General features: G+C 69.1%; 51 protein-coding genes and 2 riboswitches (2 of these 53 cut by a window edge). Of the genes, 38 read left to right on the top strand and 13 right to left on the bottom strand.

Annotated elements, in window-relative coordinates:
• Positions 1-868: the 5' portion of a nitroreductase family protein gene (locus ACLIVD_RS30110; protein WP_283353282.1), read on the bottom strand. 41 nt of this gene lie to the left of the window's left edge; only the first 868 of its 909 coding nucleotides appear in the window; it begins with the start codon at positions 866-868; the stop codon falls past the left edge of the window.
• Positions 869-1,040: 172 nt separating this feature from the next.
• Here ACLIVD_RS30110 and ACLIVD_RS30105 point away from each other — a divergent pair, with 172 nt between their 5' ends.
• A complete protein-coding gene (locus tag ACLIVD_RS30105; protein ID WP_283336329.1) occupies positions 1,041-1,676 on the top strand; it encodes a response regulator transcription factor in 636 nt (211 codons plus the stop codon).
• 8 nt (positions 1,677-1,684) lie between these two features.
• Here the strand turns inward: ACLIVD_RS30105 and ACLIVD_RS30100 are convergent, their stop codons facing one another.
• Positions 1,685-3,331, bottom strand: a complete 1,647-nt coding sequence (locus ACLIVD_RS30100; RefSeq protein WP_283353283.1) for a sensor histidine kinase — start codon at positions 3,329-3,331, stop codon at positions 1,685-1,687.
• Between the two features lie 117 nt (positions 3,332-3,448).
• Between ACLIVD_RS30100 and ACLIVD_RS30095 the strand changes: the two genes are divergently transcribed.
• Positions 3,449-4,072: a hypothetical protein gene (locus ACLIVD_RS30095; RefSeq protein WP_009474921.1), complete on the top strand. Its 624-nt coding sequence runs from the start codon at positions 3,449-3,451 to the stop codon at positions 4,070-4,072.
• A gap of 12 nt (positions 4,073-4,084) precedes the next feature.
• Here the strand turns inward: ACLIVD_RS30095 and ACLIVD_RS30090 are convergent, their stop codons facing one another.
• From ACLIVD_RS30090 to ACLIVD_RS30065, 6 genes are all read right to left on the bottom strand, one after another.
• Positions 4,085-4,810 carry an SRPBCC family protein gene (locus tag ACLIVD_RS30090; protein ID WP_491931106.1) on the bottom strand — a complete coding sequence of 242 codons (726 nt, stop codon included), beginning with the start codon at positions 4,808-4,810 and terminating at the stop codon, positions 4,085-4,087.
• A complete protein-coding gene (locus tag ACLIVD_RS30085; RefSeq protein WP_491931105.1) occupies positions 4,807-5,076 on the bottom strand; it encodes an SLAC1 family transporter in 270 nt (89 codons plus the stop codon). The genes ACLIVD_RS30090 and ACLIVD_RS30085 overlap by 4 nt, the downstream gene beginning before the upstream one ends.
• 5 nt (positions 5,077-5,081) lie before the next feature.
• Positions 5,082-5,408, bottom strand: a complete 327-nt coding sequence (locus tag ACLIVD_RS30080) for a cupin domain-containing protein (protein WP_087559051.1) — start codon at positions 5,406-5,408, stop codon at positions 5,082-5,084.
• 72 nt (positions 5,409-5,480) lie between these two features.
• Positions 5,481-5,879, bottom strand: coding sequence for a hypothetical protein (locus ACLIVD_RS30075; protein WP_491931104.1), 399 nt, complete (start codon positions 5,877-5,879; stop codon positions 5,481-5,483).
• A gap of 72 nt (positions 5,880-5,951) precedes the next feature.
• On the bottom strand, positions 5,952-6,458 hold the full coding sequence (locus tag ACLIVD_RS30070; RefSeq protein ID WP_491931103.1) for a dihydrofolate reductase: 507 nt from the start codon (positions 6,456-6,458) through the stop codon (positions 5,952-5,954).
• Positions 6,458-7,258 carry a thymidylate synthase gene (locus ACLIVD_RS30065; RefSeq protein WP_283336334.1) on the bottom strand — a complete coding sequence of 267 codons (801 nt, stop codon included), beginning with the start codon at positions 7,256-7,258 and terminating at the stop codon, positions 6,458-6,460. Before ACLIVD_RS30065 ends, ACLIVD_RS30070 begins: the two co-directional genes overlap by 1 nt.
• 85 nt (positions 7,259-7,343) lie before the next feature.
• On the opposite strand from ACLIVD_RS30065, the gene cobF reads away from it, so the two are divergent.
• From cobF to ACLIVD_RS30040, 5 genes are all read left to right on the top strand, one after another.
• On the top strand, positions 7,344-8,084 hold the full coding sequence (cobF, locus tag ACLIVD_RS30060; RefSeq protein ID WP_283336335.1) for a precorrin-6A synthase (deacetylating): 741 nt from the start codon (positions 7,344-7,346) through the stop codon (positions 8,082-8,084).
• Between the two features lie 55 nt (positions 8,085-8,139).
• The gene (locus tag ACLIVD_RS30055; protein WP_005251638.1) at positions 8,140-9,006 is read left to right on the top strand and encodes an Fpg/Nei family DNA glycosylase; all 867 of its coding nucleotides are present in this window, start codon (positions 8,140-8,142) and stop codon (positions 9,004-9,006) included.
• 38 nt (positions 9,007-9,044) lie between these two features.
• Positions 9,045-10,256, top strand: a complete 1,212-nt coding sequence (gene purT, locus ACLIVD_RS30050; RefSeq protein WP_491931101.1) for a formate-dependent phosphoribosylglycinamide formyltransferase — start codon at positions 9,045-9,047, stop codon at positions 10,254-10,256.
• Positions 10,253-10,735, top strand: coding sequence for a DUF456 domain-containing protein (locus ACLIVD_RS30045; RefSeq protein ID WP_283336339.1), 483 nt, complete (start codon positions 10,253-10,255; stop codon positions 10,733-10,735). The genes purT and ACLIVD_RS30045 overlap by 4 nt, the downstream gene beginning before the upstream one ends.
• A gap of 98 nt (positions 10,736-10,833) precedes the next feature.
• The gene (locus ACLIVD_RS30040) at positions 10,834-11,592 is read left to right on the top strand and encodes a hypothetical protein (RefSeq protein WP_283336341.1); all 759 of its coding nucleotides are present in this window, start codon (positions 10,834-10,836) and stop codon (positions 11,590-11,592) included.
• Between the two features lie 15 nt (positions 11,593-11,607).
• Here ACLIVD_RS30040 and ACLIVD_RS30035 read toward each other — a convergent pair whose 3' ends face one another.
• The gene (locus ACLIVD_RS30035; RefSeq protein ID WP_105415221.1) at positions 11,608-12,363 is read right to left on the bottom strand and encodes an amidohydrolase family protein; all 756 of its coding nucleotides are present in this window, start codon (positions 12,361-12,363) and stop codon (positions 11,608-11,610) included.
• A gap of 106 nt (positions 12,364-12,469) precedes the next feature.
• On the opposite strand from ACLIVD_RS30035, the gene ACLIVD_RS30030 reads away from it, so the two are divergent.
• On the top strand, positions 12,470-13,039 hold the full coding sequence (locus ACLIVD_RS30030; protein ID WP_280780344.1) for a TetR/AcrR family transcriptional regulator: 570 nt from the start codon (positions 12,470-12,472) through the stop codon (positions 13,037-13,039).
• A 53-nt stretch (positions 13,040-13,092) separates the two neighbouring features.
• Here ACLIVD_RS30030 and ACLIVD_RS30025 read toward each other — a convergent pair whose 3' ends face one another.
• Entirely contained in the window at positions 13,093-14,484 is a 1,392-nt protein-coding gene (locus ACLIVD_RS30025) for an FAD-dependent oxidoreductase (protein ID WP_009474907.1), read from the bottom strand.
• A 214-nt stretch (positions 14,485-14,698) separates the two neighbouring features.
• On the opposite strand from ACLIVD_RS30025, the gene ACLIVD_RS30020 reads away from it, so the two are divergent.
• From ACLIVD_RS30020 to ACLIVD_RS30010, 3 genes are read left to right on the top strand one after another with little or no spacing between them, the layout of a single operon-like run.
• Positions 14,699-15,151, top strand: a complete 453-nt coding sequence (locus ACLIVD_RS30020; RefSeq protein ID WP_283336344.1) for an Rv0361 family membrane protein — start codon at positions 14,699-14,701, stop codon at positions 15,149-15,151.
• A 48-nt stretch (positions 15,152-15,199) separates the two neighbouring features.
• On the top strand, positions 15,200-15,619 hold the full coding sequence (locus ACLIVD_RS30015) for a rhodanese-like domain-containing protein (protein ID WP_280780342.1): 420 nt from the start codon (positions 15,200-15,202) through the stop codon (positions 15,617-15,619).
• Positions 15,616-16,839 carry an O-succinylhomoserine sulfhydrylase gene (locus ACLIVD_RS30010; protein ID WP_280780341.1) on the top strand — a complete coding sequence of 408 codons (1,224 nt, stop codon included), beginning with the start codon at positions 15,616-15,618 and terminating at the stop codon, positions 16,837-16,839. Before ACLIVD_RS30015 ends, ACLIVD_RS30010 begins: the two co-directional genes overlap by 4 nt.
• 66 nt (positions 16,840-16,905) lie before the next feature.
• Here ACLIVD_RS30010 and ACLIVD_RS30005 read toward each other — a convergent pair whose 3' ends face one another.
• Entirely contained in the window at positions 16,906-17,226 is a 321-nt protein-coding gene (locus ACLIVD_RS30005) for a type VII secretion target (protein WP_283336346.1), read from the bottom strand.
• Positions 17,227-17,319: 93 nt separating this feature from the next.
• On the opposite strand from ACLIVD_RS30005, the gene ACLIVD_RS30000 reads away from it, so the two are divergent.
• Positions 17,320-18,987, top strand: a complete 1,668-nt coding sequence (locus tag ACLIVD_RS30000; protein WP_283353290.1) for an alpha/beta hydrolase — start codon at positions 17,320-17,322, stop codon at positions 18,985-18,987.
• Positions 18,984-19,523, top strand: coding sequence for an LppA family lipoprotein (locus ACLIVD_RS29995; protein WP_491931100.1), 540 nt, complete (start codon positions 18,984-18,986; stop codon positions 19,521-19,523). Before ACLIVD_RS30000 ends, ACLIVD_RS29995 begins: the two co-directional genes overlap by 4 nt.
• 21 nt (positions 19,524-19,544) lie before the next feature.
• Here ACLIVD_RS29995 and ACLIVD_RS29990 read toward each other — a convergent pair whose 3' ends face one another.
• Both ACLIVD_RS29990 and ACLIVD_RS29985 read right to left on the bottom strand, forming a co-directional pair.
• Positions 19,545-20,336: an HAD-IIA family hydrolase gene (locus ACLIVD_RS29990; RefSeq protein ID WP_280780012.1), complete on the bottom strand. Its 792-nt coding sequence runs from the start codon at positions 20,334-20,336 to the stop codon at positions 19,545-19,547.
• 76 nt (positions 20,337-20,412) lie between these two features.
• The gene (locus ACLIVD_RS29985; RefSeq protein ID WP_280779768.1) at positions 20,413-21,180 is read right to left on the bottom strand and encodes a sulfite exporter TauE/SafE family protein; all 768 of its coding nucleotides are present in this window, start codon (positions 21,178-21,180) and stop codon (positions 20,413-20,415) included.
• 212 nt (positions 21,181-21,392) lie between these two features.
• A riboswitch (SAM riboswitch) is annotated at positions 21,393-21,489 on the top strand.
• Between the two features lie 7 nt (positions 21,490-21,496).
• Here ACLIVD_RS29985 and ACLIVD_RS29980 point away from each other — a divergent pair.
• The 25 genes from ACLIVD_RS29980 to ACLIVD_RS29860 form a co-directional block, all read left to right on the top strand.
• Positions 21,497-21,571: a putative leader peptide gene (locus ACLIVD_RS29980; RefSeq protein ID WP_369426197.1), complete on the top strand. Its 75-nt coding sequence runs from the start codon at positions 21,497-21,499 to the stop codon at positions 21,569-21,571.
• Between the two features lie 144 nt (positions 21,572-21,715).
• Entirely contained in the window at positions 21,716-22,696 is a 981-nt protein-coding gene (locus ACLIVD_RS29975) for an amino acid ABC transporter permease (RefSeq protein ID WP_411194577.1), read from the top strand.
• Positions 22,693-23,475 (top strand): amino acid ABC transporter ATP-binding protein, encoded by a 783-nt coding sequence (locus ACLIVD_RS29970; protein ID WP_011595024.1) that lies wholly within the window; start codon positions 22,693-22,695, stop codon positions 23,473-23,475. Before ACLIVD_RS29975 ends, ACLIVD_RS29970 begins: the two co-directional genes overlap by 4 nt.
• A 37-nt stretch (positions 23,476-23,512) precedes the next feature.
• Positions 23,513-24,484: an ABC transporter substrate-binding protein gene (locus ACLIVD_RS29965; protein ID WP_491931099.1), complete on the top strand. Its 972-nt coding sequence runs from the start codon at positions 23,513-23,515 to the stop codon at positions 24,482-24,484.
• An 11-nt stretch (positions 24,485-24,495) separates the two neighbouring features.
• A complete protein-coding gene (locus ACLIVD_RS29960) occupies positions 24,496-25,038 on the top strand; it encodes a GNAT family N-acetyltransferase (protein ID WP_491931098.1) in 543 nt (180 codons plus the stop codon).
• On the top strand, positions 25,035-26,096 hold the full coding sequence (locus ACLIVD_RS29955) for an LLM class flavin-dependent oxidoreductase (protein WP_491931097.1): 1,062 nt from the start codon (positions 25,035-25,037) through the stop codon (positions 26,094-26,096). The genes ACLIVD_RS29960 and ACLIVD_RS29955 overlap by 4 nt, the downstream gene beginning before the upstream one ends.
• On the top strand, positions 26,093-27,151 hold the full coding sequence (locus tag ACLIVD_RS29950; RefSeq protein ID WP_283353294.1) for an LLM class flavin-dependent oxidoreductase: 1,059 nt from the start codon (positions 26,093-26,095) through the stop codon (positions 27,149-27,151). The genes ACLIVD_RS29955 and ACLIVD_RS29950 overlap by 4 nt, the downstream gene beginning before the upstream one ends.
• A 15-nt stretch (positions 27,152-27,166) precedes the next feature.
• On the top strand, positions 27,167-28,561 hold the full coding sequence (locus ACLIVD_RS29945; RefSeq protein WP_491931096.1) for an NtaA/DmoA family FMN-dependent monooxygenase: 1,395 nt from the start codon (positions 27,167-27,169) through the stop codon (positions 28,559-28,561).
• Between the two features lie 47 nt (positions 28,562-28,608).
• Positions 28,609-28,702, top strand: a riboswitch (SAM riboswitch).
• 4 nt (positions 28,703-28,706) lie between these two features.
• Positions 28,707-28,790, top strand: coding sequence for a putative leader peptide (locus tag ACLIVD_RS29940; protein WP_310794466.1), 84 nt, complete (start codon positions 28,707-28,709; stop codon positions 28,788-28,790).
• Positions 28,791-28,943: 153 nt separating this feature from the next.
• A complete protein-coding gene (locus ACLIVD_RS29935) occupies positions 28,944-30,578 on the top strand; it encodes an ABC transporter substrate-binding protein (RefSeq protein ID WP_491932935.1) in 1,635 nt (544 codons plus the stop codon).
• A 3-nt stretch (positions 30,579-30,581) separates the two neighbouring features.
• Positions 30,582-31,571, top strand: a complete 990-nt coding sequence (locus ACLIVD_RS29930; RefSeq protein ID WP_491931095.1) for an ABC transporter permease — start codon at positions 30,582-30,584, stop codon at positions 31,569-31,571.
• Positions 31,564-32,484 (top strand): ABC transporter permease, encoded by a 921-nt coding sequence (locus ACLIVD_RS29925; protein WP_491931094.1) that lies wholly within the window; start codon positions 31,564-31,566, stop codon positions 32,482-32,484. Before ACLIVD_RS29930 ends, ACLIVD_RS29925 begins: the two co-directional genes overlap by 8 nt.
• A complete protein-coding gene (locus ACLIVD_RS29920; RefSeq protein WP_491931092.1) occupies positions 32,481-34,160 on the top strand; it encodes a dipeptide ABC transporter ATP-binding protein in 1,680 nt (559 codons plus the stop codon). Before ACLIVD_RS29925 ends, ACLIVD_RS29920 begins: the two co-directional genes overlap by 4 nt.
• Entirely contained in the window at positions 34,153-35,289 is a 1,137-nt protein-coding gene (locus ACLIVD_RS29915) for an LLM class flavin-dependent oxidoreductase (protein WP_491931091.1), read from the top strand. The genes ACLIVD_RS29920 and ACLIVD_RS29915 overlap by 8 nt, the downstream gene beginning before the upstream one ends.
• Before the next feature lie 4 nt (positions 35,290-35,293).
• Positions 35,294-36,658 carry an NtaA/DmoA family FMN-dependent monooxygenase gene (locus tag ACLIVD_RS29910; protein ID WP_477951533.1) on the top strand — a complete coding sequence of 455 codons (1,365 nt, stop codon included), beginning with the start codon at positions 35,294-35,296 and terminating at the stop codon, positions 36,656-36,658.
• The gene (locus ACLIVD_RS29905) at positions 36,655-37,452 is read left to right on the top strand and encodes a DUF1684 domain-containing protein (RefSeq protein ID WP_283336548.1); all 798 of its coding nucleotides are present in this window, start codon (positions 36,655-36,657) and stop codon (positions 37,450-37,452) included. The genes ACLIVD_RS29910 and ACLIVD_RS29905 overlap by 4 nt, the downstream gene beginning before the upstream one ends.
• Positions 37,453-37,454: 2 nt before the next feature.
• Complete coding sequence (locus ACLIVD_RS29900) at positions 37,455-38,369, top strand: LLM class flavin-dependent oxidoreductase (protein WP_491931089.1); 915 nt, start codon at positions 37,455-37,457, stop codon at positions 38,367-38,369.
• The gene (locus tag ACLIVD_RS29895) at positions 38,366-39,508 is read left to right on the top strand and encodes an LLM class flavin-dependent oxidoreductase (protein WP_283336550.1); all 1,143 of its coding nucleotides are present in this window, start codon (positions 38,366-38,368) and stop codon (positions 39,506-39,508) included. Before ACLIVD_RS29900 ends, ACLIVD_RS29895 begins: the two co-directional genes overlap by 4 nt.
• A gap of 44 nt (positions 39,509-39,552) precedes the next feature.
• Positions 39,553-39,852 carry an acyl carrier protein gene (locus ACLIVD_RS29890; protein WP_105415177.1) on the top strand — a complete coding sequence of 100 codons (300 nt, stop codon included), beginning with the start codon at positions 39,553-39,555 and terminating at the stop codon, positions 39,850-39,852.
• Positions 39,849-40,946 (top strand): acyl-CoA dehydrogenase family protein, encoded by a 1,098-nt coding sequence (locus ACLIVD_RS29885; protein WP_477951536.1) that lies wholly within the window; start codon positions 39,849-39,851, stop codon positions 40,944-40,946. Before ACLIVD_RS29890 ends, ACLIVD_RS29885 begins: the two co-directional genes overlap by 4 nt.
• Positions 40,943-41,953 (top strand): 3-oxoacyl-ACP synthase, encoded by a 1,011-nt coding sequence (locus ACLIVD_RS29880; RefSeq protein WP_491931088.1) that lies wholly within the window; start codon positions 40,943-40,945, stop codon positions 41,951-41,953. The genes ACLIVD_RS29885 and ACLIVD_RS29880 overlap by 4 nt, the downstream gene beginning before the upstream one ends.
• Positions 41,950-43,002 carry an HAD-IIIC family phosphatase gene (locus tag ACLIVD_RS29875; RefSeq protein WP_491931087.1) on the top strand — a complete coding sequence of 351 codons (1,053 nt, stop codon included), beginning with the start codon at positions 41,950-41,952 and terminating at the stop codon, positions 43,000-43,002. Before ACLIVD_RS29880 ends, ACLIVD_RS29875 begins: the two co-directional genes overlap by 4 nt.
• Positions 42,999-44,570 carry an amino acid adenylation domain-containing protein gene (locus ACLIVD_RS29870; RefSeq protein WP_491931086.1) on the top strand — a complete coding sequence of 524 codons (1,572 nt, stop codon included), beginning with the start codon at positions 42,999-43,001 and terminating at the stop codon, positions 44,568-44,570. Before ACLIVD_RS29875 ends, ACLIVD_RS29870 begins: the two co-directional genes overlap by 4 nt.
• Positions 44,557-53,703 (top strand): amino acid adenylation domain-containing protein, encoded by a 9,147-nt coding sequence (locus ACLIVD_RS29865; RefSeq protein ID WP_491931085.1) that lies wholly within the window; start codon positions 44,557-44,559, stop codon positions 53,701-53,703. Before ACLIVD_RS29870 ends, ACLIVD_RS29865 begins: the two co-directional genes overlap by 14 nt.
• Positions 53,704-53,723: 20 nt before the next feature.
• On the top strand, positions 53,724-57,671 hold the 5' portion of the coding sequence (locus ACLIVD_RS29860; RefSeq protein ID WP_491931084.1) for a condensation domain-containing protein. Its footprint extends 483 nt past the window's final position; 3,948 of the gene's 4,431 nt are visible here — the first part of the coding sequence; its start codon is at positions 53,724-53,726; the stop codon falls past the right edge of the window.

Raw genomic sequence — 57,671 nt, 5'->3', positions numbered from 1 at the left:
TGCCCCAGTAGCCGATTCGCAGAATCAGTTGGGGATGGCCCGGCATGTCGAGTCGGCGTGCCAGCCGGTGCGCCGAGTCGTCGACGCGAAGCGGGTGGGAGAGGATGGAGGCACCCAGCCGGGCGTCGACGGCGGTCAGCCACGCTCGTTCGACCGCGATTCCGGTGCGGACCAGGTCGATCGACTCCTGCGTGTCCGATACGAACACGAGGACGGTCTCGCTCTCGATGGCCGCGGCGAGCCGTGCCGAGTCGGGGACGCCGCGGGTGACGACGGGGCGGATCGCGTCGACCGACTCGTGACCGCCCTGCGGCAGCCAGTGCGACGTCCACGGGAAGAGGTCGCGCTGGTGGCCGGGATCCTGCCGAACCCGGTCGGCGGAATAGAGAAGGACGTCGGCGAGCGCGGGCGCCTCGTCCGCGGCGAGCAGCCGAGCGCGGACGCCCTCTATCTCCGCCGCGGCGACGATGTCGGCGATGGTTTCTGCGGGAACCGGTATGTCGGCGAACGCTTCTCGATGACTCCGGCGGCGGGCCATCGCGGAGAACAGCCTCAGCTCGGTGCTGGACGGGGTAGCTGTGCCCACGGCCCGAACGGTGGCGACGAGGTCGCGTCTGCGCGGATCGGGCAGCAGGTCGGTCTCGATCTTCTTGCCGAGCGCCCGCAGCGCGAGCTCCACGTTCGCGACACCCGCACCGCACGAGATCACGCGGTCGGCGCGTGGTGTGTCCGTGAAACCGCGACGCTCCGTGACCTCCGCGCACCCGCCGTCGAGCCGAAGATCCCACGGCTGGGTGTCGTGGACCGACGGGGCCGAGACGATGGCGCGGGAGACCACCTCGATGTCACTGAGCGACCAGCTGTTCATCGCGACCTCCACTTGTCGTGTCCGGGTGTTCCCCCGCAGGCTCAGCCTCCCGCGCACCGCGGCGCCGGCGCTGGGGTCGAAGGTCCCGAATGCGCGAGGGAGAGGTCCCGGAGGGGTGGGCACCGGTCGCCGGCGCGGTACGGTTCGAGGAGAAGACGGTGGAGGTGCAGACATGACCACGCGGGTGTTCCTGGTCGACGACCACGAGATCGTGCGACGAGGCCTGGTCGATCTACTCGGCAGCGTGCCCGACCTCGAGGTCGTCGGGGAGGCTGCGTCCGTCGGCGAGGCGATGGCACGGATCCCGGGCAGCGGCGCCGACGTCGCCGTGCTCGACGTCCGGTTGCCCGACGGCAACGGCGTCGAACTGTGCCGGGACCTCCGCACGTCCCTGCCCGAACTGCGGTGCCTGATGCTCACGTCGTACTCCGACGACGAGGCGCTGTTCGACGCCATCATGGCAGGCGCGTCCGGATTCGTCCTCAAACAGATCCTCGGCACCGACCTGGTCGCCGCCGTGCGGACGGTGGGGGAGGGCGGTTCGCTGCTCGACAGCAGGGCGACGTCGGCGCTGATGAACCGGATCAGGTCCGCGCGCCGGGAAGACCCCCTGGCGGAACTGTCCGAGCAGGAACGCGCCGTGTTCGAATTGATCGGCGAGGGGCTCACCAACCGGGAGATCGCCGAGCGGCTCTTCCTCGCCGAGAAGACGATCAAGAACTATGTGTCACGGCTGTTGTCGAAACTCGGGATGCAACGACGCACGCAGGCCGCCGTGCTGGCCACCGAACTACGCAACCAGCGCTGACTTCTTCCTCACGTCAACGGAACCCGCCACGTGACGACGGTTCCGCCGCCCTCGGCGTCGACGGTGCAGGTGCCGCCGCAGTGCTCGGCACGCCGATCGAGGTTGTCCAGTCCGCTGCGCCGGGCGCCGTCGGCGATCCCGATGCCGTCGTCCGCGACCGTGACGGTGAGGTCGTCCCCGGCGGCCACCGAGATGTCGATGGTGGTGGCCCGCGCGTGCCGCAGCGCATTGCTCAGGGCTTCCCGCAGCACCGCCTCCGCGTGCTGGTGGATGCGGCTGGGCACGAGAGTGTCGATGGCGCCCGAGAACTGGACGTTCGGCGCGATCGGTGACTGGGAGGTGAGGTCGCCGATCACGTCGAGGAGACGACGGCGCAGACTGGTCGCGGACGCAATCCCGGTGGCCTGCAGATCGAAGATGGTGGTGCGGATCTCGCGCACCGTGCGATCGAGTTGCTCGACCGCGGTGGCCACGATGGAGCGCACGCCCTCTGGGACGTCCCCGACCGCGTGCGTGCTCTGCAGGCTCATGCCGGTGGCGAACAATCGCTGAATGACGTTGTCGTGCAGGTCACGCGCTATCCGGTCGCGGTCGGCGAGCACCGACAGCAGGCGTTGCTTGCTCTGCTGATCGGAGAATTCCACCGCGACGGCAGCCAGGTCGGCCACCGATTCGAGTCGGGCGACCTCGTCCGGATCCCACGCGGTGTTGCCGCGCGCCGTGACCACCAGGATCCCGCCGACCCCCGACGCCGTCGACAACGGCAGCACCGCGGCCCGGCCCGCCTCGGCGGAGAACGGTGCGAGACCGTCGAGACCCGTCAGCAGTGCGGGAGTGCGGGAGCGCAGCACTTCGGCGAACGGCTCGGCCTGGGTGGCGATTCGGAAGCTGTTGCGCAGCGGCCGCACCGTGCTGTCCGCGCCGACCACCGCGCCCTCGCCGAGCGTGACGACGATGAAGACCTCGTCGCCGCTGGACAGTTCGCGTACCTCGGCGGCGAGTGTGTGGAGTGTTTCGTCGAGTGATCCGCCGACCATCAGCCGGGACGTGATCGCCGCGACGGCCGTCAACCACCGCTCCCGCGTCCGCGATTCCTCGAACAGCCGCGAATTCTCCACCGCCACACCTGCCGAGGTCGCGAGCGCGCGCAGGATCACCTCGTCCTCGTCGGTGAACTCGGGTCCGCTGAGTTTCTCGGTGAGGTAGATGCTCCCGAAAACCTTGCCCCGCATCATGATCGGCATGCCCAGAAAGCTCTTCATCGGTGGATGATCGGGCGGGAAGCCGATCGACCCGGGGTGATCGGCCAGGTTGGCGAGGCGCACCGGGCGGGGGTCGTGGATCAGCAGTCCCAGCAGACCGAGGCCTTCGGGCAGATGGCCCATGTGCGCACGCTCTTCCGGCGTGATGCCCTCGTAGACGAACTCCGACAGCCCCCCGTCGGGGGCGTGGACACCGAGCGCGCCGTACCGGGCGTCGAGCAGGGACGTGGCCGAAGTGACGATGCGTTGCAGGGTGGAATCCAGCTCGAGTCCCGAACCGACCACGAGGACCGCCTCGAACAGTCGCTGCAGACTTCGGCGCGTGGGGACCACGTCGGCGAGCCCCTCCCGAAACTCACTGATCCTCGCCTCGTGCCCGCCGTCCGCTCCCATGTCTGCAGCATAGGTCCGGGGGCGGCGTAACGCCGCGAACCGCGGCGTCGATAAGGGCTCGAGTGTTTACTCATTCGAACTAATGCTTACCCATTGACGTGACGAGGGAGAAGAAGAATGAATCGACGGCACTTCGGACGACGGGTCGCGGCAGGTCTGACCGCTGCAGTGGCAGCGACGATGATGTTCACCGGTGTCGTATCGGCGCAGCCCGCAGATTCCGCCCCCGTCGTCGACCCGGCCACCGCGATCGCGAAGCTGCGCACCGTCGCCGCCGGTAACCCCGAGGCCGAAGCCGCCCTCGAGCGACTCGCCGCGTCGCCGACCGACACCGCGGCAACGAACATCGCCCTCCCGGGCCAGATCTTCCAGATCCCCGCGTACTCCGACACCGGGCAGGGCGGTCCGGTCCTCGGACAGCTGTACGGCGCGGGCGTGGCGACCAACATGAGCAACCAGTTCCGCTTCGGATTCTTCGGCGGACCGGGCGTCATCGCGAACGACCAGACCGGTGCCGAACTCGACGTCGTCTACTACAGCTTCGCCACCGGTGCCAGCGGCATCGTGAAGCTGGACCAGAACAACGTCGCGGTTCCCACGGTCGTCTCCTCTCCGCCGGTCGCCGGGCTCGGCAGCGGTCTGGTCGTGGCGGCGGTGTACGGCTCGCTGAACCACCAGGTGGGGCCGAACGTCGTCAAGAGCACGATCTGGTGGCCCACCCTGGGCACCGTGCTCGCCTGACCGTTCGAGAACTCAGGTGGCAGGTTCGGCTCCCGGCCGGGCCTGCCACCACTCTCTCCAGCGCTCTTCGAGTTCGGCCCACTCCTCGTCGTCCAGGTCGTAGGCCGCCAGCAGGATCTGCGCACCGCCGTTGGGGCGTGCCGCGTTGACGGGCTGCTCGCCGAACTGCAACAGTCCCGGGCCGAGGTCGTCGACACTCACCGCGGTCTGGTGTTCGCCCACGAAACACACGACCCCGTGCAGCAGATCGCCCGTCTCGGCGACCACGGTGAAATGATCGCCGACCGTCATTCCCTCGAGTTTGTCGAGGCCGAGCAGATGCCGCGCCGAATCACCCTCCGCGACAGGGCCTTCGAGGAACAGTGTGCGACGCTCGTCGAGTCCGTGCCGCTCGATGCCGAACTTGAGGAACTGCAGGAACGTGGTCCAGCCCTCGGTGACGTCGTCGTACCAGTCGTCGGCGGCGGGGTCGCCGCTGCGGGGCGGGCGGGTGATCCGCACCAGGGTGGTGCCCTCGTGGTCGTGGAGGCTGAACTTGTCGGCGCCGTTCAGGGCCAGAGTGAAGGCGGCGGCGTCCTCTTTCACGTCGTCGAAGTAAATTTCCCTGATCTCGTCGGCCAGGCCGGCGTAGTCCCAGCCGTGCCAGCGCCGGATCAACTCCGGGTCGCGCAGGGCAGGCCACACCACCGACGGCGCCGCAGCGACGGACACCTCGATCACGGGCTGGGATTCGGTCACGCGTTCTCCTGCGTCTTCACTGTTGCCGGTCCGACATGCACCACCGACCGCCAGAGATGCACCACCATGACGACGAACGCCACACACCACACGGTGAATGCACACCACAGTTCGGCACTACCGACGATACCGACGAGTGGAAGATGGTCCGCACGCCCCAGGTAGATGCCGGCGACCGCATACATGCCGAGTGGGAAGACGATGCTCCACACGGTGGCGTCGTAGCGCAGCGGCACCTTGTTCGACGTGACGCCACGATCGAGCACGACCCTCACATGGCGACGGTGAGCAGGAACGCGACGTCCTCGATCGCCTCGACGCTGTGCCGATCGGTCGGAAGAACCAGCAGATCGCCGGTGGAACCCTTCCACGAGTCCTCGCCGGCCACGAGGTTCAGTTTGCCGCTGAGAATGAACAGGGTGGCCTCGCCCGGGCTCTCGTGTTCCGCCATCTTCTGACCCGCGGCCAAGGCGATGACGGTCTGTCGGAGGCTGCGCCGATGCCCGCCGTACACGGTCTGCGAACTGCGGCCGCTGGACGTCCCGCCTGCCAACTTCAGTTGCTGACGGGCAAGGGCGGTCAGTGACTTCTTGTCCATGAGGTGAGTATGAACCACTGCGCGCACCGTCACCCGTCGAATGGGGTAACGGTGCGGCGGCAAAGGGGTCGTTCAGCGCCGGGTGAGGGCCCAGCCCTGGGCCGCCGCGAACGCGCCGACCACCACGGCCTGCAGCAGCACCCAGACGACGCCGACGGTGGTGAGGTGCTGCCACTCCGTGAGCACCAGGGCCACGCTCGCGCCCACCCAGAAGACGTTCGCGAGGACGACGGCGTCCACCGCGGCCGGCGAAGGGCGGGCCGGCACGCTCACCGCCCACACCCCGGCGGTGAAGACGATCAGGAAGACGCCGATGGCACGCAGGAAGCCGGCTGTCGGGCCGAGGGCGTCGTCGAGCACGGTGGCGGCGGCGAGGTAGGCGACGCCGTTGGCGCCGGTGACGACGGCGTCGATGCGGAGGGCAAGGCGCAGTGGTGAGAGAGCGGTGCGGGTTTCGAGTGCGGCGATCATGTCGGCGGTCCTCACGTGAGACGGGTGAAGGGGTACGTCACTCAGACTCGCGCCGAAGCCGAATGCTCTCAATTACCTCGCAGGTAATGCTCGCGTGTAGGTGATCCACCGGTAGCGGGTGCCGTTCTTCGCCGACGTGAGCCACTCGCCGGTGTCCTGCGCGTGCCAGGAGTCGTCGATCGGGGGTGCCCAGGCGTCGCCGTCGATCGTGACGTCGATCTCGGAGATCAGCAGTTGGGTGGCGAACGGCATTGCCGCCGTGTAGATCTGGGCGCCGCCGATGACGCAGACGTCCTCGTTGGTAAGCGCGAGCGCGGAGCCGAGCCCGTCGGCGGACTCGGCACCCTCCGCAGTCCAGTCGGGCTGACGGCTGATCACGATGTTGCGCCGCCCGGGCAGGGGCCGGAACCTCGGGGGCAGCGAGTCCCACGTCCGGCGGCCCATGATCACCGGGTGACCCTGCGTCACCTTCTTGAAATACGCCATGTCCTCGGGGACGTGCCACGGGATCGTGTTGTCGAGGCCGATGACGCCGCCGACGCCCTGGGCCCAGACCAGCTTGACCTGCCGCGCCGCCACTAGACGGCCACCGGCGCCTTGATGGCGGGGTGGTGCCGGTAGTCGACGATCTCCACGTCCTCGAAGGTGTAGTCGAAGATCGAATCCCGCTTGGTCAACTTCAGCGTCGGGTACGGCAACGGTTCCCGGCTCAACTGCTCGGTGACCTGGTCGACGTGATTGTCGTAGATGTGGCAGTCGCCGCCCGTCCAGATGAAATCGCCCGGTTCGAGCCCGGCCTGCTGCGCCACCATGTGGGTGAGGAGCGCGTAGCTCGCGATGTTGAACGGCACACCCAGGAACAGGTCGGCGCTGCGCTGGTACAGCTGGCACGACAGCTTGCCGTCCGCGACGTAGAACTGGAAGAACGCATGGCACGGCGCCAGCGCCATCTGCGGGATGTCGCCGACGTTCCACGCCGACACGATGATGCGACGCGAGTCGGGGTTCGACTTCAGCGTCTCGATGGTCTGGGTGATCTGGTCGATGTGCTCGCCGGACGGGGTCGGCCAGCTGCGCCACTGCACGCCGTACACCGGGCCCAGTTCGCCGTCCGCGTCCGCCCACTCGTCCCAGATCGTGACGCCGTTGTCCTGGAGCCACTTCACGTTGGAATCGCCGCGCAGGAACCACAACAGTTCGTAGACGATCGACTTGAGGTGCACCTTCTTCGTGGTGATCAGCGGAAACCCGTCCGCGAGGTTCCAGCGCATCTGATGACCGAAGACGCTCTTCGTGCCGGTCCCGGTGCGGTCTGCCTTCGGGGTGCCCGTGTCCATGACGAGTCGGAGCAGGTCTTCATACGGGGTCGGCACAGTCACGGCGTCCAGTTTAGGCGCTCCGCGCCCGTGCGCCTTTTCGGTAGCTGGAACAACCGGAAAGGCGCACGAGCGCTAGCCTTCGCCCATGCGTGAACTCTTCGTGATCGGCGTCGGTGCCGGCGACCCCGACCAGGTGACGGTCCAGGCGATCAAGGCGATGAACAAGGCCGATGTGTTCTTCGTCATCGGCAAGGGCGACGAGAAGCAGGACCTCGTCGATCTCCGCACCACGATCCTCGAGGAGCACGTCGCCGGCGCGTACCGCGTCGTGGACATCGTCGATCCGCCCCGCGACCGCACGCCGTCCGACTACGAGGGCGTGGTCGACGACTGGCACGAGCGCCGGGCGGCGCTGTTCGAGGCCGAGTTCGCGTCCGAGCCGGGGGTCGGGGCGATCCTCGTGTGGGGTGACCCCTCTCTCTACGACAGCACGCTGCGGATCGTCGAGCGGGTGCTCGCCCGCGGCAACGTGTCGTTCGACTACTCGGTGATCCCGGGCGTCACCAGCGTGCAGTCGCTGGCCGCGCAGCACCGGATCGTGCTCAACCGGATCGGCGAACCCGTGCACATCACGACCGGCAGGCGACTGGCCGAGGGTCTGCCCGACGGCGTCGACAACGCCGTGGTCATGCTCGACGCCCACTGCACGTTCACCCAGGTGCCCGGCGACGACGTCCAGATCTGGTGGGGTGCCTACCTCGGCACACCCGACGAGGTGCTGATCTCCGGTCGCCTGCGCGACGTCGAGGACGAGATCCAGCGGGTGCGCGCCGCATTGCGCGAACGCAAGGGCTGGATCATGGACACCTATCTCCTCCGCAGGTGAGTGAGAAAGCGTGGAGGAGCACACTTCGGCGCTCACCTACCGTTAGCCTGGGACCATGCCCGAGCTGCCCGAGGTGGAGGCGTTAGCCGAGTTCCTGCGTGAACATGCCGTGGGAGCGGTCGTCGGCCGAGTGGACGTGGCGGCCCTGAGCGTGCTGAAGACGTTCGACCCCCCGATCACCGACCTGCAGGGTCGCGACGTGACGGGCGCGGCCCGGTTCGGCAAGCACCTCGCACTCGATTGTTCCGGGTTGTGGCTCGTCACCCACCTCTCGCGTGGGGGCTGGTTGCGCTGGACCGACAACCCGTCGGCGGCGCCGCCGAAACCGGGGAAGGGTCCGCTGGCGCTGCGGGTGCACTTCTTCACCCCGGAGGGCGCGACGCCGGCGTTCGACCTCACCGAGGCGGGCACCAAGAAACGGCTCGCGGTGTGGGTGGTGCACGACCCGCAGGAGGTGGAGGGGATAGCCCGGCTCGGACCCGACGCCCTCGCCGTCACCGAACCCGAGTTCGCGGCGCTGCTGTCCACCACGTCGGCGCGGATCAAGAATGCGCTCGTCGACCAGTCGCTGCTCGCCGGCGTCGGCAACGCGTACTCCGACGAAATCCTGCACACCGCAAAGATTTCCCCGTTCGCCACGTCGCGCACTCTGCCGGAAGACCAGGTGCACGTGCTGTACGACGCGATGCGGTCGGTGCTCAGCGACGCCGTCCAGAGGTCGCTCGGCCAGGATGCGGCGCGGCTGAAGGGGGAGAAGCGATCCGGGATGCGGGTGCACGCCCGGACCGGCCTCCCGTGTCCCGTCTGCGGCGACACCGTCCGGGAAGTGTCGTTCGCGGAGAAGTCTTTTCAGTACTGCGCCACGTGTCAGACCGGAGGCAAGGTGCTCGCCGACCGCCGGATGTCGCGACTGCTGAAGTAGGCGTCGGCGCGAAACGGTGCCCGCATATAGTTGTGACCATGCGTGAACAGGCACCCGTACGGTTCGGTACACCTCTGACGGCAGGCGCGACGCGCGTGATGCTGCTCGGGTCGGGTGAGCTGGGCAAGGAAGTGATCATCGCCCTCCAACGGCTGGGGGTCGAGGTGATCGCCGTCGACCGCTACGACAACGCGCCGGGCCACCAGGTGGCGCACCGCGCGCACACGATCGACATGAGCGACCCGGAGGCGCTGTTGCGTCTCATCGAGGAGGAACGCCCCCACTTCGTGGTCCCCGAGATCGAGGCGATCGCCACCGATGCGCTGGCCACGGTCGAGGAGCGCGGTACCGCGGTGGTCATCCCCACCGCGCGGGCGACGCAGCTGACGATGAACCGTGAGGGGATCCGGCGCCTCGCGGCGGAGGAACTGGGGCTGCCGACGTCGCCCTACGAGTTCGCCGAATCGCTCGAGGAGGTCCGCGCGGCCACCGAGCGCATCGGCTTTCCCTGCGTGATCAAGCCGGTGATGTCGTCGTCCGGAAAGGGGCAGTCCACGGTGCGCGGCGCCGGCGAAGTCGAGACGGCCTGGGAGTACGCGCTCGCGGGCGGCCGCATCAATTACGGCCGCGTCATCGTGGAGGGGTTCGTCGACTTCGACTACGAGATCACTCAGCTCACCGTCCGGGCGATCGGCGCCGACGGCGAGGTGGGCACCTTCTTCTGTGAGCCCATCGGGCATCTGCAGGACTCGGGCGATTACGTGGAGTCGTGGCAGCCGCAACCGATGAGCGACGCGGCACTCGCCCGGTCGCGGGAGGTGGCCGAGAAGGTGACCGCAGCGCTGGGTGGGCGCGGGATCTTCGGTGTGGAACTGTTCGTGAAGGGCGACGACGTCTACTTCTCGGAGGTCAGTCCGCGACCGCACGACACGGGCTTGGTCACCCTTCGGACACAACGACTCTCGGAATTCGAACTGCATGCCCGCGCCATTCTCGGCCTGCCCGTCGACACCACCCTCACGACACCCGGTGCGTCCGCGGTGATCTACGGCGGCGTCGACGCCACCGGTATCGGCTTCGAGGGCGTCGCCGACGCGATGGCGGTCCCTGAGACGGACCTCCGCCTGTTCGGCAAGCCCGAGAGCTTCGTCCGCAGGCGGATGGGCGTCGCCGTGTCCACGGGGCCGGACGTCGAGACCGCGCGCAGCCGCGCGCGGGAGGCGGCTTCCCGCGTCGAGCCCGTCGCGTGAGTCCGGGCGCCGAACTCCTCGTCGGCCTGGCCATCGTCATCGGGCTCGTCGGAATCGTCATCCCGATCCTGCCCGGAACGATCCTCATCTTCGCGGCAATCCTGGTGTGGGCCATCATGACCGGTGGCGCGACGGCGTGGACGGTGTTCGCGGTCGCAACGGTGTTCCTCGTAATCAGTGGCGTCGTCAAATACACCTGGCCCGGTAAACGGATGCGCACGGCCGGGGTTCCCAGCCGGTCGCTGATCGTCGGCGGACTGGCCGGGATCGTGGGGTTCTTCGTCGTTCCCGTGGTGGGGTTGTTCCTCGGTTTCATCGCGGGAACGTATGTGGCCGAGCTCTACCGGCTGCGTGCGCACAACCGGGCGTGGGCGTCGACGTGGCACGCCTGCAAGGCCGTCGGGCTGTCGATGCTGATCGAACTGCTCGGCGCCCTGATCGCTTCCGGTGTGTGGCTGGCCGCGGTGGCCGCGACGTAGGTCGCTCGCAATCGTCGCCGAGGGGTATCCAGAAGGGTCCTCCACCTGCGATGATCAAATGCGGATGTTGATCTTCCCGGCCAGCGGAGGAATACGCCGTGAACAAGAAGACGACCTGGATCCTGGCGCCCCTCGCTGCCGTGGCCCTCTCCCTGAGCGGCTGCGGCGACGACTCGTCCGACTCGGCGGCGCCGAGCACGACCAGCGCCGCCACGAGCAGCGGCGAAGCGGCGCCCGCGTCGAACATGATGGAGAAGGTTCCGTCACCTTTCGTGATGACCCCGCAGATGGAGCCGACCTACGTCGGTGCGGTCGACGGATCCGACGCGTACGTCGCGCTGGCCCGGTCCGGGGACGACATGATCGCCTTCCTGTGCGACGGAGACCAGATGTGGACGTGGATGACCGGCACCATGGACGGCGACAAGGCGTCGCTGTCGTCGCCGGACGGAGCGACACTCACCGCGTCGATGAGTGACGGCACCGTGACGGGGCAGGTCAGCGCGCCGGGCATGCCCGACAAGGCATTCGTGGCCCACCCGGCTGCTGCGGAGGAAGGCATGTTCCGCGCAACCACCAACCACGACGGCGCCGATTACACCCTCGGCTGGATCATGACCGCCGACGGCGTCCGGGGGCTCGAACGGCAGGCCAACGGATCGAGCACCGGTGCCATCGCGGTCGACCGGAACGACGACGACATGGACGATCGGCAGCGTGAGCGGCGGCAGGAACGCCGCGAACAGCTGGACTGCGACGAGATGAACAACTACAACATGTGGCTGGTGGCGCAGCCACAGACGCCGCCGGTGGCCGAGATGGTGTCGATGAACAGTGTGCAGATGGAAGGGTGTTGACACGGGTCCTGCGTGCTAGCAGGCCCCTCCGGGAGCGTCGCAGCGGTACCAGGCGCGCGCGTTGCCGCCCATGACGGCGTCGAAGTCGTCACCCACCGCGTCCGCGACGATGTCGATGTCGCTGTCCTGGAACACTCTTCGGGAACGACTACCCGGAAGGTCGGTGCCGAACATCAGCGCCTCGGGGTTGACGGCGTGGATCTTGCGCAGCACGTCGCCGACGTTCTCGATGGTGGTCCGCCCGAACCCGGTTGCCTTCACCCGAACTCCGCGGTCGACGAGGTCGAGCAGGTACGGCAGGCCCCGTGTCGACATCCCCAGGTGGTCGATGCACACGGCGGGGAGTTTTGCGAACACCGGCTCGAGCGACAGCAGCAGCGTGGCGTCCACGTAGAACTCGGCGTGCCAGCCGGCCAGCTCGTACGCGCGCAGGGCCTGCTTGGTGAGGAGCTTCACGTCGGTCGCGCTGCGCCGGAGGTTGAATCGGAGGGCCCGCACGCCGGCGCGGTCGAGTTCGAGGATGCTCTCGTCGGTGGCGTCGGGTTCCATCTGGGTGACGCCCACCCAGCTGGGGCCGAGCTCCGCGAGCGCCGCCTTCAGGTAGTTCTGATCGGTCCCCTGGTACGAGGCCGTGACGACCGCGCCGCCGTCCACGCCGAAGCCTTCCGTGCGCGCCCGGTAGTCGGCGATGGTGAACGGCTCCGGCAGGTAGCCGTGGTTCTCGACCACCGGGAACCGGGGGTCGATGATGTGAACATGGGCGTCAAACACGACTTATATCCTGCCTTGTGCGGGGGACACGTTGCGTGGCGGAGCGGTGCGCGAGTGCTGGTACAAGCGTCCTATACATACGTCTCAGACTCTTTAGGGTGAGGTCATGGGAAATCGCGAAGACCTGATCGACGGCGCCGCGCGCAGCCTGTACGACAAGGGATACTCGCGGACGACGGCCCGGGACATCGCGTCGGCCTCCGGGGTGAGCCTCGCGGCGATCGGCTACCACTTCGGCACCAAGGAGGCGCTGCTCCACGCCGCCCTGTACCGGGAGATGGAGCGCTGGGGCGACGACCTCGCGACGGCCGCCGCGAAGAAGATCGAACCCGGCATGAGTTCGACGGAACGGTTCGAAGCCATCTGGACCGGGGTCATCGAGTCGTTCACCGCCCATCGTCGGTTGTGGATGCTGCAGTTCGAACTGCTCGGGCACCTGGACTCCCTGCCGGAATTGAGAAAGAACCTGGTGGCGTCGACGGCCGACGCCCGCGAAGGGCTGGTCGAACTGTTCGGTGACGCGGGCATCGAGCCCGGCCGGGCACACACATTGGGCGCTCTCTACCAGGCACTACTGCTCGGCGTCGCGGAGCAGTGGCTGGTGGACCCCGACCATGCGATGTCGGCCGAGGAACTGCTCACGGCGTTGCGGGCGCTGTCGTCACACCTGGCCTGAGACGACGGAAGGGAACCTCCTGCAGGAGGTTCCCTTCACACCGATTCGAAAGATCAGGCCTTGTCGGGCTCGCTGGCCTTGAGCATGTCCTCGCGCTCGACGACCTTGATCCGCTCACGGCCCTCGGGCTCGCCCAGGCTGCGCTCGTGCGCATCGAGGCGGTACCAGCCCTGCCAGGTGGTGTACGGGACCTGCTTGCCCTCGAGGAACTCGATGATCGCGTCCTCGGACGGGTTGGCGGGCTCGGCGAAACCGGACCGGTCCTCGAGCAGGTTCGCGACGGTCTCGTTCGCGTCGCCCTTGGTGTGGCCGATCAGGCCGACCGGGCCGCGCTTGATCCACCCGGTGACGTACGTGGCGGGCATGAACCGGTCGTTGCCCTCGGCGGTGTCGTCGGCGATGACGCGTCCGGCCTCGTTCGGGACGGTACCGGCCTGCTCGTCGAACGGGAGCTTGGCGATGTTCTGCGACAGGTAGCCCACCGCCCGGTACACGGCCTGCACGTCCCAGTCGTTGAACTTGCCGGTGCCCTTGACGTTGCCGGTGCCGTCGAGCTGGGTGCGCTCGGTGCGCAGACCGACGACCTTGCCGTCCTCGCCGAGCACCTCGGTGGGCGATTCGAAGAAGTGCAGGAACAGCTTGTGCGGGCGGTTGCCCACGTCGCGGATGGCCCAGTCCTGCAGGGTGTTGGCGACCATGTCGACCTGCTTGGAGTTGCGGCGCGCCTGCTCGGAGCCCTCGTCGTAGTCGATGTCCTCGGGATCGACGATGACCTCGATCGTCGGCGAGTGGTCGAGTTCACGCAGCTCGAGGGGGGTGAACTTGGCCTGCGCCGGTCCGCGGCGACCGAACACGTGGACCTCGACGGCCTTGTTGGCCTTGAGTCCCTCGTAGACGTTGGCGGGGATCTCCGTCGGCAGCAGTTCGTCGCCGGTCTTGGCGAGGACGCGGGCGATGTCGAGGGCGACGTTGCCGACACCGAGGACGGCGACCTTCTCGGCCTCGAGCGGCCAGGTGCGCGGGACGTCGGGGTGGCCGTCGTACCAGGAGACGAAGTCGGCGGCGCCGTAGCTGCCGTCGAGTTCGATGCCCGGGATGTTCAGGGCGCGGTCGGCGTTGGCGCCGGTGGAGAAGATCACCGCGTCGTAGAAGTTGTGCAGGTCTTCGAGGGTGATGTCGCTGCCGTAGTCGATGTTGCCCAGCAGGCGCACCGACGGCTTGTCGAGCACCTTGTGCAGGGCGGTGATGATGCCCTTGATGCGCGGGTGGTCGGGTGCGACGCCGTACCGGATCAGACCGAAGGGGGCAGGCATCCGCTCGAAGAGGTCGATGCTGATCCCGCCGTCAGACGCGGCATCGGATTTCATGAGAGCGTCGGCTGCGTAGATACCGGCGGGGCCGGCACCCACGATCGCAACGCGCAACGGACGTGTCTGATCAGTCATCTGGAGCGAACTACCTTCTGATGGGCGGACAACGAAACCTCAGCTTAAATTAAGCCCAGCCTAATCGGGTGGCCGAGGTGCGGCAGACAGGGCAGAGCCCATTCTCGGGACGCACGCCTGTAGAGGGTAGTCGCCTTCGCGTTGGGGGGTCACAAACAAGATTTGTAGGGGCAGCTCTATACACTCGTGGCCACGCCGAGATCGAAGGGAAGTCATGTCCGGTTCGAGCGAATCGCCCCAGCGCGACGCGGGAGGCACCGAAGATCCGGTGGATCCCCGGCGCACCACGGCGGTGCCGTTCATCGCCGCCGTCACCGTCATCGTCGTCATCCTGGTTGCCATCGTCGTGTCCAGCAGGCTCTCGCCCGCAGACGAGAACGTCACCGAAGCGGACCGCATCAACCGCTCGGTCGCCGACTTCATCCAGGCCCACAACCACGACGACGCCGATCTGCAGAAGACGCTGGTCTGCTCGTCGTGGTCCGACGACCGGTCGGTGCTCCGCGGCCGGGAAGGCGAGGTCACACTGAAGGGCGTCGAATCGTCCGAGGTCAACGGGGATCGTGCCCGGGCGGAGGTCCGGGTCAGCGCCGACGACGGCAAGGGCGAGACGACGGATACCTGGCAATTGACGCGGGACGGGGAAACATGGGTCGTCTGCAACTGACCGTTGCCCGGAAGGGCATACCGAACAGGGTTGTGAAAAGCTGACATGGTGAGTTACGCAGGCGACATAACGCCGGAGCATGCCTGGGAGCTGCTCCGCGAGAATCCCGACGCTGTGCTCGTGGATGTGCGGACGGACGCCGAGTGGAAGTACGTCGGAGTCCCCGACACCACCCCGCTCGGGCGGAAGACCGTGCTGATCGAATGGGTCAGCTACCCGACGGGCACTCGTAACGACAACTTCGTGGACCAGCTGAAGGAGGCCGGGATCGCGGGCGGCGAGAACGCCCCGGTGATCTTCCTGTGTCGCTCCGGTCAGCGGTCCATCGGTGCGGCGGAAGCCGCGACAGCGGCGGGCATCGGCCCGTCGTACAACGTGCTCGACGGTTTCGAAGGCGGCCTGGACGCCGAAGGTCATCGTGGGGCGGTCGGCTGGCGGGCGCTGGGCCTGCCGTGGAGGCAGTGGTGAGTGCAATTCCCCGAGGCGGCGCGTTCGACAAGGCGCTGCCGGACGACATCGGCCAGGGCACGATCAGCGTGCGCGGAGGAACCCTCCGTTCCGGTTTCGAAGAGACGTCCGAAGCGATCTTCCTGAACTCAGGCTTCGTGTTCGAGAGCGCGGGAGCGGCCGAGGCGTCGTTCACCGGCGAGATCGACCACTTCGTCTACTCCCGGTACGGCAACCCCACCGTGAAGATGTTCGAGGAGCGACTGCGCCTCATCGAGGGCGCAGAAGCGTGCTTCGGCACCGCCAGCGGCATGTCCGCGGTGTTCACGGCACTGGGCGCGCTGCTCAAGGCCGGCGACCGGCTGGTCGCGGCGCGTAGCCTGTTCGGTTCCTGCTTCGTGGTGTGCAACGAGATCCTGCCCCGCTGGGGTGTGGAGACGGTGTTCGTCGACGGTGAAGACCTCGACCAGTGGGAGAAGGCTCTGTCCGAGCCGACCACCGCGGTGTTCTTCGAGACGCCGTCGAACCCGATGCAGACGCTCGTCGACGTGCCCCGGGTGGCGGAGCTCGCGCACGCCGCCGGCGCAAAGGTCGTGCTGGACAACGTGTTCGCGACGCCACTGCTGCAGCACAGCCTGGAGCTCGGTGCCGACATCGTCGTCTACTCCGGCACCAAGCACATCGACGGCCAGGGCCGTGTGCTCGGCGGGGCGATCCTCGGACCGCAGGATTACATCGAAGGTCCCGTCCAGAACCTCATGCGCCACACCGGGCCGGCTCTCAGCCCCTTCAACGCGTGGACGCTCCTCAAGGGGCTCGAGACGATGCCGATCCGGGTGCGGCACTCCGTCGGCTCCGCACTGGAGATCGCCCAGTTCCTCGAGGGCCACTCCGCGGTCGACTGGGTCAAGTACCCGTACCTCGAATCGCACCCCCAGCACGAACTCGCCAAGCGGCAGATGAGCGGCGGCGGCACCGTCGTCACCTTCGCACTGAACGCATCCGAGAGCGAAGCGAAGAAGCGGGCATTCGAACTCCTCGACGCCCTGCGGCTGGTCAACATCTCCAACAACCTCGGCGACTCCAAGTCGCTCATCACCCACCCGGCCACCACCACCCACCGGGCGATGGGCCCGGAAGGTCGTGCCGCCGTGGGCATCACCGACGGCGTCGTCCGGCTGTCCGTGGGACTCGAAGACACCGCCGACCTGCTGACGGATCTGGAGCAGGCACTGGCATAGGCGCTTCGCGCCCGTGCGCCTTTCTGGTTGTTCCGGCAACCAGAAAGGCGCACGAGCCCGAAGGGCCTACAGGTCGAGGCTCGTGGCCGGCGCGATTGCGTCGAGGCGTTCGGCGGTGGCCCCGTCCTGGGTGTCGTACCGGCGTGCGCACTCGGTGAGGTTCGTCGACATCTCGGCCACAGTCCGCTGCAACAATTCCCGCCGATCGTCCAGGTAGGACGTGAACCGGGCGAACGCGCCGCCGGCGGCCTCCGGCCAGGCCGCACCCGAGTCGGCGAGGGCCGCGTCGGTGGTGTTCAGCTGTGCGGACGCATCGTCGAACAGGACGTCGAGCTGACCGGCCGCTGCGCGTAGGGCCGCTGTGTCGACGTGGATGGAACCGCTCATTTTCGATCCTTCGTGTCGGTCGAGACGAGATCGGACTCCCGCGGGCGCGATCGATCCGTTAGGGTACGGGCATTATGCATCCTGGGGGGGATCGTGAATCTGAGGGACATTGCCCAGTGGGACACCCGCGCGCTGCAGGCCGTGCAACGGTCGCTGTCGGTGCGGGCGGCGACGATCTGTTTCGTGCAGGACGGTCTCGCCGACATCGGCCGGTTGCCGGCGTGGCACGACGACGCCGCGGACGCCGCACGTCGGCGGTTCCGGATCGTCGCGGATGATCTGAGCGGTGAGGCCGCGGCGATCGCCGTCGTCGAGAAGCTGGCCGGCGACCTGGTCGACGCGATCACGCACCTGAAATCCGAACTCGACGGCCTCCGCGAAGCGGCCGCCACCCACGGTATGGCTCTGTCGGACAGCGGGGACATCGCCGATGCGCCCGGACCGCCCGTCGACACCTCAGGGGCAGCACGGCGCGACGAACTCCGTGCCGCCGCCCGGGCGCTGATCCTGCAGGCGGAAGACCTCGTCGCCGACGCCGCCGCTGTCCTGACGCGGGCTGCGGACGGCGCGGCCGAACCCGGTGAGGCGGATCGACCGGGCACCGGACTGTCCGCCCCGGCGCCCCCGCGGGACGGCTCCCCGCTGGACAACCGCGAGTACTGGGACGCGCTGCCGGCAGCCCAGCGCCGCGAGGTGATCGAGCAGCATCCCGAATGGGTGGGTGATCGCGACGGCATCCCGTCCGCGGTGCGGCACGAGGCGAACGTGATCCGGCTCGACGACGAGCGGTCGCGGTGGGAGACGGAGCGGGACCGGCTCCGGGAACGGCTGGACCGCAACATGTTCGGTGGAGCATTCGCCGACGACGACGCCGAGTTGTGGTACGCCGAGCAGAAGTTGCGGGACCTCGACGACCTCGAGAAACTCGTGCGCGATCACCCGGACGGCAGGCTGATGCTGCTGGACCTGCAGTCGGGTGAACGGACGATGGCCGCATTCGCGCTCGGCGACCCCGACACCGCCGACCACATCGCCGTCACCACACCGGGCATCGACACGACCGCCGCCTCGCTGCGCGGGATGACCGATGAGGCGTCGGCGCTGAAGGCCGAGACCGAACGGCAGTTGGACCTGGCCGGCCGCACCGGCGACACGGTGTCGACGATCGCGTGGCTGGGGTATCAGCCGCCGACCACCACCGGTCCGGGCAACTACGACGTGCCGTTCATCGACCAGAATCTCGGGCGCGGATGGCTCCTCGATTCCTGGCAGTCCGACCGCGCGACCGCGGGTGCCCCGAAGCTCGCCTCGTTCTACGAGGGACTCGACGTCGCCTCGCAGACGCCCGATCCGCACATCACCGCGCTCGGCCATTCGTATGGTTCGTACACCCAGGGCCTGGCCCTGCAGGACGCGGGACCGCGGCAACCGGTCGACGACGCCGTGTTCTACGGTTCGCCCGGGTTCGACGCGAACGACGAATCGGATCTCGGGTTGGCACCCCGGCACGGGTTCGTGATGCGCGCGCCCGATGACCCCATCACCGTGGCAGACGGGTTCGGCAGGCTCGGCCCCGATCCGGTGCAGACCGACCTCGAACAACTGTCGGTGCTCGAGGCGTCGACCCCGGACGGCGTGCGGCGCGAAGATGCCAGCGGGCACAGCGAGTATCCGCGGCCGAGTGGCAACGGGGAGCTGCGGACGTCCGGCTACAACATGGCGGTGATCGTCGCGGGCATGCCGGAACTGGCTGTCCGGTGACGGTCCGCGGCGGGTGGGTGGTGAAGACGGTCGCCGTGATCGGCGCGGCGATCCTGACGAGCGGATGTGGTGGCGTGACAGACAACCCGTACAAATTCAGCGACGAGGAGGTTGCGGCGGCGGCAGCGAGCCTGAGCGACCGGCCGACACTCGCGGTCACCGAGCGGCAGGTCACCGATGCGCTGATGCGGATAAGCGAGGCCGTTGCGGCGATTGCACCGGATGTTCGGTGGCGGTGGCATCGCGAACGCAGCCAGGGCGGCGGGTGCCCGGGACCGTACGCGTACACGCAGGGGCAATCCGTCACCACGCCGGTATTGCTGTCCGACACCCCGATCGGCGACGCCGACTGGCCCGCCGTGCTGGCCGCGGCCCGTGCGATCGCCGCCGACGCCGGAATGGACCGGCTCGACGTGCACGCCGACCGACCCGGACATCACGACGTGACGTTCGCCGGTGGCGACGGGAACCGGATCGCGTTCGGGACGTACAGGGCAGCGACGATCAGGGGCATCACCGGCTGCCGCCACCCGTGAGTACTTGTTAACGTCCCGCGGTTAAGAAGTACTCACGGGCGGCGGAGCCGCATCGCCGAACGGATCCGACGTCCGGCCGACCAGGTCGGCGACCGATTTGAGTACCGCGGTGGGACGGTAGGGGAACAGTTCCACCGAATCCCGCGTCGAAATTCCGGTGAGGACGAGGATGGTCTGCAGCCCGGCCTCGAGCCCGCAGACGATGTCGGTGTCCATCCGGTCGCCGATCATCAGCGTGTTCGCGGAGTGCGCGCCGATGGCCCGCAACGCCGAGCGCATCATCAGCGCATTCGGCTTGCCCACGTAGTACGGGTCGCGACCGGTGGCCCTACTTATCAGTGCGGCAACGGATCCCGTGGCCGGAAGGGAACCCTCCCGGGACGGGCCGGTGGGGTCGGGGTTGGTGGCGATGAAGCGAGCGCCCCTCTCCACCAAACGAATTGCGGTGGTGATCGCCTCGAAGGAGTAGGTGCGGGTCTCGCCGAGGACCACGTAGTCGGGATCGTTGTCGGTGAGGACGTACCCGATGTCGTGCAGTGCGGTGGTGAGCCCGGATTCGCCGACGACGTAGGCGCTGCCGCCGGGGCGCTGGCTCGCCAGGAACGTCGCGGTGGCCAGGGCGGACGTCCAGATCGATTCCTCGGGAATGTCCAGGCCGGTGCGGAGCAGACGGGCGCGGAGGTCGCGCGGAGTCCTGATCGAATTGTTGGTGAGGACGATGAACGGGGTACCCGACTCCCGGAGTTCGGCGAGGAACAGGTCGGCCCCGGGGACCAGGTGCTCTTCGTGGACGAGAACGCCGTCCATGTCCATCAGATAGGTCCAGCCCGGGTGCTCTACGTCTTTGCTCACCGACTCAGTATGAGGGAGCGGGAGGGTGCATGCGCGACTATGCGAGCAGCCGGAACAGGCCGATGAGGCCGACGACGACGATGGTTCCCCGCAATGCGGTCGGCGACAGCCTGCGGCCGTAACGGGCGCCGAGGACGCCTCCGAACAGCGAGCCCACCGCGATCAGGCCGGCGGCCGCCCAGCTGATCCGGTCGAAGGCCACGAGCGTGTACGCGGTCGCGGCGACAACGTTGACGAGGAGCGAGAGCAGGTTCTTCGCGCCGTTCATCCGTTGCAGGCTCTCCGGCAGGATCGCGCCCATCACACCCATCAGCAGGATGCCCTGCGCGGCGGTGAAGTATCCGCCGTACACGCCCACGGCGAACGTCCCGACGGTCAGCAGGGTGAGGCGCGCCGGGCTCAGCCCCGCCTCGTGGCTGCCGCGCTGCTTCGCCCAGGCCTGGATCTTCGGCTGCAGCACCACCAGGATCAGGGCGAGGATCAGCAGCACCGGGACGACGAGTTCGAACACAGTTTCGGGTAGGTGCAGCAGTAGCCACGAGCCGAGAACCGCACCGCACAGCGACGCCGGGATCTGCCACCGCAGCCGCGGTCCCTGCCCGGCCAGTTCCCGCCGGTACCCCCACGTGCCGGACACGCCACCGGCGACCAGGCCGATCGCGTTCGACATCGTGGCGGTCACCGGAGGGAACCCGAACGCCACCAGGGTGGGGAAGGTGATGAGCGTGCCGCTGCCGACGATGGCGTTGATCGCGCCCGCGCCTACACCGGCTACCAGGATCGCGATGACTTCGAGTGGTGTCACCGAGGCGACGTTACAAGGGCCTCGGAAGGCCCGGCAGCCGGGTCGCACGACCACGGAGATGCAGGGCTGCACGCATCATTCAACCGCATCGATCTCCGTCTGTCAGTACTTCTGCGCACGGTGATTCTTGCGGCCGATCGGCACCATTTCCCCTGTGTTGCAGGGAAATACCCCGTGTTGACGGGGTTCGGGAATGCGGCTAGTGTTCGCTTCAACCATCCAGAGCGACCGAGAGACCTGGCTCGTTGACGTCGCAGCAACCCTTCCGAATTCTTCGGGTGCGGGTGCTACCGCCGGGATCGATGGAAGGCAGCACATGAACTACCCCGCGCGCCCTGCGTGGCGCAGACGGCACATCGACCTGTGCCGGACCACCTCCTGCCACTGTTGACGAGGTCTCACAGCACGCTCACCGGGCATTTCGCCCGGTGAGCGCCTGACGCGCGCCCGCATCCCGCGGAAGACGCGCCTCCTCCAGTCCCGTTTCCAGGTGAAAGGCCGCCTCAGTGATGTCTGTCGTAAGTGGTGAGGGAGCGTGAGCGCCCCCGTCCGGGCGCGTTCGGCCGCGCCCCTCGATTCAGTGCCGTCCGGCGACGGGGACGCCGCGCTGGAAGTGGCGCGGAGGTGGCATCCGTGGCGGTGGGTCGTCAGCGCCGTCGTGCTGGTACTGCTCGCCCAGTTCGTCCACGGCCTCGCGACCAACCCGGGATGGGACTGGGCGACGTTCGCCAAGTACTTCACCGCCGGCTCCGTGCTGCAGGCGCTGTGGATGACGGTGAAGCTGACCTTGTGGGGGACGGTCCTCGGATTCGCACTCGGTGTGGTGCTGGCGGTCAGCCGCTTGTCGCACAACCCGGTGTTGCAGGTGATCGCCTGGGTGTACATCTGGGCGTTCCGGTCGATTCCGCTGATCGTGCAGCTCCTGTTCTGGTTCAACATCACATACCTGTATCAGACTCTGTCGCTGGGCATTCCGTTCGGTCCGGGCTTCTTCACGTTCGAGGTGAACGGTGTCATCAGCGGCTTCACCGCCGCCGTCATCGGTCTGGCCCTGCATCAGGCCGCGTACTCCGCCGAGATCATCCGCTCCGGCATCATCTCGGTGGACCACGGGCAGATCGAGGCGGCGCAGTCGCTGGGCATCCCGCGCCGACGCCAGTTCTTCAAGATCGTTCTGCCCCAGGCGATGCGCGGCATCCTGCCGAACGCCGCGAACGAGGTGATCAGCCTGTTCAAGGGCACCTCGATCGTGTCGACGATGGCAATCGCCGAACTGTTCTACCAGGTTCAGGTGATCTTCGGCCGCAACGGCCGCGTCGTGCCGCTGCTGATGGTCGCGACGATCTGGTACATCATCCTGACCACGCTGTTGTCGATCGGCCAGTACTACGTCGAGCGGCACTACGCGCGCGGATCGGCACGGGCGCTGCCGCCGACTCCGTGGCAGAAGCTCACCCGGAAGTTCGCCGAGATCCGTGACGCCGGTGTCTCCGTACCGAGAGGCGCCACGAAATGACAACCGAAGCCCATCCGGCGGAGTACGCGGTGGAAGTTCGCGGAGTCCACAAGTCCTTCGGCGCACTGGAAGTCCTGCGGGGTGTGGACCTGCTGGTCCGCAAGGGCGAGGTGACGGTGATCCTGGGGCCGTCGGGTTCCGGCAAGTCCACGCTGCTGCGCACGCTCAACCACCTGGAGAAGGTCGACCGCGGCACCATCCGCATCGACGGCGACCTCATCGGTTACCGGCGCAAGGGCAGCAAACTGCACGAACTGCGTGAACGCGACATCCTGAAGCAGCGTTCCCGGATCGGATTCGTCTTCCAGAACTTCAATCTGTTCCCTCACCTCACGGTGCTGGAGAACGTGATCGAGGCGCCGGTGTCGGCGCAGGGCCGCGACCGGGCCGAGGTCGAGGCCGAGGCGATTGCGCTGCTGGAACGGGTGGGCGTAGGTGACAAGGCCCACGAGTACCCGCGACAACTGTCCGGCGGCCAGCAGCAGCGGGTCGCGATCGCCCGGGCCCTCGCACTGCGCCCGGCGGTGATCCTGTTCGACGAGCCCACGTCTGCCCTCGACCCGGAACTGGTCGGCGAGGTCCTCGCCGTGATCAAGCAATTGGCACGGGACGGCGCGACCCTCGTGATCGTCACCCACGAGGTGGGCTTCGCGCGGGAGGTCGCCGACACGGCGGTCTTCATGGACGCCGGCGTCGTGGTGGAACAGGGCCCGCCCTCGCAGGTCATCGACAACCCGCAGCACGACCGCACCACAGCATTCCTCTCCCGAGTTCTCTGATTCTCCACACCTCGGTGTGGATCCCCGAAAGGCGCACATGTCCACCGCACGGTTCCGTACGAAAATTCTGGCCTCGGCCCTCACCACCGTCGCGCTGCTCGCCGCCGCGTGCGGGGGCGGCGACGTCGAGGACGAGGGATCGGCGCCGACCTCGGCTGCCGGATACAACCTCACCGCCGACCAGAATCGCATCACCACCGACGAGGTCGAGTCGATCGCCGCGAAGGTCCCCCAACAGATTCGCGACCGCGGCACGCTCGTCGTGACGGGCAGCGCCGGTTCCGCCCCGCCCCTGCGTTTCTACGCCGACGACGACAAGACGCTCATCGGCTCGGAGACCGACTTCGCGTACCTGATCGGCGACGTTCTCGGGTTGAAGGTCGATCTCCAGGCGGCGGACTGGGCGCAGAACTTCGTCCGCATCGATTCGGGGGAGGCCGACGCGTTCATCTCCAACGTCACCGTCACCGAGGAGCGGAAGGAGAAGTACGACTTCTCGACGTACCGCCTCGACACGGTCGCGTTCGAGACGAAGAAGGACAGCGGCATCCAGATCAAGGAGCCCAAGGACGTCGCAGGTTTGAAGATCGCGGTCTCCTCCGGCACCAATCAGGAAGCGCTGCTGGTGAAGTGGAGTGAGCAGAACGTCGCGGCGGGGCTCGAACCGACCGACATCACCTACTACCAGAACGTCACCGACTACTACCTGCCCCTCGCGTCGGGCCGGATCGACGCCTACTTCGGGCCCAACCCGTCCTCGTCGTTCCACGTGGCGCAGGCCGGGGAGAGTGAGATCGCCGGAACGTTCTCGGGGGCGGGCGACGCCCTCCAGGGTGAGATCGCCGTGCTCACCAAGAAGGACAACGGACTGGTGGCCGCCGTCAACGAGGCCATCAACCACATCATCGAGAACGGTACGTACGCAAAGGTTCTCGAACGCTGGAACATCGCGAGCGAGGCCGTCGGCACGTCGGTCGTCAACCCGCCCGGACTCCCGAAGACCAGCTGACAGGAGGACCAGTGACCGAGAGGACCGAATCCGTGCAGACCGTGTTCGTCGATCAGGCCGATCCGCTGGCCGCGCCGCTGCTCGAAGAACTGGCGATCGAGTACAGCACCCGGTACGGGCGCACCCGCGACGAGATCTACGACGACCTCAGCACGTATCCGGCGGAGGAGTTCGCCGCACCGGGTGGCGCGTTGCTCGTTCTGGTCGACGACGGGACGTCCGTGGCGGGCGGGGCCTTCCGCCGCTACGACGACACGACGGCCGAACTCAAACGGATCTGGACCTCGTCGGCGCACCGCCGCCGCGGCCTCGGACGAATCGTGCTGCGGGAGCTCGAGGCCGCGATCGCCCGAGCAGGCTATTCCCGCATCTTCCTCACTACGGGGCCGCGGCAGCCCGAGGCGGTGGCCCTGTACCTGGCCGCGGGGTACACGGCGCTGTTCGACCGCTCCCTCCCACCGCAGGACGTCGGAATCCACGGATTCGAGAAGATCCTGCACACCCCTACCGCTCTGCCTTCCGCTTGGGCCGCAAAGGAGTACGAGTCCGTATGAAGTTTCTGCTGATGAGCCTGATCACTCACCACCCGGACCCGGTGACCGGGGAGAAGATCGGCACTGCGGCCAGGCTGCAGGAGGTCGTGGACTCCGCCGTCCTCGCCGAGCAACTGGGGTACGACGGGTTCGCGGTGGGCGAGCGCCACGAGCATCCCTTCCTGTCCTCGTCCCCGCCCGTGGTGCTCAGCGCCATCGCGGCGCGCACCAGCACGCTGCAGTTGTGGACCGCGGTGACCACGCTGAGCCTGCTCGACCCGGTCCGCGCGTTCGAGGACTACTCGACGCTGGACAACCTGTCGGGCGGCCGGTTGCAGCTCATCATCGGCAAGGGCAACGGCACCGCGCAGGCGGAGCTGTTCCACGTCACCCCGGACGACCAGTGGGACCGCAACCGCGAGGGCTACGAACTGTTCCGGCAGTTGTGGGAGAGCGAGGACGTCACCTGGGAAGGCACGTTCCGGCCGTCTCTCGAGCACGCTGTCGCCCTTCCGCGCCCGCTGCAGCGGCGGATCCGGATCTGGCACGGCAGCGCGACGAGCAAGGAGTCGATGGATCTCGCCGCCCGCTACGGTGATCCGATCTTCTCGGCGAACGTCACGTATCCGATCGACTCGTACGCCGAACTCGTCCGGCACTACCGCGAACGGTGGGCGTACTACGGTCACGATCCCGCCGACGCCCTCGTCGGCGCCGGAACGGCCGGGTTCTACGTGACGGCGAACTCGCAGGATGCGCTGGACGTGTGGCGGCCGATTCACGCGGCTCGCCTCGACTTCGCCCGCAGGGCAGGACTTCCGGTGGTGTTCGAGACCGTGGAGGACTTCGTCGAACGCAGCTCCGCACTGATCGGCAGCCCGCAGCAGGTGATCGACAAGGTGCAGCGCTACCACGAGCAGTTCGGGCACGAGGTGATCCACCTGAGCGCCGACCGCGTCGGCAGCGACAAGCAGCACCGCGAAAGCCTGGAGCTGTTCCAGGCCGAGGTGGCACCCGCGCTGCGCGAGACCATTCCGAGCCGCCCCCTCACGGCCGGTACCGAGGAGGAAAACGCATGAGCCTGGTTCTGGGCATCGAACTCGACGGTGAGGGTGCGCATCCCGAAGCCTGGCGGCGCGCCGCGCACACACCCGACCGGTTGCTGACCGGGCGAACGGTGGCGGACCGGGTCGCGGCAGCGGAGAACGCCGGTTTCACGTTCGCCTCGTTCGACGATTCGCTGCTGCCGCCCGGCGCCGACGGGGGACCCGTCGGCCGGATCGACGCGGTGAACCGCGCAGCGTTCGTCGCCGCGACCACCAGCACGATCGGACTCGTACCGGTCGTCGGCACCACGTACGCCGAGCCGTTCCACACGTCCTCCCAGCTCGCGACGCTCGACTACGCGTCGCGCGGTCGCGGCGGCTGGATCGCGGCGCGCGACACCGACCCGCGGGTCGCGAGCGCACTGGGCCGGGCGGAGGTCACCACACCCGCCGACCTCGCGCGGGAGGAGCGGGACGCGATCACCGTGGTCCGGGACCTGTGGGATTCGTGGGAGGACGACGCGGTGATCCGCGACTACGCCACCGGACGTTTCGTCGACCGCGACCGATTGCACTACATCGACTTCCGGGGCGAGACGTATTCGGTGAAGGGTCCGGCCATCGTGCCCCGGCCACCGCAGGGGCAATTGGTGGTGTTCGGCCGCGCGGGGCACACGGATCCGTCGCTGGTCGACGTGGTGCTGGTGTCCGGACCGACACTCGCGGACACCGTCGGGGCCGCCGGGCGCGCGAAGGCCGGCGGCGCACCGCTGGTGGTCGCCGAACTGGATGTCGCGCTCGGCTCGTCGACGCCTGCCCCGCCGAGCGGACGGCTGTCGTTCGCCGGCGATGCCACCGGTCTGCTGGAACTGTTGCGGGCCCTGGATACGCACGTCGACGGTGTGCGCCTGCATCCGGCCGTCGTCGACGAGGATCTTCCGGTGCTCGCGCGGTCCGTGGTCCCGGCACTTCTCCGTGCCGGCATCGCGCACCGTCCCATTCCCGGTTCTACCCTGCGCAGCACGCTGGGCCTCGACCGTCCCGTCACCCGATTCCAGGCCGAGCGCCTCGAAGACTCCTCTCGCTGAAAGGTTGTGGAGAACATGACCGACAACTCGTACGCCAGACCCGGCGCCCAGGTGCACTTCGGTGTCTTCTTCCAGGGCGTCAACCACACGACGATCTGGTCCGATCCGTCGAGCGGGTCGCAGATCGACTTCGAAACGTTCCGTCGGGTGGCACTGACCGCCGAGCGCGGCCTGTTCGACGCCTTCTTCCTCGGTGAGGGCCTGCGCCTGCGGGAACAGGAAGGCAAGATTCTCGATCTCGACATCGTGGGCAGGCCGGACGCGATCACCCAGCTCGCGGCGCTGGCCGGCATCACCCGGCACATCGGGTTGGTGGCCACCCAGAACACCACCTACAACGAGCCCGCCGACCTCGCCCGGCGGCTGTCCGGGCTGGACCTGCTGTCCGGTGGCCGTGCCGGCTGGAACGCCGTCACCACGGACAACGCGTGGACCGGTGAGAACTTCCGGCGCGGCGGCTTCCTCGATCACGCCGACAGGTACGAGCGGGCCGGGCAGTTCCTCGACACCGCCCGGGCGATCTGGGATGCGTGGGTAGACGGCGCGGTCGCGACGAGCACCGACGCGCCGTCGTGGTCGACCCCGGACGGGGTGCGGGAGGTGTCCCGGCGCACGTCGCAGTTCGACGTCACGATCACTCCGACGCTGCCGCGCAGCGCCCAGGGGCATCCCGTCATCTTCCAGGCCGGCGACTCACCGGCGGGCCGGGACTTCGCGGCCGCGCACACCGACGTGATCTTCTCCCGGCACGGAACGCATTTCGACGAGGCGCTCGCCTTCGCCGAGGACATCCGGGCGAGACTGCGTCGTGCCGGCCGTCCCGAGGACGACGTCAAGATTCTGCCGGGCACGCAGATCGTGCTCGCGGAGAACGCGTCCGAGGTGGAGGAGAAGGTGCGCTGGGTTCTCGAGGGCCAGTACACCGGGCAGACGGCGTTGTCGCTGGTCGGTCAGGTTTGGGGCCGCGATCTGTCCGATCGCGACCCGGACGGTCCACTGCCCGAATTCGATCCGGTGCCCGCGCCGATCTCCGTCACCCGTGGGGCGGCGCGTGACGGAAAGGATCCGCTCGCCATCGCCCGGGAATGGCGGGCCCTGGCAGAGGCGCAGAACCTGTCGCTGCGTCAGGTTGCGATCGCGACCACCCAGCGCTCCGGATTCGCCGGTACTCCCGGGCAGGTCGCCGACGAACTCACCCGGTGGGTTCGCAGTGGGGCCACGGACGGGTTCAACGTCTCGCCGTATCTGGTGCCCACCGGACTCGACGAGATCGTCGACCTGCTTGTGCCCGAATTGCAGGAGCGAGGTTCGTACCGAACGGAATACGAAGGCTCCACCCTGCGTGAACATCTCGGTCTCCGGCCCGCTCTGTCGCGGCGGGAACTCCCGCCCCGGCAGGCCGTGGGGTAACGGGGGTCCGTGTGGCGCGGCGACCGGCGATCTCTTACACTCGGTAACGACCATCCAGAGCGACCGAGAGACCTGGCTCGTTGACGTCGCAGCAACCCCCCGCCCTGCGGGTGCGGGTGCTACCGCCGGGATCGATGGAGGAACGATGTTGACCGAAGGTTTCGTGAGCGCCTGGGGGCGTCTCCACGTCGATCTCTGCCGGCTGTCCACCTCGATCTGTCACAGCTGACCTGACACCCCGATCCGTCGGGGTTCCGGCTCTTCACACCGCATCCGCGTCGGATCCGGTGTCCCTCACCTTCCTGTGCGCGTGAGCGCTGCCGAATCGACTTGGCAGCACGCACGGCACTTCTTCGAGATCACGGAGTTCTCGGTGCCATCAGTGCTTTTGTCCTCGCCCCACCGCGGTGCCCGCATCGCAGCAGGTATCGGTGCCGTTGCCGTGCTGGCCACGGCGCTCACCGCCTGCGGTGGCGGTTCCAGCAGTTCCTCCGCGGATGCGGGCCCCGCGCAGCCCGGCGGCACACTCCGCTACGGCCTGTCCCAGGCACCCACGTGCGCCGACCCCGCGCAGTCGGGCACGAATCAGACGGTCTACGTGGCTCGTCAGGTGGTGGACTCGCTCACCGACCAGGACCCGGAGACGGGCGAACTGAAGCCGTGGCTCGCCGAGAGCTGGGAAACCGGCGCCGACGCGTCCTCCTTCACGTTCCACCTGAAGGAGGGGGTGACGTTCAGTGACGGAACGCCTTTCACCGCGGAGTCGGTGAAGAAGAATCTCGACGCCATCGTGAACACCCTCTCCGGCGCCAAGGCCCCGCTCGGTGCCAGCTACCTCGCCGGTTACACCGGTACCACCGTGATCGACCCGCTGACGGCGCAGGTCGACTTCGCCGCACCCAACGCGCAGTTCCTGCAGGCGTCGTCCACCCCGCAGCTGGGCATCCTGTCCGATGCGTCCGTCGCGAAGTCCGCCGAAGAACGGTGCACCGGCACCATCTCGGGCACCGGACCGTTCACGTACGCCGACTACCAGCAGGACAAGTCGGTGACCCTCGCCAAGCGCGCCGGATACAACTGGGGTTCGGACGTGTTCGGCCATGACGGCGAGGCCTACCTCGACACCATCGAGTTCAGCGTCGTGCCCGAATCCGGCGTCCGCACGGGCAGCCTGTCCTCGGGACAGCTGGACGCGATCAGTGACGCGTTGCCGCAGGACGCCCCGCAGATCGAAGGCGCGGGCGGGCAGGTGCTCACCACGTCGAACCCCGGGACCCCGTTCGGCTTCCAGCCCAACGTGACTCGCGGACCGCTCGTCGACCCCGTCGTGCGCAGCGCGCTGGTCCCGGCGATCAACCGGCAGGAACTGGTCGACACCGTACTCGGTCCCAACTTCACACCCGCCACCAGCACGCTGGCCAGTCGCACCCCGGGCTACGTGGCGCTGCCGGACGTGTCGTACGACCCGGAGAAGGCGAAGTCGATTCTGGATCAGGCGGGCTGGGTTCCCGGTGCCGACGGCATCCGCGAGAAGAGCGGTCAGAAGCTGAGCTTCCCCGTTCTGTTCAGCTCCGTGTTCGCCGGCAACCAGGCCATCCTCGAACTGGTGCAGCAGCAGCTCAAAGAGGTGGGAGTGGATCTGCAGCTGAATCTCGTGTCCACTCCGGAGTCCATCGCCCGCCAGAATTCCAAGGACTTCGACGCCACCTACTACAACAGCACCCGCGCCGACGGTGACATCCTCCGCACCCAGTTCGGCCTCGACGGCCGCAACCTGAACAACCGCGGACCGTTTCCCGCGCTCGACGACGTGCTCGCGAAGCAACTCGCCACCACCGACACCACCGAGCGGAGCGCGCTCGTCGCCGACGCCCAGCAGCAGGTGCTCGACAACGGTCTGTGGATCCCCACGGTGGAGTTGTCGCAGGCGATCGGCGCCGGTCCCAACGTGCAGGACCTGAAGTTCGAGGCCTCGGCCCGGCTCCAGTTCTTCGACACCTGGATCAGCGGACGCTGAGCCATGATTCGCTACCTCGGATTACGCGTGCTGCAGGCGATCGCCGTCCTGTGGGCGACGTTCACCGTGTCGTTCGCCGTGCTGTTCCTGCTGCCGTCCGACCCGGTGAGCATCGCCGTCGACTCGGCGACCACCGGAACGACGGTCGACGCGGCCGCCGTCGCGGAGCTGCAGGCGCGGTACGGCCTCGACCAGCCGGTGTGGGTGCAGTACTGGAACTCGCTGAGCCACGCCGTCCGCGGTGACTTCGGGTACTCGATCGCCACCGGGCAATCGGTGACCGAGGCGATCGGGAACGCGGTCCCCAGCACGCTCGCGCTGGCGTCGGCGGCGCTGGTTCTCGCGGTCGTGTTCGGGGCAGCGGTCGCGTTCCTCGCCACCTACACCAGGGTCCACTGGGTGCGGAATCTGCTGTTCTCACTGCCTCCGCTCGGTGTGGCGGTGCCGACATTCTGGGTGGGACTGATTCTGCTGCAGCTGTTCTCGTTCCGGCTGAAGGCCTTCCCGGCGTTCGGTGACCAGGGGATCGCGACGCTGGTGCTCCCCGCGGTGACGCTCGCGCTGCCGACCGGTGCCGTGATCGCGCAGGTGCTCGCGGCGAGTCTGCAGACCACGTGGCGGCAGCCGTTCATCGAAGCCGCGCGGGCGAAGGGTGCGTCCCGCTGGCAGATTCAGACCCGGCACGCGCTGCGCCTGTCGAGCATTCCGGCGTTCACCATCGCCGGTGTGCTCGTGGGTAATCTGCTGGCCGGATCGGTCGTCGTCGAGACGGTGTTCTCGCGCGCCGGCGTGGGGCGGCTCACCCAGACGTCCGTGATGGCGCAGGACATTCCGTTGGTCCAGGGAATCGTGGTGCTGAGCTCGGTCGTCTACGTACTCGTCAATCTCGCCGTCGATCTGCTCTATCCGCTGATCGATCCCCGGATCGTCGAGGGCAGGCGCAGTTCCGGCCGCAACACCACCGCGGATGTGGAGGAGAAGGTTCATGTCTGACATCCTCACCAGGGAACTGATCGAGGAGGCCGAGGGTTTCGGCGCTCCGCCGACCGAACCGCCTCCCGTGGTCGCGTCCGAGTCGGACAGTCGCGGACGCCGCGCGGTGCCGTGGTTGCGTCGCAATCTCGTGCTGGTGGCCTCGGCCGCCGTGCTCCTCGTCGCGGTCGGATTCGCGGTGGCGCCGTCGGTGTTCGCGAGCGGTGACCCGCTGGTCGGGGTGCCCGCCCAGAAACTGCAGGCGCCGAGTGCCGCGCATTGGTTCGGCACCGACAACATCGGCCGTGACGTGTATACCCGCGTGGTCCACGGTGCCGGATTATCTTTGACCGCAACGCTGTTGGCTGTGGGTATCGCGCTGGTCGTCGGTTCGCTGATCGGCCTGCTGTCCGGTGCCGTCGGAGGTGCGCTGGACGCCGTCCTGATGCGCGTCGTCGACGTCCTCCTGTCGATCCCCGCCCTGCTGCTCTCGCTCGCACTGGTGACCGCGCTGGGGTTCGGCACGGTCAACGTGGCGATCGCGGTGGGCGTGTCGCTGATCGCGAACTTCGCCCGCGTGATGCGGTCGGAGGTGCTGCGAGTACGCCGGTCGCTGTACGTCGAGGCGGCGTTCGCGTCGGGTGTCCGCTGGCACACGGTGCTGCGCCGCCACGTTCTGCGGAACTCGTACGCGCCTGTCGTGGCACTCGCCGCCGTCGAGTTCGGGATGGCGGTCCTCGCGGTGTCGTCGCTGAGCTTCCTCGGGTTCGGCGCGGTGCCGCCCACCCCGGAATGGGGCTCGCTGATCTCCGAGGGCCGGAACTACCTCGCCACCGCGTGGTGGATGACCACCCTGCCCGGACTGGTGATCGTGGCCGTCGTGCTGTCGGCGCACCGACTCGGGCATGCACTCGAACAGAGGGAAGTGCGATGAGCTCGACGACTACTGCTGCGGCAGGCACCACGGCGCCGCTACTCCAGGTCTCCGGACTGCGGGTGGCGTACGGGAGCGTGAGCGATCCCGTCGTGGCCGTGAAAGGCGTCGACCTCACGGTGTCGCGCGGGGAAGTGGTGGCCGTGGTCGGCGAGTCCGGCTCCGGGAAATCAACCACGGCGCACGCGATCCTCGGATTGCTCAGCGGATCCGGGCGGGCCGTGGCCGGCACCGTCACGTTCGACGGTGAGCGTCTCGACACCAAGTCGGAGCGCGCACTCGAGCGGATCCGCGGCGCCCGGATCGGGCTGGTTCCCCAGGACCCGACGACGTCGCTCAACCCCGTCCTGAGAGTCGGCGCCCAGGTGGCGGAGGTGCTCCGGATCCACGGTCTCGCCGACCGGCGGACGGCAGGCATCGAGGCAGTGCGCATTCTCGCCGAGGCCGGGATCGACAAGCCCGAGGTGCGGGCGAGGCAGTACCCGCAGGACCTGTCGGGCGGGCAACGGCAGCGCGTCCTGATCGGGATCGCGCTGGCGTGCAGCCCCGGACTCGTGATCGCGGACGAGCCGACCAGCGCACTCGACGTCACCGTGCAGCGCCGGATTCTCGATCACCTCGACGCGCGGATCGCCGAGTCCGGCACCGCGGTCCTGCTGATCACGCACGATCTGGGTGTCGCCGCCGACCGTGCCGACCGGATCGTGGTGATGAGCGAGGGTGAGGTGGTGGAAGCGGGCCCCACCCGCGAGATCCTCGAGAACCCACAGCACGAGTACACCCGCACCCTGCTGGCCGCGGCGCCGAGTCTCGCGGTGGGACGGGGGCCCAGTCGCGCCGCGGAGGCGGGCGGAGCCGAACCCGATGTCCTGCTGCGCGTGTCCGGGGTGTCCAAGACGTTCCGGATCGACCGGCGCACGGCCATCGACGCCGTCCAGGGCGTGTCGTTCGAGGTTCCCCGCGGGCGCACGCTGTCGCTGGTGGGGGAGTCCGGGTCCGGCAAGTCCACGGTGGCCCGGATCGCGATCCGGTTGGAATCTCCCACCGCGGGCCGCGTCGAGTTCGACGGCCGGGACATCACCGGCCTGCGCGGCGGCGCGCTGCGTGCCCTGCGCCGCCGAATGCAGATCGTGTACCAGAACCCGTATGCGTCCCTCGATCCGAAGCTGACGATCGCGGACATCGTCGCGGAACCGCTCGGTGCGTTCGGTGTCGGCACCCGGGCGGAACGGGCGGCACGAGTCGCCGAACTGCTCGAACAGGTCGCGTTGCCGCGTACCTACCTCGAACGCAGACCGGCCGAGCTGTCCGGTGGGCAACGGCAGCGGGTCGCGATCGCCCGCGCGCTCGCGCTGCACCCGGAACTCGTCGTGCTCGACGAACCGGTGTCCGCGCTGGACGTCTCGGTGCAGTCGCAGATCCTCGGGCTGCTCGAGCGCCTGCAGCGGGAACTCGGGCTCAGCTACCTCTTCATCTCGCACGACCTCGCCGTGGTCCGGCAGATCAGCGACACGGTCGCGGTGATGCAGTCCGGCCGCATCGTCGAATCGGGCACCGCGGCAGCAATATTCGACAATCCCCGCCACGACTACACCCGGCAGTTGCTCGACGCCATCCCGGGACGATCCGTCGTGCGTCCACGTTCTGCACAGCTGGAGGAATCGATTCATGCCTGAGCCACACGACCCGCTCGTCGCCGTCGATCTGTACGGCACGGGGATTCACCCGCAGTCCTGGCGTCGTCCGGACTCGCGCGCCGAGGACCTCTTCACCGCCGGCTACTGGACCGGCCTGCTCGGGCAGGCCGACTCGGCCGGAGTGGACCTCGCGTTCGTCGGCGATACCTTCGCGATCGCCACGACGGGACATGCCGATCAGCGTGGGCAACTGGACGCCGTGGCGATCGCCGCACGGGCCGTCGCGCCCACCGAGCGGATCGGCCTGGTTCCCACGGTGACTGTCACCCACACCGAGCCGTTCCACGTGTCCAAGGCCATCGCGAGCCTCGACCACGCGTCGCTCGGCCGTGCCGGATGGCAGGTGGACGTGTCGGCCGGTCAGGCGCAGGCGAATCTGTTCGGACGCAAGGACGCGCAGGATGCCGAGAGTCTGTGGGCGGAGGCGGCCGACGCGATCGAGGTCGTGAGCCTGCTGTGGGACAGCTGGGAGGACGACGCCGAGATCCGCGACGTCGCCACCGGCCGCTTCATCGACCGGGACAAGCTGCACTACATCGACTTCGAGGGCACGCACTTCTCCGTGAAGGGTCCCTCGATCACGCCGCGGTCGCCGCAGGGGCAGTCGCTGATCGTGATCGGCGCGCGGGACGAGCACTCCACCAGGGTGGCCGCCGCGCGTGCCGACGTGATCCGCATCGGCGCACCCACCGTGGACGCGGCACGTGACGTCGCAGACCGGGTGCGGCGTGCCGCCACCGAGGCCGGCCGGGACCCCGCCTCGCTGCGGATCCTGCTCGACGTCGAGGTGGTGATCGCCGAGACCCCCGACGCCGCGGAACGCGACCTCGCCCAGCTCGAGAACTGGTCCGGCAGCCGGTACGAGCCCGCGTCGATTCTCCACCGCGGCGACGCGCCGGGACTCTCCCGGCTGATCACCGACGTGGTGGGCGCCGGGGGCGTCGACGGCGTGACCCTCCGGCCGCTGGCGCTGACGTCCGGCCTGAACGAGATCACCGAACGCGTCCTGCCGCTGCTGCGGCCGGGCGGCCGAGCGCCCGACAGCGGAGTGCTCCGGGAGCGGCTCGGCTTCACCCGTCCCGTCAATCACTTCGCCGGACAGGACTGACATCATGAGCAACCAGCGCAAGCAGATTCATCTCGCCGCCCACTTTCCCGGCGTCAACAACACCACCGTGTGGAGCGACCCCGAATCGAAGAGCCAGATCGACTTCGACTCGTTCGTGCACCTCGCGGAGACCGCCGAACGCGGATTGTTCGACTTCTTCTTCCTCGCCGAGGGCCTGCGCCTGCGTGAGCACCGAGGACAGATCCACGACCTCGACGTGGTGGGCCGCCCCGACACCTTGACGGTGCTCGGCGCACTCGCCGGAGTCACCACGCATCTGGGCCTGGCGGGGACGATCAACACCACGTTCAACGAACCGTACGAGTTGGCACGGCAATTCGCCTCGCTCGACCATCTGTCCGACGGCCGGGCCGCGTGGAACATGGTGACGTCCTCGGACGCGTTCACGGGGGAGAACTTCCGGCGCGGGGGATACCTCGACAAGGCCGACCGGTACGTCCGCGCAGGCGAACTGATCGAGGGCGCCCGCAAGTTCTGGGACAGCTGGGATCAGGATGCGCTGCAGATCGACCGCGCCCGGGGGGTGTTCGCCCCGGACAACTCGATCCGCGACGTCACCCACTCCGGCTCCCAATTCGACATCCGGGGGCGGTTCACGATTCCCCGGAGCCCGCAGGGGCACCCGGTGCTGCTGCAGGCGGGCGACTCCGATCAGGGCCGCGAATTCGGGGCCGCGCAGGCGGACGCGATCTTCACCATCCACGGGTCGCTCGAGGACGGCCAGAAGTTCTACACGGACGTCAAGGGCAGGCTGGCGAAGTACGGGCGCAGCCACGGTGATCTCAAGGTGCTGCCGGCGGCGACGTTCGTGCTGGGCGACTCCGCGGCGGACGCGGCCGAGCGCGCCGATCACATCAGGCACCAGCAGGTGGGCCCGCAGACGGCGATCGCGTTTCTCGAACAGGTGTGGGGCCGCGACCTTTCCGCGTATGACCCGGACGGTCCGCTGCCGGACGTCGAACCGGCCGACGACACGAACATCACCCGCGGCCGGGTGCGGCACGCGAAGGACCCCCGCGAGATCGCTGCCGCGTGGCGGGCGAAGGCGGAAGCCGAGAAACTCAGCATCCGGGAACTGATCATCGCGGTCACCACCCGCCAGCAGTTCGTCGGCACCGCCGCCGAGGTGGCCGAGGAGATCGACCGCTACGTGCAGGCGGATGCGTGTGACGGCTTCATCCTGGTACCGCACCTCACTCCGGGCGGGCTCGACGAGTTCGTCGAGAAGGTGGTCCCGGAATTGCAGAACCGCGGCAGTTTCCGCTCCGAGTACTCGGGGACGACCCTGCGCAGTCATCTCGGACTGCGCCATCCGCATCACCAGACAGAAGGAGTTCGGGCATCATGACCGCAGTCACGGCAGGCGCGACATTCGAGCAGGACTGGCAGGACTGGCATTCGGGGCGAGAGGAGTCTTTCCGCGACCCGCTGGGATGGCTGAGTCTCACCGCCCTGCACTGGCTCGTCGAGACCGACACCACGTTCCCCGATCTGCCCGGGAAGTGGCGGGCCGACGCGGACGGTGTGGTGATCACGGCGACCGCCGACGCCGGGCTCGAGGTCGACGGCGAACCCGTCGACGGCACGGCGGCCCTCGCACCTCTGGAGGGCGCACCCGGTCAGCTCGTGCGGCACGGGAGCCGCAACATCGAGGTGATCCGGAGAACCGGTGACGTCGCCCTGCGGATCCACGACCCCGAGGCGGGCACCCTCGCCGCGTTCACCGGCATCCCCACGTTCCCGCCCGCGCGGCAGTGGTCCGTGCCGGCGACGTTCACCCCGTTCCCGCAGTCCCGCGTCGTGACGACGGGTGCGGTCGTCGAGGGGCTCGAGCACCACCACACGGCGCTGGGGACGCTGACCTTCGACTACGACGGCGCCGCACACGAACTCGTCGCGTTCGCAGGCAAGAACGGTGGCCTGCACGTTCTGTTCACCGACGCCACCAGCGGGGTCAGCACGTACCCCGCGGCGCGGTCACTGGCCGTGGACGCTCCCGCCGCCGACGGCCGGGTGATCCTCGATTTCAACCGGGCGGCCAACCTGCCGTGCGCGTTCACCGACTACGCCACCTGCCCGGTCGCGCCCGCCGAGAACCGGCTTACGCTCGCGGTCGAGGCCGGCGAGAAGAACCCGCGGTAGGCATGGCCGAGAAGCAGGTCGTGCTCGGGGCGGCGGCACCCGCGGGCCGGACGGACTTCGCCGTCCTCGCGGATGCCGCCCGCACCGCGGAGCGGGGGAGATTCGACTTCTTCCTCGCCGACGGCGTCACCGCGGCGAACGCGCTGGCCGGGTTCACCGACACGGTGGGGCTCGCGGCGACGCTGGACACGACCTCTGCCGAACCGTACGACGTGGCCCGCCGGCTGGCCTCACTCGATCACCTGTCCGGCGGGCGGGCGGCGTGGAACACCTGGGCTTCCGGCGACGAGCGGGCCGCGGAGTTCGTCGACACCGCACGCACGCTGTGGGATTCCTGGGCCGAGGGGGTCGTGACCATCGACCGCGGCGCGGGGCGATTCGTCTCGGATCCCACCGCAGGCGCGTTCTACCACCGGGGCAGGCACTTCGACATCGGTGGACGCTTCACCGTCCCGCGGAGCCCGCAAGCGCAACCGGTGGTGATCGTGTCGGGTGACGGCCCGCAGGCCCGGGATCTCGCCGCCCGGCACGGCGACGTGATCATCGCGCCGCTCGGCACATTCGAGGCAGGGCGCGAGTTCTACGACGACCTCGCACGCCGCACGGTCGAGGCGGGCAGGCCCGCCGATGCGGTGAAGGTTCTGTCCGCCACGACGTTCGTGGGTACCGCCACGTCCGTCGCGGACCGGATCGTCCGGTGGGTCCGCGAGGACGCAGCGGACGGGTTCGTCCTGCCCTCCTCTCTCACCCCGGACGAACTCGCCCTGTTCGTCGACACGGTGGTGCCGTTGCTGCAGGACCGCGGCGTCCTGCGTACCGAATACACCACCGTCGCGCTGCGGCGGCACCTCGGACTCGGTGCCCCGCGCAGCCATCGCGCTGTCAATCCCCGCTCTCTCCAGAAGGTGCCCTCATGACCACTCCGTTGTCCGTCCTCGACCTGTCGCCCGTCAGCGAGGGCACCACCGCCCGCACCGCCCTGCGGAACACCGTCGACCTCGCCCGGCACGCCGAAGCGTGGGGATACAAGCGGTACTGGGTTGCCGAACACCACTTCGTGGGCGTCGCCAGTTCCTCGCCGGCCGTGCTCGTCGGGATCCTGGCCGCGGCAACCAGCACCCTCCGGGTCGGCGCCGCCGCGGTGCAGTTGGGCCACACCACCGCAGCGGCAGTGGTCGAGGCGTTCGGCACCGTCGACGCGCTGTACCCGGGTCGACTGGACCTCGGGCTCGGACGGTCGGGTCAGCGGCGGGCCGAGGCGCTGAAAGCGGTTGCGGAACGCAACAACCAGCCGGCCCCGTCCCGCCGGCAGACGGAGATCCGCGACGGCGTCGTGATCCCGGCGCCGTTCGACCCGTCCGGGCTCCTGCTGTCTCCGCGGCTCACGGCGGCGCAGTCGGTACTGCAGCAGCCGGGCGCGCTGTCGCCCGCATTCGACCAGCAGGTCGACGACATCCTGGCACTGCTCGACGGCACGTACAGCACCCCGGACGGGATCGAGCTCCACGCCAGCCCCGGCGAGGGCGCCGACGTCGAGGTGTGGGTGTTCGGCAGCAGCGCGGGACCGAGCGCCGAACTGGCCGGGCGGTTGGGGCTGCCTTTCGGAGCGAACTACCACGTGAGCCCGTCGACGACGCTCGAGGCGGTCGAGGCCTACCGCGCCGCGTTCCGCCCGTCGTCGCAGCTGCAGAAGCCGTACGTCGTCGTCTCCGCCGACGCGGTCGTAGCGGAGGACGACGCGACGGCGAAGGAACTGGCGTCGACGTTCGCGCACTGGACGCACAGCATCCGCAGCGGCCACGGTGCGATCCCGTATCCCGACCCGGCGCACACGGCACCGCTCGGCGAGGCGGAACGCGCGGCGGTCGAGGACCGGCTGATCACCCAGTTCGTGGGGGCACCGGCCACCGTCGCGGACCGACTCGACAGTCTGCGAAGGCTCACCGACGCCGACGAACTGGCGATCACCAGCGTCACCCACGATCACGGCGACCGCTTGCGCTCCTACGAGCTGCTCGCAGCGGAGTGGGGACTGCCGGGCCTGCTGGCCGCCTGAGGGCACGATGATTGAACGCTGGTCCAAATGGGAATCCCACGCCCATGGACACAGCAAATACCCCTGTGCCCGAGTCCCATGACGAGCTGGTCGAGCAGCTACGGCAGTACCTGAGCTCGATCACGTCGACGGAACTCGGTCCCGACGACGACTACTTCACCCTGGGATTGGTGAGTTCGTTGCGGGCCCTGGAGATCGTCACGTACATCGAGGGCTCCCACGACGTCGTGGTCGAGGTGGAGGATCTCGATCTCGACAACTTCCGTACCGCAGCGCGGGTAGCGGGCTTCATTCGGAGAAAGCGGGGCGAGCAGCTTCGTGCGACGGACGGGGCGTCGCCGTGATCGGTATCGACACACTGGTCGCCTCCGCCGAGACCGACGCCGGCACCTGGGACGAGACCGGACTGCCGGTCGACGTCATCGAGGCTGCCGCGCGGGCGGGAGTCCTCGGGCTGGACCGGACGACGGACTGCCGGGGACTCGGCCTGAACGCGGCCGAACTCGGCTCGGTCGCAGAAAGACTCGGGGCGGTCTGCACGTCGTTGCGTTCGCTGCTGACCGTGCAGGGGATGGTGAACGCCGCCCTCGACCGGTGGGGCACCGCCGAACAGCGGGCACAGTGGGTGCCGGCCCTGGCGACCGGCGAACTCCTCGCCGGATTCGCCGCCACCGAATCCGGAGCCGGCAGCGACCTCTCCTCTGTGACTACCCGTTTCGAGGCGCACGGCTCGGATCACCGGATCTCCGGACGGAAACTGTGGGTCACGTTCGGCGAGGTCGCGGACGTACTGCTCGTCCTCGGCCGGTCGGAGGCCGGGCTGACCACCGCGCTGGTCGAAACGGACGCAACCGGAGTGTCCGTCGAACCGATCCACGGGCAGCTGGGCATGCGCGGTGCCCGGATCGCGCACATCGCGCTGGACGGCGTCGTCGTCCCCGCCGACCACCTGATCGCACCGCCGGGGTTCGGACTGTCCCACGTCGTCGGCACCGCCCTGGACCACGGCCGGTACACCATCGCCTGGGGGTGCGCCGGAATGACGCGCGGGTGCCTCGCCGACGCCGTCGCGCACGCGTCCACCCGGGTGCAGGGCAGCGCCGTGCTGTCCGAGCACGACTCGGTCCGCGCGATCCTCGGTCGCAGCTGGGTCGATGCCGCCGGCGCCCGCGCGCTGTGCGAGCGGGCCGCCGAACAACGCGACGCCCACGAGCCGAGCGCGCTGTTCACGACGATCGCCGCGAAGTACGCCGCGGCCCGCGTCGCCGCGTCGGTGAGCCAGCAGGCGGTTCAGGTGCTCGGGGCCGCCGGGTGCGTTCCCGGCAGCAGGGTGGGGCGCTTCTTCCGCGATGCCAAGGTCATGCAGATCATCGAGGGCGCGACGGAGGTCGCCGAACTCCAGATCGGTGACTACGTGCTCGGGGGAGGTGCGCCATGATGGCCGACCGACCGGTCACGGTCGACTCGGTCGCGCTCTGGTTCCCGGACGACGAGGTGACCGTTGCCGGACTGCCCGAGCTCGACGAATTGCCGATCGCGCAGCGCGAGCACGCATTGTCACTGGGCATCGACACGGTGCGGATCGGAATCGGGCTCTCCGAGGTGGATCTGGCGCACGCCGCGGCGGACGAGGCGCTCCGGAAGGCGGGCCTCGACGCCACCCAGATCGATGCGCTGTTGCTCGTCCAGGGCCGGGTTCCGCAATACCTGCTCGCGTCCGAGGCGACCCGGCTGCAGCACCGGCTCGGCGCGACCCAGGCGTTCACCACCGGTGTGGGGGACCTCGGGTGCGTGTCCGTCTCGGCGGCTTTCGCGCTCGCGTCGGCGTTGCTCCGCGGCGACCCCCGGTGCCAGAACGTCCTCGTCGTCGCGGCGGCGAAGAGCCCGACCCGGTCGCGGTACCGGTCGCCGATGACGCTTCTGGGCGACGGCGCCGCCGCGGTCCTGCTGACGACGTCGGGGACCGGGCGGTACGAACTCGTCGACCAGATGATCCGCAGCGACGGAAAATACGCCGACCTGTTCCACATCGACTACCGCGACGTCCGTGAAGCCGACTGGGTCGAGGAATGCGCCGACGAACCCACGTACTCGTTCCGCCTCGCGGTCGAGAGCCGGAAGCGGTTCACGGAGATCAACGCGGACCTGCTGGCCCGGAACGGGCTGCAGCAGGACGCGATCGGCGTCTTTCTCATGCAGAACCTGTCGCTCGGCGCGTTCATGTTCTGGCAGGAGGCACTCGACGTCACCATCGATCCCGTCTGCCGCGACAACCTGGCCCGGTTCGGCCACCTCGGATCCGTCGACGTCGCGGCGAACCTCGAGCGCGCGGCGTCCGCGCAGGTGCCCGGCGACTATTGCGTGATCATGAACAGCAGCCCGGTCGCGGCCTGGAGCAGCGCACTGCTCCGACGCCTGCCGGATCGACCCGGGCACGGGAAGTGATCGCGATGGAGCAGACGGTCAAGTGCGTGGTCTGGGATCTCGACGACACCATCTGGGACGGCGTCGTCCTCGAACAGGATGCCCCGGTGCCGAAGGCGGACGCCCTCCGCGCCTTGGACGTGCTCGACCGCCGCGGCATCCTGCACGCCGTGGCGAGCCGCGGCGAATACGAACCCGCCGCCGCACACCTGCGCATGCACGGCATCGAGGAACTGTTCTGCGCCGTCGACGTCGGCTGGGGCCCGAAGTCGGAGGCCGTGCGCCGCATCGCGGAGACACTGAATCTGGGTCTCGACACCATCGCGTTCGTCGACAACGATCCCGTCGAGCGGGCCGAGGTGTCCGAGGCGCTTCCGCCGGTGCGTTGCTATCCCGCCGAGCAGATCGCGTCGTTCCCCGACCTTCCCGAGCTGACGCCGCCCGCCGTCACCGAGGAGGCGAGGCAGCGGAGGTCGCTGTATCGCGCCGAAAGGATCCGTCAGGTGAGCGAACAGGAGTTCCACGGGTCCAACTCCGAGTTCCTGGCGTCGCTCGAACTGGTCATGACGGTCCGCCGGGCGGCCGAGGACGATCTCGAACGCGCCCACGAACTGACAGTCCGGTCTCATCAACTCAACACGACGGGCCGGACTTTCGGCATCGACGAACTGCGCCGGCTGTGCGCCTCGGACGACCACGAGGTGCTCGTGGCGTCGCTCGGCGACCGATTCGGCGGGTACGGCACGATCGGTCTCGCGGTCTCGGAGATCCGCGGCGACGATTCCGTCCTGCAACTGCTGCTGATGTCGTGCCGGGTGATGTCCCGTGGGGTCGGGACGGCGCTGATCCGGCACGTCGTCGAGCGGGCACGCGTCCACGGCAGGCATGCGCTCGCCGAGTTCGTGCCGACGGACGTCAACCGGGTGATGCTGGTGACGCTGCGATTCGCGGGTTTCGACGTCGTCGACCCGAACCCCGATCGGATGCTGCTGGTGTGCAATGACGTTCGCAGTGTTGCGGCACCGAACGCCGATCACGTCGTGGTCCTCTCGGAAGACGTGGCGCCATGACGGACGTGGTCGCGAACGGTGGGGTGATGACCGGGATCCTCCGCCAGTGCGCGCGGGTTCCCGGCCGGATCGCGATCGTGGTGGGCGACCGGGTGCTGACGTATCGCGAACTCGATTCGGCGAGCGAGGCACTGGCGCGGCAACTCGCCGCCCTCGGTGTCCGGCCGGGGCAGGTGGTGCTGATCCACCAGCGGCAGAGCGTCGAGACGGTTGTGGGGATGATCGCCGCGCTGCGGCTGGGTGCGGCGTGGTGCGTGATCGAGCCCGGACATCCGGTGGGTCAGCTCCGCGCACTCCTCGGCGACGTCGACTGCGGTGCCATCGTCTTCGGGTCCGCGGATCCGAAGACGTCGCCGGCGTGGATCCGGGACCTGGCCCGCAGCGCGGTCGGACGTGTTCCCGCACTGCACGACCGGGACGCCGAGCACCGGCCCGTCGCCGAACCGGCCGATCTACCCGAACACGTGCCCGCGGGCACCGCCGCCTACGTGATCACCACGTCCGGGTCGACCGGCGTCCCCAAGGCTGTCGTCGCGAGCCGCGCCAACCTCGCCAGCATGGTCGACGGTCGCAACTACGACTACGACGACGGCGACCTCGTCACGTTCTCCGCGTTCCGCCTCACGTGGGACGGTTCCCTGCTGAAGACCCTGTGGGCGTTGTGCACCGGCGGCACCAGCGTGCTCCCGGACGCTCGCGAACTGATGGACGCCGAGGCCGTCGCCGCGCTCGCCCGGACATGGCAGACCACTCACCTGGTCGCGACCCCCTCGTTCTACCGGCTGCTGCTGCCGCATCTCACCCCGCTGCGCGAGCGTCTGCGATTGGTGACGCTTGCGGGAGAGGCCCTTCCGGGCACGCTCGTCGAACAACATCGTGCGGTGCTGCCCGGGGTCCCGCTGAGCAACGAGTACGGTCCCACCGAGACGACTGTCAGCTGCCTCGCTCATCCGGTGCGCGACGTGCCCGCCTCGATCGCGCCGATCGGCAGACCACTGGGCGCGAGCACGGCCTACGTCCTCGACGCGAAACTGGTCGAGGTGCCGTACGGAGCGGTGGGGGACCTGTACGTCGGCGGTCCGCAGATCTCCGAGGGCTACGCGTCCCGCCCGGCCGCCACCGCGGCCCGCTTCGTCGCCGACCCCTTCGCGGCGCAGCCCGGTGCGCGGATGTATCACACAGGCGACCTCGCACGCGTCGATCCGCACGGCGACATCGAATTCCGCGGCCGGTTCGACGGACAGGTGAAAGTGCGCGGCGCCCGGGTCGAGAGACACGCGGTGGAGGCCGTGCTGGAGAGTCACCCCGCGATCCACCAGGCGGTGGTTCTCGCGACCGCCGACGAACACGGGGAGACGGTGTTGACCGCGTTCTGGGTGCCCGCGGCCGCGGCCACCGTACTGCCCACACCACGCGACCTGATCGCGCACTGCGCCGCGCGGCTCGTCGCGCAGGCGGTGCCCGACCGCTTCCTCGCGCTCGGCGCCCTTCCGCTCGCACCGAGCAGCAAGGTGGACGAGGTGGCGTTGCGCCGGCTGCTGCCCAGCGGAGGTGGTGGCGTTGCGTGAGCACCATACCGAGGCCGCCGGCAGCGCCGAAGCACCGTTCCCGCTGTCGTCGGCCCAATACGAGGCGTGGCTGGCCCAGCAACTGGCCCCCGACGTGCCGCTGTGCATCGCCCAGTACGTGGAGGTGCACGGCGACCTGGACGTCGACCTCCTGCGCGAGGCGACCGTCGCGACCGCCGACGAATTCGGATCGCCGTTTCTCCGGTTGATCGACCGGGACGGTCAGCCGTTCCAACTGGTCGATCCGTCGGCGGACCGGTCGATCGGCCTGATGGACTTCCGCGGGGACGCCGAACCGGTGGAGGCCGCCCGTCGATGGATGCGCGCCGACTGCGAGACCCCGCTGGATCCGACGCGCGATCGCCTCGTCGAATCGTCGATTCTTCGCGTCGGCGACGCGCACTATCTGTGGTACAGCAAGATTCACCACGTCGCCCTGGACGGGTACGGTGCGATGACGATGCTCAACCGCATCGCGGCCCGGTACACCGCCGAGGTGCTCGACCGGGAATTGCCGCCCAACGAGGCCGTGGACCCCCGGCACCTGTACGACGCCGATCAGCAGTACCGGTCGTCGTCCCGCTTCGCCGCGGACCGGCAGTTCTGGGCCGAACGGGTCGACGGCCTCGGACCCGGATCGAGCCTGGCCCGACGCACGGGGCCCGCGGTCGCCACGAGCGCCGACGTCACCGCGCCCCTGCCGGACTCGGCGGAGCGCGCACTCGGCGACACCGGCGCCCACGGGACCGCGAAGATCGTCGCCGCGTTCGCCTGCTACCTGTCGAGGACGACGGGACACCGGGACGTGCTCCTGAAGATCCCGGTGTCGGCGCGCACCACCGCGACCCTGCGGCGGTCCGGCGGAATGGTGGCGGGCGTCGTGCCGCTTCCCGTGCAGATCCGCCCCGGGGACACGGTGGGGCAACTGGTGGAGCGGGTCCAACTCGACCTGATGGGCGCGCTGCGACACCAGCGTTTCGGGCTCGGCGACATCCGGCGCGACGCGGGCGCCGTTGCGGCGCAGTCGCTGTCGGGTCCGATGGTCAACGTCATGCTCTTCCACCAGGAACTCGTTCTGGGGCCGCTCGTCGGCGAATACCACATCGTCACGTCCGGGCCGGTCGAGGATCTGCTCGTCAACGTGTACCGGAGCGGCACACCGGTCCGGACCTTCGTCCACTTCCTGGCCAACCCCAACCGGTACGACGCCGACGAGGTCGGCGCGCATCACCGGCAGTTCCTGGAACTGCTCGGCGACTTCGTCACGGCCGACGCGGACGCCGCGCTCACCACCGTCCACGAGGAGACGGCCCAGCTCGACTTCTGGACGCGCACACTGGCGGACGCGCCCCCGGTGCTGGACCTGCCCACCGACCGCCCGCGGCCCGCACGGCCGTCCCACCGCAGCGCCGCCGTCGACGTCGCCCTCGACCCGGATCTGCGGCGCACGCTCGACGCGTTCGCCGCCGCACACCGCACGGACGCCGCCACCGTGACCCATGCGGTGCTGGCGCTGGTGCTGGCACGGTCGGCCCGTACCGACGACGTCGTCATCGGCAGGCGGACGGACACCGACCCGGTGGTGCTGCGGACCCACGTGCGCGGCTCGGATCGCGTCGACGAGTACGTCGGCACCGTGCGGGACGCCGACGCGGAGGCGTTCGCCCACCGCTGCGTGCCCGCCCGGCGAATCGTGGACGCGCTCGACCCGCCGCCGTCCGGGTCGCACGCACCGCTCTTCCAGGTGCTGCTCGAATTCTCGGACCCCGGAGGAGAACTCGGCGACCTCGATCTGCGCGTGACGGTGTCGGACACGACGGCCCGATTCACCTACGCGACAGACCTGTTCGACGCCGCCACCGTGGAGGGACTGGCTCGGCGGTTCGTGCGGACCGCCGAGGCCGCCGCCGCGGATCCGTCCGTCGTGATCGGCGACATCGACCTGGTCGAACCGGCCGAACGCGCTGTGCTGGAGGACTGGTCGACCCGTCCGGCCGATACCGCCGAGCAAACGACACTCGGTGAGCTGTTCGCCGCCCGGGCAGCGCGGACCCCCGACGCCACCGCGGTCGTGTCGGGTGGCGAGCGCCTGAGTTACGCCGACCTCGACGCCCGGTCGAATCGGCTTGCACGGAAACTGCTCTCGCAGCGAGGGGGCCCGGAGTTCTCGGTCGCGGTTGCGATGCCGCGCTCGGCGGCGCTCGTCGTCGCGCTCGTGGCGGTCGTCAAGGCCGGGGCCGCCTACGTCCCGATCGACGCGGATCATCCCGGTGAACGGTCGGCGCTCGTCCTCGACGACGCCGACCCGGTGTGCATTCTGGCCACCCGGGACACCGAACGCGCGCTGCCGGCGTCGGACGTCCCCGTCCTGCTCCTCGATTCGACGGACACGGATCCCGGCGGCATCTCCGCGGACCCGCTGACCGACGCCGAACGGCCACCGGTCGATCCGGACTCGTTGGCCTACGTCGTCTACACGTCGGGATCGACGGGACGTCCGAAGGGCGTCGCGGTGTCGCACCGCAACGTGGTCTCGCTCTTCACGAGCACCCGGGATCTGTTCCGGTTCGGGGACACCGACGTGTGGACGATGTTCCATTCCCCGGCATTCGACTTCTCGGTCTGGGAGTTGTGGGGCGCGCTGCTGCACGGCGGGACGCTCGTCGTCGTCGACTTCGACACCACCCGATCGCCCGCCGCGTTCCTCGCGCTGCTGCGCCGCGAGCGGGTGACGGTGCTGAGCCAGACGCCGACGGCGTTCTCGCAGTTGATCGAGGCCACCGATACGGAAGACGGCGCGAGCCCACCGCCGCTGCGCTACGTCGTGCTCGGCGGCGAGGCGCTCGACTTCGGGCAACTCGAACGCTGGTACTCCCGCCACGGTGAGGACGCACCCGTGCTGGTGAACATGTACGGCATCACCGAGACGACGGTGCACGTCACGCACCTCCCGCTCGGCCGCGGACTCGCCGCCACCGCGTGGACGAGCAAGGTGGGGCGGCCGATTCCGGGATTCCGGGTGTCGGTGCTGGACGCGCGGCTGCGTCCGGTGCCGGTCGGGGTGGCCGGCGAACTGTACGTGGCGGGACCGCAACTCGCGCGCGGCTACCTGGGCCGCGCCGGGCTCACGGCGGCCCGCTTCGTCGCGGATGCGTCGGGCGCCCGGATGTACCGGACCGGGGACGTCGTGCGGTGGCGACGCGACGGGAGTCTCGACTACCTCGGACGCGACGACCTGCAGGTCGAGATCCGCGGATTCCGGGTGGAACTCGGCGAAATCGAATGGGTGCTGGGCCGGTGCGACGGGGTCGCGCAGGCGGTGGTGACCCTGCACGAGGATCCGGTGACCGGCCCGGCACCGGCGGCGTACGTGGTGCCCGAGGCGGGTGCGATCGTCGACACGGAGGCCGTGCTGGAATTCGCCGGAGGCGCGCTGCCGTCGTACATGGTCCCGGCGTCGGTGACGATCCTCGAACGGCTGCCGCTCACCGTCAACGGGAAATTGGACCGGGCGGCGCTTCCGGCGCCCGTCGCAGCTTCTCGCGCCGAATTCGTGGCACCGGGCACTCCCGTCGAAGAGTCGCTCGCGGTCATCTTCGCCGCGCTGCTCGGCGTGCCCGCGGTCGGGATCGACGACGACTTCTTCGCGCTCGGCGGCAACTCGCTGATCGCGGCGAAGGTCGTGGCGCGGATTCAGGGTGTGCTCGGTGCGGGTGTGGGAGTGCGCGACGTCTTCGAGGCGCGGACGGTGCGGTCGCTGGCGGCTCGGGTGAGCCGGGCGGCCTCGGCGGACCGGCCGCCGCTGGTGGCGACGGACCGGTCCGCGGCGGCGCCGGTGTCGCTAGCGCAGACGCGGATGTGGTTCCTCGACCAGTTCGACACGACGTCGCCCGCCTACAACATCGCGGCGGCCTTCCGGTTGCGCGGCCCTCTCGACGTCGCGGCGCTGCACGCGGCGCTGACGGACGTCGTGGACCGGCACGAGGCGTTGCGAACGGTCTTCCCGATGCGGGGGGACACGCCGGTGCAGTCGGTGATCCCGGCGTCGGCCGCGGTGCCCGCCCTCCGCGCGGTCAGGGTGTCGGGGGAGAGCGACCTGCGGGACCGACTCGCGGCGGCGCTGTCCGCGGGCTTCGAGGTGACCGCGCAGGTTCCGTTGCGGGCGCACCTGTTCGAGGTCGGTCCGCATGATCACGCGCTGGCCCTGGTGGTCCATCACATCGCGGCGGACGCGCTGTCGCTGGGCCCGCTGGCCCGCGACATCACCTCCGCGTACACCGCCCGGGCGCGGGGGGACGCGCCGGACTGGGTGCCGCTTCCGGTGCAGTACGCCGACTACAGCATCTGGCAGCGGGCGCTGCTCGGGTCGGAGGACGATCCCGGCTCCCTGATGTCCCGCCAGCTCGGGTACTGGCATTCCGCGCTCGCCGACGCGCCGGTGGTGACGGACCTGCCGATGGACCGCGCACGTCCCGAACACCGGTCGCTCGCCGGCGCGCGGGAGTCGTTCGAGATCGGGGACCGCCTGCACCGGAAGGTGGTGGCCCTTGCCCGCGAACACGATGCGACCGTGTTCATGGTCACGCACGCCGCGTTCGCGGTCCTGGTGTCCCGCTTGGGAAGCACCACCGATGTGGTGATCGGATCCGCGGTGGCGGGCCGCGGCGAGGCCGTCCTCGACGACGTGGTGGGGATGTTCGTCAACACCCTGGCACTGCGCACCCCCGTCCACGGCGCCGACTCGTTCACCGCGCTGCTCGCCGCCGTGCGGGACTGCGATCTGGAGGCGTTCGCGCACGCGGAGGTGCCGTTCGAGCGGGTGGTCGAGGCGCTCGCTCTGCCGCGCACCACGGCCCACGCGCCGTTGTTCCAGGTGCTGTTCGAATTCCAGGACGTCGTGCGGCCCACTCCGAGCCTTCCGGAACTGGACGTGGAGGAGATCGACCTCGGTGTCTCCGTCTCCACGTTCGACCTGCAGCTGACCCTGGCCGAACGATTCGGGGAGGGCGGGGAACCCGCCGGAATCAGCGCCGGATTCACCTATGCCACCGACATCTTCGACGCCGCGACCGTCCGCAAGTTCGCCGAACGATACGTGCGGCTCCTCGACGCGGTGGTCGCCGACCCGGACATTCCACTGGCCCGATTCGATCTGCTGTCGCCCGGCGAACGCGAGGCCCTCGTCCCGGTGCGCGGGCGGCCCACCGGCACGACCCGGCTGCTGCCGGAGATCCTCTCCGCCGCGGCCGCCCGGGACCCGCACGCCGTCGCGCTGTCCTACGGCAACGCGGTCATGTCGTATCGCGAACTCGACGACTGGTCGAACCGCCTGGCCTGGGTGTTGATCCGCCGCGGAATCGGACCGGAGGACCACGTGGCGATCGGGCTCGTCCGGTCGGTGGAACTGGTGGTGTCGGTGTGGGCGGTGGCGAAGTCGGGTGCGTCGTTCGTCCCGGTGGATCCGAATCTGCCGCCGGGGAGGATCGCCGACATCCTCGCCGACTGCGGGGCGGTGGCGGGACTCACGGTCGCCGAACAGCGCGACCGGATGCCCGACGGTGTGGAGTGGCTGCTCCTCGACTATCCGGGTCCGACGCGGCGATGGGAATCCCATCCGATCACCGACGACGACCGGGTCGTACCGCTGCGACCGGGCCATCCGGCGTATCTGATGTACACGTCCGGGTCGACGGGGGCACCGAAGGGCGTCGTGATCCCCCATGCGGGGCTGCAGAACTTCACGATCGATCAGCGCGCCCGGTACGCGACGACGAATGCCTCGCGCGTCCTGAATCTCGCGTCACCCGGGTTCGACGCGACGATGCTCGAATACCTCATGGCGTTCGGTGCCGGTGCGCGACTGGTCATCGCGGCGCCGCACGTGTACGGCGGCGCCGCACTGACGGAACTGCTCGCGGCCGAGCGGATCACGCACGCGTTCGCCACCCCCGCGGTCCTGGCCACCATCGACCCGCGGGGTCTGCGCCTGCTCCGCGCGCTCGTCGTCGGCGGCGAACGCTGCCCGCCGGAGTTGCTGGCCCGCTGGGCGTCCGGGCGCACCCTGCTCGTCGGCTACGGCCCGACGGAGACGACGGTGATGTCGAACATCGGCGACCCGATGACACCCGGCGACCCCGTGCGGATCGGTCACCCGATGCGCGGTGTCCGCGAACTCGTCCTCGACGAGTGGCTGCGTCCGGTGCCGGTCGGTGTGGTGGGTGAGCTGTACGTGCTGGGGGAGGGTCTGGCGCGCGGCTACCACCGGCGGGCAGGAACCACCGCGGCCTCGTTCGTGGCGAACCCGTTCGACCACCCGGGCTCACGCATGTATCGCACCGGCGACCTGATGCGGTGGACGAAGGAAGGCCGGCTGGAATATTGGGGCCGCAACGATTTCCAGGTCAAGTTGCGTGGCCAGCGGGTCGAACCGGGGGAGGTGGAGGCGGCGCTCACCCGCTGCCCCGGTGTCGCGCAGGCGGTGGTCGTGGTGCGCCGCACGCCCGCGGCCGAGGCGGTCCTCGCCGGATACGTCACCGCGGAGGACGGCGCGGACCTCGACACGACCGAGGTGCTGCAGTTCGCCGGATCCGTGCTCGCACCCTTCATGGTGCCGGCCTCGGTGACGGTCCTCGACCGGCTGCCGCTCGGGGCCAACGGCAAGGTCGACCGGCACGCACTGCCGGACCCCGAATTCGCGCCCCGCATCTTCCGTGCACCCGGCACACCGTTCGAGTCCGCGGTGGCCGACGTGTTCGCCGAGGTTCTCGGCACCGGCGTCGTCGGAGCAGACGACGACTTCTTCGCGTCCGGTGGCAACTCCCTGACCGCGACGCAGGTGGTCGCGCGGATCAACTCCGCGCTCGGCACGGACGTCGGTGTGCGGGACGTGTTCGAGACCCCGACCGTGCGGGCGCTCGCGGCACGGATCGCGCGCGAGAGCGCGGGCGGCGACGCCCGGCCCGCGGTGACGGTGCCCCGGCGCCCCGACCCGGTGCCGCTGTCCTGGGCGCAGCACCGGATGTGGCTCCTCAATCAGTTCGACCCGTCCTCGCCCGCGTACAACGTCGCGATGATCGTCCGGCTGTCGGGTGACCTCGACGTCGACGCACTGACCGCCGCCCTCGCCGACGTGGTGGACCGGCACGAATCGCTGCGCACCCGGTACCCGTACGGCGAATCGGGACCCACCCAGGTGATCGTCGGTGCGGGCCACGTCGCGCAGCTCACCGTGTCGACGTCCGACGATCCGGTACGCGACCAGATCTCGGCACTCGTGTCCGCGGGTTTCGACGTCGCCACCGAAGTCCCGATGCGGGCAAGGGTGTTCGAACTCGGCGACCGGGAGCACGTCCTCGTCGTCGTGGTGCACCACATCGCGGCCGACGGGTTCTCGATGGTTCCGCTCGCCCGCGACGTGATGACGGCCTACACCGCGCGGTCCGAGGGCTGTGCGCCGGGATGGGAGCCGCTGCCGGTGCAGTACCCCGACTACGCCGTGTGGCAGCGAGAACTCCTCGGTTCGGAGGACGACGCCGACTCCCTGCTCTCGCGGCAACTGGACTACTGGCGATCCGCTCTCGCCGATGCGCCGGCCGTGACCGACCTGCCCACGGACCGTGACCGCCCGCCGCGGCGCTCTGCCGCCGGCGACCGGGTGACGTTCGGGATCGGCGCCGACCTGCACCGGGACACGGTGGCGTTGGCGCGGACCCGGCGGTGCACCGTGTTCATGGTCGTGCACGCGGCGCTCGCCGTGTTACTCGCACGGTCGGGCGGTACCGGCGACGTGGTGATCGGGTCGCCGGTCGCCGGCCGCGGCGAGGCCGTCCTCGACGACGTGGTGGGAATGTTCGTCAACACCCTCGTGCTGCGGACCGACGTGTCGGGGACCTTCGACGAACTGCTCACCCGGGTCCGGGAGACCGACCTCGCGGCCTACGCCCACGCGGACGTGCCGTTCGAGCGGGTGGTGGAAGCGCTGAACCCGCCTCGCTCCCAGTCGCATTCACCCCTGTTCCAGGTGTTGCTCGAGTTCCGGAACACCGAACACCCCGACCTCGCCCTCCCGCACCTGGAGGCCGAAGTCCTCGAACCCGACGTGGAGGTGTCGCTCTTCGACCTGCAGCTGACGGTGCGGGAGAAGTACGACGAGTGCGGAACACCGGAAGGGATGACCGCGGGATTCACCTACGCCACCGACCTCTTCGATGCGGCGACCGTGCAGGCCCTGGCCGATCGGTTCACCAGGATCCTCGCCGCAGTCGTCGCGGATCCGAGTGTCGCCGTCGGAGACGTCGACGTGCTGGCCCCGGACGAACTCACCCGGATTCGCGAGTGGAGTGCGGCGGCCGAGACCGTGGTGCTCGATCCCCGGTTGCAGCTCACCCCCGAAGGCGTGACCGGTGCGGTGTACGTGGCCGATACGCGGGACCACCAGGCCTCGGCGCGGGTGGCGGCCACGACGTTCGTGGCGAATCCGTTCGGCGTCCCGGGCTCCCGGATGGTCCGGACGGGCGCACTCGCGCGGTGGAACCGGTCCGGACGACTGCTGAGCGTCGGCGCCACCGGATCTCCGGCACGGTCGGTCACCGACGTCGTGGAGAGTCACCCGGCGGTCCGCGAAGCGGTGGTCCTCACAACCGCGACCGGTGTCACCGCCTTCTGGGTCCCGGCGGCCGCGGCGGCCGTGCTCCCGATGGCCGAAGACCTGCGGGAGTTCAGCGCCGGACGGCTCGACGCCCGATCGGTCCCCACGCGGTTCGTCGCACTCGGCGCGGTCCCGCGAACGCCGGACGGCGAGGTGGACGAGAACGCGCTGCGCACGCTCGTCTCCGAGACGGAGCCTGCGCGCGGCGAGTCGCGGCAACGCTGGACCGCGCTGCAACGGTCGGTCGCCGAACACTGGGCGGCCGTGCTGGGCCACGACGACTTCGGTTCCGAAGACGGGTTCTTCGACGTCGGCGGCAACTCGCATCGCGTCGTGGAACTGCAGCGTCGTCTCGACGAACAGTGGCCCGGGGCTCTGCGGGTGGGCCAGCTGTTCGACCTCGTCACCGTGGCGGCGCAGGCCGAGGCGATTGCGCAGTCCACCGACACGAGCGAGGCGTCCGCGCCCGCCACCTACGAGTTCTGACCAGCAGGGAGGAGACAACCGTGAGCGTGCGACATCCCACACCGGGTGACGACGACATCGCCGTGGTCGGCATCGCCGCGCGCTACCCCGAGGCCGCGAACCTGGCGGAGTTCCGCGCCAATCTTGCGGCGGGCCGGGACTCGGTGCGCCCGCTGTCCCGGTCACGGGCAAAGGCGACCGGGCTGGGGCCTCCCTCCCACTACCACGCGATGGGTTTCGTCGAGGACATCTCCACGTTCGACTACACCTTCTTCACCCTGTCGAAACGGGAAGCGTCGCTGATCGACCCGCAGCAGCGTCTCGCACTGGTCCTCGCGTATCAGGCGGTCGAGGACGCCGGTTATTCGGTGGCCGAGTTCCGCGACAGCGCGACGGCGGTGGTGTTCAGCGCCGCCACCTCGACGTATCCGGCGATGTGGGCGGAACCGGGTGTGCTGAGCACACTGGGCAACGTTCCGTTCGCCGTGCCGGCCCGGATCGCGTACCAGCTCGGCCTCACCGGACCCTGCTACGCCGTCGATTCGGGGTGCAACGGGTCGCTGATCGCGGTGCACCACGCCTGCCGGGAGCTGCGGTCGGGTGACGCCGATTTCGCCCTCGCGGGTGGAGTCAGTCTGCGCGTGAACGGCCTCCGCGCGGACATGGCGGAGGGATCCGCGGAACTGATGTCACCCGGCGGGCGTTGCCGCGCGTTCGACGCGAACGCGGACGGCACCGCGGTCGGGGAGGGTGGGGCGGCGCTTCTCCTCACCACGATGGCCCGCGCCCGTGCGGATCGCGTCCCGGTCCACGCCGTGATCCGTGGCACCGCAACGGTGTCCAGCGGTCATTCGTCCGCAACCATCAGCTCCCCGAGCGCGCGGGCGCAGGTGGCCGTCATCTCCCGGGCCTGGCAGAAGGCGGGTCTCACCCCGGACGATGCCGGGTACCTCGAGGCCCACGGATCGGGAACTCCACTGGGCGACGCGGTCGAACTCGAAGGGATCACGACCGCGTTCCGGGACCGTTCAGGCGTCCTGCCGATCGGTTCGGTGAAGACCAACATCGGTCACCTCGACCACGCCGCCGGGGTGTCCGGCCTCGTGAAGGCGATCCTGAGTGTCGAGCACGGCGAGTTGTACCCGTCGCTGCACTTCGACCGACCCACCGGCGGAGTCGACCTCGCGGGCAACGGAATCGAGGTGGTCACCGAGGCCCGGACGTGGAGCGACGAGACCGGACCCCGGCGGGCCGGGGTGAGTTCGTTCAGCCTCGGCGGCATCAACGCACACTGCGTGGTGGAACAGCCGCCGGAGCGCGCCGCCGGATCCCGCGCGGGCACGACGACTCGGCTGGTCGGGGTGTCGGCGAAGAGCGTGGGCGCCCTCGCGACGCTGTGCGCCGAACTGGGGACGGCCGTGCGCGGGCACGACCTCGACGATGTGGTGTTCACCCTCAATCGCGGTCGCCCGCACCACGACCACCGGGTGGCGGTGCACGCACGCAGCATTGCCGAACTCTCGCAGTCGCTCGCTGCGCGCGCCGCCGAACTGGGTGCCCGCGGCGAGGACTCCGCACCGCCCACCCGGCAACGCCCCGCCGTGGCGTTGCTGCTGTCACCCGACCGGATGCCGCCCGCACTGCGCGGCCGCAGCCTGCCGTCGGAGCTTCCCGCCACCGGCGACGAGGCGGACCTCCTCGCCGGCCAGATCGCCGTCCACCGGGACCTCCGCGCCGCCGGGGTCACCGTCGACGCCGTCCTCAGCGGTGGCGTGTCCAGGTACGCGGCCCGGTATGTGCGGGACACACTGTCGGCGGTGGAGGCCGCCGACATCGCCGCCGCAGCCGCGGACCCCTCGATCGACACGGACCGGCTCGTCGCCGTCGCGAAGGGCATGCTCGCGGACGGACCCGTCGTCTTCGTGGAGCCGAGCCCGGAGGGACGCCTCGGGGCACTGCTCGCCGATGCCCTCCGCGACACGCCGGACGCCGACATACTCCGCGCGCCGGACACGTCCGACGCGGTCACACACCTCCTCGCCGGGCTGTACGAGCGCGGAATCGACCTCGACTGGGCAGCCGTCGACCGCGGTGACGACTCCGCCTGGCGAGTGCGACTACCCGGACACCCACTGCGCGGCTCGCGGTGCTGGTTCGACCTCCCAGGTCGACCCGACTGGGCCGACGCCCCGGACAATCCGTCGGCGGAACCGAGCCCGCAATCGGCGACGGCCGCGCCGGAAGACAGCCTCGACTGGTTGCAGACGACACTGCGCGAGTTGCTTCACAGCGAAAGGGACGTCGGCGCCGACGACGACTATTTCGACCTCGGTGGAAACTCGCTCATCGGCATGCAACTCGTCGACCGGGTGTCGGACCGATACGGGGTCCGGCCCAAACTCATCGACCTCTACGAAAGGCCGAAGGTCGCAGACTTCGCCGCACTCCTCGCGGCCGGCACGTCCGCGTCCGGTGGGCTGCCCCCGATCGTGCCGCGGGGGCGGCACGTGATGTCGTTCGGTCAGGTACGCATGTGGTTCCATCACCAACTCGACGCCGCGACCACCATCTACAACCTGCCGATGGTCAGCGAATTGCACGGTCCGATCGACGAATCCGCCGTCCGGGGTATGTGGGACGATCTCGCCGCACGGCATCGGGTGCTGCTGTCCAACTACGTCGAGGTGGACGGGGAGCCGGAACTGCGGATCCGCGAATCCCTCGGCGACTTCTTCCGCACCGCCGACGTGTCGGGCGAACCGGATCCGGTGGCCGCGGCCCGGGCACTCGTACACGAGGTCGCGGTGGCGCCGTTCGATCTGGCCGCCGACCCGCTGGTGCGGGCACTGCTCATCAGGATCGGCCCCGACGAGCACGTTCTGCAGGTCACCACCCACCATTCCGTCAACGACGGGGGTTCGCCGAGGATCTTCGAGCAGGAACTGCCCGCCCTGTACGCGGCACGCCGAGCCGGTCGCCGCGCCGATCTCGCCCCGCTCCCCATCGAGTACTGGGATTACGCCCTGTGGCAGCGGGAACTGATCGCGAGCGCCGCGCTCGACTCCGAACTCGAATACTGGAGAACCGTCCTGGAGGACGTTCCGCTGCTCCGGCTGCCCACCGACTTCCCGCGCCCGGAGCGGAAGAACTTCACCGGCGCGTTCCACACGTTCACCGTCTCCGAGGACCTGACACGGAGGCTGCGGGCCGTGGCGCGGAGGGAGTCCGTGTCGCTGTTCGTGGTACTGCTCTCCACGTTCTACCTCCTCATGGCGGGCCGCAGCCGCCAGCGCGACCTCGTGGTCGGGACACCCACGACCGGACGCAACCGGCCGGAACTGTCCGGCATGATCGGGTACTTCAACAGCACGGTGGCGCTGCGCGCCGACCTGTCCGGGGACCCGACAGTCGCGGAGTTGTGCGCACGCGTGCGTGATGTGGTGCTCGGTGCCCTCGAACACCAGGAGATCCCGTTCGACCGCGTCGTCACCGCACTCACCGGCGACCGGGACCTGAGCCGGACACCCCTGTTCGACGTCTGCCACGTCCATCAGGAACTGCCGGCGCTGCAGTCGCAGCAAGGACTCACCGAGACGCTGTTCGACCAGGAGGATCCCGCGGCGATCGCGTTCGGCGGGGTGCCGTCCGGCACGGCCAAGTTCGATCTCACCCTCGTCACCACGGAGCGGGGCGGCGAGGACGGCATGGCGGCCGGGCTCGAGTTCAGCACGGAATTGTTCACCGAGCAGACTGCCGCCGCGTTGTGCGCCGAGTACGTTCGCATCCTCGACGGTGTCGCGGATTCTCGTCGTACACAAAACATTTCGGTGTTTCTGAACGACGCGGCGCCGGCGCCGATGTCGCGACTGGTGGCGCCGCCCCTGGTCCCGGCGGATCGGCCGCGGCAGCCCTCGACCGGCGCGGAACCGCCGAGCTACTCGACCGCACGGGTGACGGCCACGCTCGACGGTCAACCGGGCGACCCGGAA

It is taken from the genome of Rhodococcus sp. G6(2025) (genome assembly GCF_058628105.1).
The sequence above is the reverse complement of the archived record's forward strand: the minus strand, read 5'-3'. Positions and strand labels throughout refer to the sequence as shown.

What these genes read in the sequence shown, in the direction of transcription:
- ACLIVD_RS29880 (WP_491931088.1), top strand. Translation starts at nt 40,943, where the DNA reads ATGATGGCCGACCGACCGGTCACGGTCGACTCGGTCGCGCTCTGGTTC.
- ACLIVD_RS29930 (WP_491931095.1), top strand. Translation starts at nt 30,582, where the DNA reads ATGATTCGCTACCTCGGATTACGCGTGCTGCAGGCGATCGCCGTCCTG.
- ACLIVD_RS29900 (WP_491931089.1), top strand. Translation starts at nt 37,455, where the DNA reads ATGGCCGAGAAGCAGGTCGTGCTCGGGGCGGCGGCACCCGCGGGCCGG.
- ACLIVD_RS29870 (WP_491931086.1), top strand. Translation starts at nt 42,999, where the DNA reads ATGACGGACGTGGTCGCGAACGGTGGGGTGATGACCGGGATCCTCCGC.
- ACLIVD_RS29910 (WP_477951533.1), top strand. Translation starts at nt 35,294, where the DNA reads ATGAGCAACCAGCGCAAGCAGATTCATCTCGCCGCCCACTTTCCCGGC.
- ACLIVD_RS29895 (WP_283336550.1), top strand. Translation starts at nt 38,366, where the DNA reads ATGACCACTCCGTTGTCCGTCCTCGACCTGTCGCCCGTCAGCGAGGGC.
- ACLIVD_RS29970 (WP_011595024.1), top strand. Translation starts at nt 22,693, where the DNA reads ATGACAACCGAAGCCCATCCGGCGGAGTACGCGGTGGAAGTTCGCGGA.
- ACLIVD_RS29965 (WP_491931099.1), top strand. Translation starts at nt 23,513, where the DNA reads ATGTCCACCGCACGGTTCCGTACGAAAATTCTGGCCTCGGCCCTCACC.
- cobF (WP_283336335.1), top strand. Translation starts at nt 7,344, where the DNA reads ATGCGTGAACTCTTCGTGATCGGCGTCGGTGCCGGCGACCCCGACCAG.
- ACLIVD_RS30080 (WP_087559051.1), bottom strand. Translation starts at nt 5,408, where the DNA reads ATGGACAAGAAGTCACTGACCGCCCTTGCCCGTCAGCAACTGAAGTTG.
- purT (WP_491931101.1), top strand. Translation starts at nt 9,045, where the DNA reads ATGCGTGAACAGGCACCCGTACGGTTCGGTACACCTCTGACGGCAGGC.
- ACLIVD_RS30095 (WP_009474921.1), top strand. Translation starts at nt 3,449, where the DNA reads ATGAATCGACGGCACTTCGGACGACGGGTCGCGGCAGGTCTGACCGCT.
- ACLIVD_RS29940 (WP_310794466.1), top strand. Translation starts at nt 28,707, where the DNA reads ATGTTGACCGAAGGTTTCGTGAGCGCCTGGGGGCGTCTCCACGTCGAT.
- ACLIVD_RS29990 (WP_280780012.1), bottom strand. Translation starts at nt 20,336, where the DNA reads ATGGACATGGACGGCGTTCTCGTCCACGAAGAGCACCTGGTCCCCGGG.
- ACLIVD_RS29890 (WP_105415177.1), top strand. Translation starts at nt 39,553, where the DNA reads ATGGACACAGCAAATACCCCTGTGCCCGAGTCCCATGACGAGCTGGTC.
- ACLIVD_RS30105 (WP_283336329.1), top strand. Translation starts at nt 1,041, where the DNA reads ATGACCACGCGGGTGTTCCTGGTCGACGACCACGAGATCGTGCGACGA.
- ACLIVD_RS30075 (WP_491931104.1), bottom strand. Translation starts at nt 5,879, where the DNA reads ATGATCGCCGCACTCGAAACCCGCACCGCTCTCTCACCACTGCGCCTT.
- ACLIVD_RS30025 (WP_009474907.1), bottom strand. Translation starts at nt 14,484, where the DNA reads ATGACTGATCAGACACGTCCGTTGCGCGTTGCGATCGTGGGTGCCGGC.
- ACLIVD_RS30055 (WP_005251638.1), top strand. Translation starts at nt 8,140, where the DNA reads ATGCCCGAGCTGCCCGAGGTGGAGGCGTTAGCCGAGTTCCTGCGTGAA.
- ACLIVD_RS29955 (WP_491931097.1), top strand. Translation starts at nt 25,035, where the DNA reads ATGAAGTTTCTGCTGATGAGCCTGATCACTCACCACCCGGACCCGGTG.
- ACLIVD_RS29905 (WP_283336548.1), top strand. Translation starts at nt 36,655, where the DNA reads ATGACCGCAGTCACGGCAGGCGCGACATTCGAGCAGGACTGGCAGGAC.
- ACLIVD_RS30020 (WP_283336344.1), top strand. Translation starts at nt 14,699, where the DNA reads ATGTCCGGTTCGAGCGAATCGCCCCAGCGCGACGCGGGAGGCACCGAA.
- ACLIVD_RS29925 (WP_491931094.1), top strand. Translation starts at nt 31,564, where the DNA reads ATGTCTGACATCCTCACCAGGGAACTGATCGAGGAGGCCGAGGGTTTC.
- ACLIVD_RS29950 (WP_283353294.1), top strand. Translation starts at nt 26,093, where the DNA reads ATGAGCCTGGTTCTGGGCATCGAACTCGACGGTGAGGGTGCGCATCCC.
- ACLIVD_RS30030 (WP_280780344.1), top strand. Translation starts at nt 12,470, where the DNA reads ATGGGAAATCGCGAAGACCTGATCGACGGCGCCGCGCGCAGCCTGTAC.
- ACLIVD_RS30100 (WP_283353283.1), bottom strand. Translation starts at nt 3,331, where the DNA reads ATGGGAGCGGACGGCGGGCACGAGGCGAGGATCAGTGAGTTTCGGGAG.
- ACLIVD_RS29945 (WP_491931096.1), top strand. Translation starts at nt 27,167, where the DNA reads ATGACCGACAACTCGTACGCCAGACCCGGCGCCCAGGTGCACTTCGGT.
- ACLIVD_RS29920 (WP_491931092.1), top strand. Translation starts at nt 32,481, where the DNA reads ATGAGCTCGACGACTACTGCTGCGGCAGGCACCACGGCGCCGCTACTC.
- ACLIVD_RS30005 (WP_283336346.1), bottom strand. Translation starts at nt 17,226, where the DNA reads ATGAGCGGTTCCATCCACGTCGACACAGCGGCCCTACGCGCAGCGGCC.
- ACLIVD_RS29915 (WP_491931091.1), top strand. Translation starts at nt 34,153, where the DNA reads ATGCCTGAGCCACACGACCCGCTCGTCGCCGTCGATCTGTACGGCACG.